This is a genomic window from Streptomyces sp. NPDC058470 (assembly GCF_042721055.1).
Lineage (GTDB): Bacteria > Actinomycetota > Actinomycetes > Streptomycetales > Streptomycetaceae > Streptomyces.
Window position 1 is genome coordinate 101,803 of record NZ_JBHXMF010000009.1, and the last position, 47,287, is coordinate 149,089.

The 47,287-nt window shown below is 69.1% G+C and carries 38 protein-coding genes; 19 read left to right on the forward strand and 19 right to left on the reverse strand.

Features of this window, described 5'->3' with window-relative positions; genetic code table 11:
• Nucleotides 1–96 precede the first annotated feature (96 nt).
• The 4 genes from ACFWP7_RS09375 (at nt 97) to ACFWP7_RS09390 (ending at nt 5,224) form a co-directional block, all read left to right on the forward strand.
• Entirely contained in the window at nt 97–852 is a 756-nt protein-coding gene (locus ACFWP7_RS09375) for a hypothetical protein (protein ID WP_384378506.1), read from the forward strand.
• A complete protein-coding gene (locus ACFWP7_RS09380) occupies nt 852–2,147 on the forward strand; it encodes a hypothetical protein (RefSeq protein ID WP_384378509.1) in 1,296 nt (431 codons plus the stop codon). Before ACFWP7_RS09375 ends, ACFWP7_RS09380 begins: the two co-directional genes overlap by 1 nt.
• Nucleotides 2,134–3,633 (forward strand): SCO6880 family protein, encoded by a 1,500-nt coding sequence (locus ACFWP7_RS09385; protein ID WP_384378512.1) that lies wholly within the window; start codon nt 2,134–2,136, stop codon nt 3,631–3,633. Before ACFWP7_RS09380 ends, ACFWP7_RS09385 begins: the two co-directional genes overlap by 14 nt.
• Nucleotides 3,634–3,763: 130 nt before the next feature.
• Complete coding sequence (locus tag ACFWP7_RS09390; RefSeq protein WP_384378516.1) at nt 3,764–5,224, forward strand: ATP/GTP-binding protein; 1,461 nt, start codon at nt 3,764–3,766, stop codon at nt 5,222–5,224.
• 131 nt (nt 5,225–5,355) lie between these two features.
• On the opposite strand, the gene ACFWP7_RS09395 is transcribed toward ACFWP7_RS09390, so the two are convergent.
• The 4 genes from ACFWP7_RS09395 to ACFWP7_RS09410 all read right to left on the reverse strand — a co-directional run bounded on the left by ACFWP7_RS09395 (nt 5,356) and on the right by ACFWP7_RS09410 (nt 10,755).
• The gene (locus ACFWP7_RS09395; protein WP_384378519.1) at nt 5,356–6,855 is read right to left on the reverse strand and encodes a hypothetical protein; all 1,500 of its coding nucleotides are present in this window, start codon (nt 6,853–6,855) and stop codon (nt 5,356–5,358) included.
• Nucleotides 6,856–7,438: 583 nt separating this feature from the next.
• Nucleotides 7,439–7,666 carry a hypothetical protein gene (locus tag ACFWP7_RS09400; RefSeq protein ID WP_384378522.1) on the reverse strand — a complete coding sequence of 76 codons (228 nt, stop codon included), beginning with the start codon at nt 7,664–7,666 and terminating at the stop codon, nt 7,439–7,441.
• 313 nt (nt 7,667–7,979) lie between these two features.
• Complete coding sequence (locus tag ACFWP7_RS09405) at nt 7,980–8,861, reverse strand: ricin-type beta-trefoil lectin domain protein (RefSeq protein WP_384378525.1); 882 nt, start codon at nt 8,859–8,861, stop codon at nt 7,980–7,982.
• Between the two features lie 733 nt (nt 8,862–9,594).
• Nucleotides 9,595–10,755, reverse strand: a complete 1,161-nt coding sequence (locus ACFWP7_RS09410; RefSeq protein WP_384378528.1) for a hypothetical protein — start codon at nt 10,753–10,755, stop codon at nt 9,595–9,597.
• 534 nt (nt 10,756–11,289) lie between these two features.
• Here ACFWP7_RS09410 and ACFWP7_RS09415 point away from each other — a divergent pair.
• Nucleotides 11,290–11,682 (forward strand): DUF4913 domain-containing protein, encoded by a 393-nt coding sequence (locus ACFWP7_RS09415; RefSeq protein WP_384378691.1) that lies wholly within the window; start codon nt 11,290–11,292, stop codon nt 11,680–11,682.
• An 85-nt stretch (nt 11,683–11,767) separates the two neighbouring features.
• Here ACFWP7_RS09415 and ACFWP7_RS09420 read toward each other — a convergent pair whose 3' ends face one another.
• The gene (locus tag ACFWP7_RS09420; protein WP_384378531.1) at nt 11,768–13,297 is read right to left on the reverse strand and encodes an RICIN domain-containing protein; all 1,530 of its coding nucleotides are present in this window, start codon (nt 13,295–13,297) and stop codon (nt 11,768–11,770) included.
• A 542-nt stretch (nt 13,298–13,839) separates the two neighbouring features.
• On the opposite strand from ACFWP7_RS09420, the gene ACFWP7_RS09425 reads away from it, so the two are divergent.
• A complete protein-coding gene (locus ACFWP7_RS09425; protein WP_384378534.1) occupies nt 13,840–16,764 on the forward strand; it encodes a tetratricopeptide repeat protein in 2,925 nt (974 codons plus the stop codon).
• 11 nt (nt 16,765–16,775) lie between these two features.
• On the opposite strand, the gene ACFWP7_RS09430 is transcribed toward ACFWP7_RS09425, so the two are convergent.
• The gene (locus ACFWP7_RS09430) at nt 16,776–17,078 is read right to left on the reverse strand and encodes a hypothetical protein (RefSeq protein ID WP_384378537.1); all 303 of its coding nucleotides are present in this window, start codon (nt 17,076–17,078) and stop codon (nt 16,776–16,778) included.
• Nucleotides 17,079–17,383: 305 nt separating this feature from the next.
• Between ACFWP7_RS09430 and ACFWP7_RS09435 the strand changes: the two genes are divergently transcribed.
• Nucleotides 17,384–18,220, forward strand: coding sequence for a hypothetical protein (locus tag ACFWP7_RS09435; protein WP_384378539.1), 837 nt, complete (start codon nt 17,384–17,386; stop codon nt 18,218–18,220).
• Between the two features lie 328 nt (nt 18,221–18,548).
• Here the strand turns inward: ACFWP7_RS09435 and ACFWP7_RS09440 are convergent, their stop codons facing one another.
• Nucleotides 18,549–20,078, reverse strand: a complete 1,530-nt coding sequence (locus tag ACFWP7_RS09440; protein WP_384378542.1) for a glycosyl hydrolase — start codon at nt 20,076–20,078, stop codon at nt 18,549–18,551.
• Nucleotides 20,079–20,247: 169 nt separating this feature from the next.
• Nucleotides 20,248–21,861, reverse strand: a complete 1,614-nt coding sequence (locus ACFWP7_RS09445; RefSeq protein WP_384378545.1) for a PucR family transcriptional regulator — start codon at nt 21,859–21,861, stop codon at nt 20,248–20,250.
• A gap of 240 nt (nt 21,862–22,101) precedes the next feature.
• On the opposite strand from ACFWP7_RS09445, the gene ACFWP7_RS09450 reads away from it, so the two are divergent.
• From ACFWP7_RS09450 to hpaD, 6 genes are read left to right on the forward strand one after another with little or no spacing between them, the layout of a single operon-like run.
• Nucleotides 22,102–22,881 (forward strand): class II aldolase/adducin family protein, encoded by a 780-nt coding sequence (locus tag ACFWP7_RS09450; protein ID WP_384378548.1) that lies wholly within the window; start codon nt 22,102–22,104, stop codon nt 22,879–22,881.
• 60 nt (nt 22,882–22,941) lie between these two features.
• Nucleotides 22,942–24,120 carry a ketopantoate reductase family protein gene (locus ACFWP7_RS09455; protein WP_384378551.1) on the forward strand — a complete coding sequence of 393 codons (1,179 nt, stop codon included), beginning with the start codon at nt 22,942–22,944 and terminating at the stop codon, nt 24,118–24,120.
• Nucleotides 24,120–25,568, forward strand: coding sequence for a fumarylacetoacetate hydrolase family protein (locus tag ACFWP7_RS09460; RefSeq protein ID WP_384378554.1), 1,449 nt, complete (start codon nt 24,120–24,122; stop codon nt 25,566–25,568). Before ACFWP7_RS09455 ends, ACFWP7_RS09460 begins: the two co-directional genes overlap by 1 nt.
• Nucleotides 25,565–26,494, forward strand: a complete 930-nt coding sequence (dapA, locus tag ACFWP7_RS09465) for a 4-hydroxy-tetrahydrodipicolinate synthase (protein WP_384378557.1) — start codon at nt 25,565–25,567, stop codon at nt 26,492–26,494. The genes ACFWP7_RS09460 and dapA overlap by 4 nt, the downstream gene beginning before the upstream one ends.
• Nucleotides 26,495–26,520: 26 nt before the next feature.
• A complete protein-coding gene (hpaE, locus tag ACFWP7_RS09470; RefSeq protein WP_384378561.1) occupies nt 26,521–28,011 on the forward strand; it encodes a 5-carboxymethyl-2-hydroxymuconate semialdehyde dehydrogenase in 1,491 nt (496 codons plus the stop codon).
• Entirely contained in the window at nt 28,008–29,009 is a 1,002-nt protein-coding gene (gene hpaD, locus ACFWP7_RS09475) for a 3,4-dihydroxyphenylacetate 2,3-dioxygenase (RefSeq protein ID WP_384378564.1), read from the forward strand. Before hpaE ends, hpaD begins: the two co-directional genes overlap by 4 nt.
• 15 nt (nt 29,010–29,024) lie before the next feature.
• On the opposite strand, the gene ACFWP7_RS09480 is transcribed toward hpaD, so the two are convergent.
• From ACFWP7_RS09480 to ACFWP7_RS09500, 5 genes are all read right to left on the reverse strand, one after another.
• Complete coding sequence (locus ACFWP7_RS09480) at nt 29,025–30,569, reverse strand: carboxylesterase/lipase family protein (RefSeq protein WP_384378567.1); 1,545 nt, start codon at nt 30,567–30,569, stop codon at nt 29,025–29,027.
• Between the two features lie 29 nt (nt 30,570–30,598).
• Nucleotides 30,599–31,030, reverse strand: a complete 432-nt coding sequence (locus tag ACFWP7_RS09485; RefSeq protein WP_384378570.1) for a heme-binding protein — start codon at nt 31,028–31,030, stop codon at nt 30,599–30,601.
• Nucleotides 31,031–31,123: 93 nt separating this feature from the next.
• Nucleotides 31,124–32,479, reverse strand: coding sequence for an MFS transporter (locus ACFWP7_RS09490; protein ID WP_384378573.1), 1,356 nt, complete (start codon nt 32,477–32,479; stop codon nt 31,124–31,126).
• An 80-nt stretch (nt 32,480–32,559) separates the two neighbouring features.
• A complete protein-coding gene (locus ACFWP7_RS09495) occupies nt 32,560–33,399 on the reverse strand; it encodes a FadR/GntR family transcriptional regulator (protein ID WP_384378576.1) in 840 nt (279 codons plus the stop codon).
• 188 nt (nt 33,400–33,587) lie between these two features.
• Nucleotides 33,588–34,343: a FadR/GntR family transcriptional regulator gene (locus tag ACFWP7_RS09500; RefSeq protein ID WP_384378579.1), complete on the reverse strand. Its 756-nt coding sequence runs from the start codon at nt 34,341–34,343 to the stop codon at nt 33,588–33,590.
• Between the two features lie 231 nt (nt 34,344–34,574).
• Here ACFWP7_RS09500 and ACFWP7_RS09505 point away from each other — a divergent pair, with 231 nt between their 5' ends.
• The 3 genes from ACFWP7_RS09505 to ACFWP7_RS09515 all read left to right on the forward strand — a co-directional run bounded on the left by ACFWP7_RS09505 (nt 34,575) and on the right by ACFWP7_RS09515 (nt 36,725).
• Nucleotides 34,575–35,420 carry an HpcH/HpaI aldolase/citrate lyase family protein gene (locus ACFWP7_RS09505; protein WP_384378582.1) on the forward strand — a complete coding sequence of 282 codons (846 nt, stop codon included), beginning with the start codon at nt 34,575–34,577 and terminating at the stop codon, nt 35,418–35,420.
• Between the two features lie 47 nt (nt 35,421–35,467).
• Nucleotides 35,468–36,010: a cupin domain-containing protein gene (locus ACFWP7_RS09510; RefSeq protein ID WP_384378584.1), complete on the forward strand. Its 543-nt coding sequence runs from the start codon at nt 35,468–35,470 to the stop codon at nt 36,008–36,010.
• Between the two features lie 85 nt (nt 36,011–36,095).
• Nucleotides 36,096–36,725 carry a nuclear transport factor 2 family protein gene (locus ACFWP7_RS09515; RefSeq protein ID WP_384378587.1) on the forward strand — a complete coding sequence of 210 codons (630 nt, stop codon included), beginning with the start codon at nt 36,096–36,098 and terminating at the stop codon, nt 36,723–36,725.
• A gap of 70 nt (nt 36,726–36,795) precedes the next feature.
• Here ACFWP7_RS09515 and ACFWP7_RS09520 read toward each other — a convergent pair whose 3' ends face one another.
• The 6 genes from ACFWP7_RS09520 to ACFWP7_RS09545 form a co-directional block, all read right to left on the reverse strand.
• On the reverse strand, nt 36,796–37,542 hold the full coding sequence (locus tag ACFWP7_RS09520) for a dienelactone hydrolase family protein (RefSeq protein ID WP_384378590.1): 747 nt from the start codon (nt 37,540–37,542) through the stop codon (nt 36,796–36,798).
• 94 nt (nt 37,543–37,636) lie between these two features.
• Entirely contained in the window at nt 37,637–37,936 is a 300-nt protein-coding gene (locus ACFWP7_RS09525) for an NIPSNAP family containing protein (protein WP_384378593.1), read from the reverse strand.
• Between the two features lie 14 nt (nt 37,937–37,950).
• Nucleotides 37,951–38,787, reverse strand: coding sequence for an ABC transporter ATP-binding protein (locus ACFWP7_RS09530; RefSeq protein WP_384378596.1), 837 nt, complete (start codon nt 38,785–38,787; stop codon nt 37,951–37,953).
• Between the two features lie 26 nt (nt 38,788–38,813).
• Entirely contained in the window at nt 38,814–39,638 is an 825-nt protein-coding gene (locus tag ACFWP7_RS09535) for an ABC transporter permease (protein ID WP_384378599.1), read from the reverse strand.
• On the reverse strand, nt 39,608–40,390 hold the full coding sequence (locus ACFWP7_RS09540; RefSeq protein ID WP_384378602.1) for an ABC transporter permease: 783 nt from the start codon (nt 40,388–40,390) through the stop codon (nt 39,608–39,610). The genes ACFWP7_RS09535 and ACFWP7_RS09540 overlap by 31 nt, the downstream gene beginning before the upstream one ends.
• A gap of 5 nt (nt 40,391–40,395) precedes the next feature.
• On the reverse strand, nt 40,396–41,358 hold the full coding sequence (locus ACFWP7_RS09545; protein ID WP_384378605.1) for an ABC transporter substrate-binding protein: 963 nt from the start codon (nt 41,356–41,358) through the stop codon (nt 40,396–40,398).
• A gap of 1,154 nt (nt 41,359–42,512) precedes the next feature.
• Between ACFWP7_RS09545 and ACFWP7_RS09550 the strand changes: the two genes are divergently transcribed.
• The 3 genes from ACFWP7_RS09550 (at nt 42,513) to ACFWP7_RS09560 (ending at nt 47,073) form a co-directional block, all read left to right on the forward strand.
• Nucleotides 42,513–44,096, forward strand: a complete 1,584-nt coding sequence (locus ACFWP7_RS09550; RefSeq protein ID WP_384378608.1) for an MBL fold metallo-hydrolase — start codon at nt 42,513–42,515, stop codon at nt 44,094–44,096.
• 595 nt (nt 44,097–44,691) lie between these two features.
• A complete protein-coding gene (aroF, locus tag ACFWP7_RS09555) occupies nt 44,692–45,759 on the forward strand; it encodes a 3-deoxy-7-phosphoheptulonate synthase (RefSeq protein ID WP_384378611.1) in 1,068 nt (355 codons plus the stop codon).
• 294 nt (nt 45,760–46,053) lie between these two features.
• On the forward strand, nt 46,054–47,073 hold the full coding sequence (locus ACFWP7_RS09560) for a ParB N-terminal domain-containing protein (RefSeq protein WP_384378614.1): 1,020 nt from the start codon (nt 46,054–46,056) through the stop codon (nt 47,071–47,073).
• Nucleotides 47,074–47,287 lie beyond the last annotated feature (214 nt).

Here is a 47,287-nt window from a genome sequence, read left to right on the forward strand (position 1 = left end):
CCCGCCACCCGACTACCCATCACCCGACAACTCGCTCCCCGTCCCCCGCCACCCGTCAGTCGTCACCCCACAACCCACGAGGATGAGGGAGGGAAAATGGCAGAGTCCGGCGACCGCGCGGTGGTCGGTGAGCCGCGCAGTCCGTGGTTGAGTACCGGCTTTGTCCTCGCCGCCGCGTTCATCGGCTTCATCGCCGTCATCGGGACAGTGCTCGCCGTCACCTCGGACACCTCCGCGAGCGGCGGCTCAGGCACGGCGGAGACACCCGCCGCCCGTGCCGCAGGCCTGCCGTCCGGATCCGTGACCGACGGCGCCGCGTGCCCCGAACTGGCCGACAACGAGCAGGACTTGCCCACGTCCGCCCCCGCGGACGTGACCTGGACCCTGTACGGCAGCGTCGCCCTCCCCTCCTCGAAGGAGGCGGGCCCGGCCGCAGCCGGCAAGGACGTGGCGCGCTGCTACGCGCACACCCCCGTCGGCGCCCTGCTGGCCACCAGCCAGATCAGCGTGCGCTATCTGGCCGCCGACGACTGGCTGAAGGTGACCCGCACCCAGACCGTGGGCGCGGGCCGCGACGCCTACATCACCGACCGGACCGAGGCGGAGGAGACGGCGACCTCGGCCGGGGACGGCGGCTCCCACGGGCAGATCGCCGGATTCAGGTTCGTCACCTACAACGACACCACCGCGGTCATCCAGACCGTGTGGCGGTTCCCGGACGGGCAGATGCAGGCCGCCACCACGACGGTGCTGTGGCAGGACGGGGACTGGCGGCTGGAGTACCCGGCCGACCCGGCCGACCCCGCCCCGGTCGACTCGCTCGCCGGATACACCCAGTGGGGAGGCGTCTGATGGCGGGCTGCGACTTCGGCTGGGTACCGCCCACGGTCGGCGGTTACTGCGTGGGGAACGGAACCGGGACGACGGCCCCGAAGGACCTCGGCGACACCGGGTTCGACGACATAGCCGAGAGCGCCGCGCAGGCGGCGAGCACCACCGTCAAGGCACTCGGCAGCGCCTGGATGGACCTGGGCAGTCCCGACCTGGGCGAGGACGGCGGCCCGGTGGCGTTCCTGCGCGGCTCCACGCTCTGGTTCACCACGTTCACCGCCGTACTGTGTCTGCTCGTCGCGGCCGGGCACCTCGCCTGGCAGCGCCGCGGCGAGCCCGCCCGGCAGGCCCTTCAGGGGCTGCTCAACCTGGTGGTCGTCTCCTCCGCCGGGGTCGCCACGGTCAATCTGCTGGCCGAGGCGGGAGACAAGTTCAGCGTCTGGATCATCGACAGGTCCACCGGCTGCCGGCAGATCAGCGCCACCGGCGAACCAGTGGCGAGCTGCGTGGCCGAGTTCGGGAAACGCACCTCGGCCATGCTGGCGCTGGGTGAGGCGGACTCGTCGTTCCTCGTCCTGATCATGGCCATTCTGGTGATCGCCGGCAGTGTGGCGCAGATCGCGCTGATGATCGTACGGATGGCCATGCTGGTGATCCTCACCGGCACGCTGCCGCTGGCGGCGGCGGCCAGCTCCACCGCCACCGGCCGGGTCTGGTTCCGCAGGTCCGTGGGCTGGCTGCTCGCCTTCGTGCTGTACAAACCGGCCGCGGCCGTCGTGTACGCGGCCGCGTTCTCGATGTCCGGCCAGACGCAGGACAACGACGTCGTCTCGATGGTCTCCGGCGTCGTCCTGATCGTCCTGGCCTGTTTCACGTTGCCCGCGCTGATGCGGTTCGCCGCCCCCGTCGTACAGGCGGCGGTGTCCGGGACGGGCCGTGCGGGAAGGGCGTCCGCCGGTGCCGGTGCCGGCGGCGCGGCCGTGGCCACCGGGGCGCTGCCGGTGCCCATGCTGCGTGGCCCGGCCGCCGGGCGGTCGGTGTCCGGGGCCGCCGTGAACCCGGACGGGACGGGAACCACCGGCGCGCGCGCCACCGCGGCCGCGAAGGCGGGCGGCCCGGTGCCGCCACGGGGCGCCGACGGGGCGCGCGGCGCACCGGACGGCGAGCAGACCGCGAGCGACGCCGCCCGGCCCGTACGTCCGGAGGACAGCGGAGAGACAGAGCCCGAGCCCCGGTGGGAGGCGACGGCGCCCGTGTTGTTGCCCGCCGGGCCGCACACCCACGACCAGCAGGAGGAGTCCCGTGGCAGTCACTGAAGCGACCCAACCCCGCACGTACGGCAACTTCCGCAAGCCCCGTACCTCCGGCCTGCGGGGTCTGTCCCTCGGGGCGACCCTGCTGCTGTTCGCCGGGCTGATCGCCGTCGTCCTGGCCACGCTGGTCTCCGTGTGGGCCGCACTGGTCCTGGGGCTGGTGCTGGTGACGGTGCTGGCCCCGCTGGCGCTGCGGGACCGGCACGGCCGCACCCTGATGCAGCGAGGCGCGGTCCGGCTGGCCTGGCGGCGCACCACCTCGTCCGGCGGCCATCAGTACCGCTCGGGTCCGCTGGGCCTGACCGGCTACGGCACCTGCCAACTCCCGGGCCTGGCGGCCGAGTCGACCCTGACGGAGGCGCGGGACGGCTACGGACGCCCGTTCGCCGTGATCACGATTCCGGCGACCGGCCACCACACCGTCGTCATCTCCTGCGACGCGGACGGAGCCGCCCTCGTCGACGAGCAGCAGGTCGACATCTGGGTGGCCCACTGGGGTCAGTGGCTGTCGGCCCTGGGCGCCGAGCCGGGCCTCGTCGCCGCGAGCGTCACCGTGGAGACGGCCCCCGACTCCGGCGTACGGCTCCAGCAGGAGATCGCGGCCAACGCCGTCCTCGGGGCCCCCGACCTGGCCAGGTCGATGCTGCGGGAGGTACTGGCCGCCTATCCCGCCGGTTCGGCGCAGATCGCCACGCGGATCGCGCTGACCTACTCCGGCGCCGCCCGCGAGGGCACATCCCGCCGCAGCGTCGAGGACATGGCGCTGCACATCGGCACCCGCCTGCCCGGTCTGACCGCCGGGCTGTCCATGACCGGCGCCGGCACGGCCGTGCCGATGACCGCGACCGAGCTCGCCGAGGCGGTACGCGTCGCCTACGACCCCACCGTGGCGTCCCTGGTGGAGGAGGCGCGCGGCTCCGGCGGCAGCGGGCTGACCTGGGACCAGGCCGGACCCATGGCGGCCCAGGAATCCTGGGACCACTACCGGCACGACGGGGTGTTCAGCGTGACCTGGGCCATGACGGAGGCTCCGCAGGGCGAGGTGTTCTCCAACGTCCTCACCGCCCTCGTACAGCCCAACCGCGACATCGCCCGCAAGCGGGTCACCCTGCTCTACCGCCCGCACACCCGGGCCGAGGGCGCCCGGGTCGTCCAACAGGACTACAAGAACGCCCTGTTCACCGCCCAGCAGTCGCAGGTCGGTCAGGCACGCGACGACGCGGAACTGACGGCGGCACGCAGGACCACCGAGGAACAGGCCCAGGGCCACGGGGTGATCCGCTTCGGACTGCTCATCACGGCGACCGTCAACTCCGCCGACGAACTGGCGACGGCCGCCGCCACCGTGGACAACCTGGCACCCGCCGCCCGCATCGCGGTGCGGCCCGTCTACGGCTCGCAGGCGGCGGCGTTCGCCGCGGCGCTGCCGCTGGGGCTGGTACTGCCGCTGCACACGGCGTTGCCGCAGACGGTGCGGGACTCGATGTAGATCGCGGCGCGCGCCTCGACCCAGAGCAACTCGATCCAGAGCAACTCGATCCAGGGCAACTCGATCCAGGACAACTCGATCCAGGACAACTCGATCCGGGAACAACTCGATTCAGTGCAGGGGAAGTTCAATGGCACGCACGACCAGGGAACCCCGAACGCCGCGCGCCACGTCCCGGGGCTGGCCCGGCCATGGCGGCGGCATGGTGGGGTACGTGGATCCCGCCCCGGAATGGCGCGGCACCTCGGTGCAGGTGTGCGGGCTGTGGCCGTTCGGCGCGGGTGCGGGGACGCCCATGGTCGGGGTGCCGCTGGGCCGCGACCTCGACTCGGGGGCCACGGTGTGCTGTGACCCCGTGTCGTGGTTCACGCGTACAGGCCTGCTGGCCAACCCCTCGATGTTCGTGCTGGGCCGCCCGGGCCTCGGCAAGTCGACGATCGTACGACGTATGGCACTTGGGCTCTCCGGCTACGGCGTTCACCCGCTGATCTTCGGCGACCTCAAGCCCGACTATGTGGACCTGATCAGGGCGATCGGCGGACAGGTCATCAGCCTGGGCAGAGGCCGCGGCAACCTCAACGTCCTGGACCCCGGCGCGTCGATCGAGGCCGCGTCCCGGCTCACCGGCGACGCACGTCACCGGCTCCTCGCCGACATCCACGGCCGCCGCCTCCACATGGTCTCCGCGCTGATCACCATCCTGCGCTCGGCACCGCCGACCGACCGCGAGGAGACGATCATCTCGGCGGCGCTGAACGTCCTCGACGACCGGCACGGACCGGGCGACATACCCGTACTCGGCGACCTGGTGCGGGTCATCAAGGAGGCCCCGGAGTCGGTGCGGGCGGTCGCCCTGGACCGTGGGGACATCACCCGCTACCAGGACATCACCGAGAACCTGGAGGCGTCGCTGACCGCGCTGCTCGGTGACGGCCGGCTGGGCGGCACCTTCGCCCAGCAGACCACCGAGCCGATGAAGCTCGACCGGCCGGTCTGCTTCGACATCAGCGGCATCGACGACAGCGAGGTCCTGCTCCAGGCCGCGGCGCTGCTGTCCTGCTGGTCCTACGGCTTCGGCGCGGTCTCCGCGGCGCACGTGCTCGCGGACGCGGGACTGGAGCCGCAGCGCAACTACTTCCTCGTCATGGACGAGTTGTGGCGGGTCCTCCAGGCGGGCCGGGGGCTCGTCGACCGGGTCAACGCCCTCACCCGCCTGGACCGGCAGCGCGGAGTCGGCCTGGCCATGATCACCCACAGCCTCGACGACCTGCTCGCCCTCCCCACCGAGGAGGACCGCACCAAGGCCAAGGGCTTCGTCGAACGCGCGGGCATGGTGATCTGCGCGGGCCTGCCCCCGGCCGAGATGCCGCAGCTCGCCCAGATCGTCGAGCTGACCGAGCCGGAGAAGCGTCTCCTGGTCGACTGGTCCACTCCACCCGCCTGGGACGGCGCCAACGGCCGCCGCACCGACCCGCCCGGCCTCGGCAACTTCCTGATCAAGGTCGGAAACCGCCCCGGCATCCCCCTGCACGTGGACCTGACGGCGGCGGAGCTGGAGGTCAACAACACGAACAAGAGGTGGAACAAGTAGGGGACGCGCTCTCAGTGCGGCGTCAACCCCGCTGCCAACGGGGCGGGGCGGGGCGGGGCCGCGCTGACGCAGCCGCCTGGCCCCGTTTCGCCCCGCTCCGTTTCGCCCCGCCCCGCCCCGCCCCGTTTCGTTTACACGGTGAATCTGACGGCCTGCAACCAGAGGGAGTTGTCCTGGGTGCCGCCCCAGATGAAGTTGCCGGGCGCCTGGCCGGTGGGCTGGTCGCACGCCAGGCCGCCCCAACGGCCGTTGACGGCCGCGTTCTGGCAGACCGCGCCGTCGCCCACGTTGATGACGAAGCCCAGGATGTACGGGTAGTCCGCCTTGGTGGAGCCGATGTAGTTGTCGACGCCGTCGGCCGAACCGTTCCAGGGGGCCTTCCATTCCTCGATGCGGACCCAGGCACTGGAGGCCGTGCCCTTCGTACCCGCCGTCGCCGTGTTGATCGACTTGATCTTCTGGCTCTCGCCCACCCGCCCGGCCGTGGTGCCGTCGCACACCGGCTTCTGCCAACCGTCCTGGCTGAGGTACAGGCGGTAGCAGATGTGCCGCCCGGGATCCCTCGCCGCCAGTTTCATGACGGCCTCCGCGGCGGTCTCCTTGTGGGGCTTGGGAGTTGCCGGCGCCTTCGCCTCTGCTGTCGCCTTGGGCCTCGCCGTTGTCTTCGGTTTCGGTTTCGGCTTCGCCGAGGTGGACGCGGAGGGAGAGGGGGAGCGTGACGGTGAGGGGGACAGGGATGGCGATGGGCTGGGGGAGGTGGAGTAGCTCGGTGTGAGTTCGATCGGTGCAGGGGGAGTGGTGCCGGTCTCGGTATCGGTCGCTGTGGAGTCGGAGGCCTGGTTCTGGCCGTCGTCGCTCCCCGAGCCGCTGCCGAGCATGACCAGCGGGACGACGATGACTGCCGCTGCGACCACGCCTGCTATTCCGACGCCCAGGGGGCGTTTGAGGAATGACGGCGGCTCGTATTCGTCGTCCGACTGGCGGAGGATCTTCTTCCGGAGGGGGGCCAGGCTGAGAGCCGGGCTGAGAGTGGGAGTTGGGATCCTCGGCCTTGGGGGCTTCGGGGCGATGGGTACCGGGTCATCGTCGTCGTCATTGTCATCTGTGTGGTCGTGGTCGTGGTCGTGGTCATGGTCGTGGGCATCGGCATCGGCATCGGTGTCGTCATCGTCGTCGTCGGAAAAGTCGGCGTACGCGGCAGGCTCATCGGACCTGATCGGACCGGTCGGCCCGGCGGACTCCGTAGGCGTGACAGCCCCGGTACCTCCGGCGGCGGAGTCTCCCTGGTGCTGCTGATCGATCAGCTTGCTGGAGCCGTCGGGGGCGACCTCGACGATGGCCACGTATCCCGCGGACGGGTCGGAAATGGCTGCTCTCACGGAGGCGTTGCGGTTGCGGGCGTATCCGTGGAGCGTGTCGAGGATCGCGACGTCGACCGATTCGCCGCCCATCACGGGTACGGGGATGCCGTCGATGGAGGCGGAGCCGTCGCCGGACACGACCACGGGGATGGGAGAGCTCTCGGCCGTTGCCCCTACGAGCCCCTGTGGGCCGGAATCCACCGCTTCACCGGGTACGAGGTACTCGCCCCCCGCGAACGGCCCGTCGTCCTCTTCTTCATCCAGGCTCATGCCCAGCCCCTCCTCACGTTGCCGCCCGTGTGGCCCCGATCCGGATGCTCGACGAACCCGGGCCGTCCAGCCAGAACACGGACACGGTCCCTGCACAACGCCGCAACGTGGGCAGAGGGGAAACAGTTCAATCCGCGGCCGCGACCGGCCCCACCGAGCCGCACAGTGAACCACTCGGCTCCCTTTCCCGTGGAGGTGGCGAGGCCGCCGATCCCCCCGGCGACCCTCCAGTCGGCACCGGACCCGGCGGCTCTCATCCCGCGCCGCCGGGTCCGGTCCTCTGGATACGGGGCCTACTGCGCCGCCGAGATGTCGTAGCCGTATCCGCCTCCACGCCGACGCCACGATCCGGAGCCGCAGCTGTGGGAATTCTGAGACGTATGGGACGGGCGGCACGGTGGGTCGGCCGGCAGATATGGCGTACGAAGGGCGTGTGGGGGCCGACGCTGGTCATGGGGGTGCTGGCATTCGCCGTGCTGGCATCGCCGGTCGGGCTGGGGTTGGCTCTGCCGTTGGCAGCCGCGCTGGGTGGTGGGGGAGGGGCGCTGGCAGGGTTACTCATGGGAATGAGGTGGAAGACCCGTCAGCTGCAGCAAAGGGCGGCGTTGCAGGCGCAGGCGGCCGAGAAGTCATCGACGCAGACGCAGACGCAGACGCAGAAGCAGACGCAGCTCACGGAACCTGGCACACAGGCGAAGGAGTCGAAGGACCCGGAGCAGTCGAAGGAGTCGAAGGACCCGGAGCAGTCGAAGGAGTTCGAGAAGTGGCAGTTCGAGCAGCGGCAGAGGTGGAACAGGCCTTCCCCGTCCACGTCTCCCGAGTCACGACACAATCAGGCGGAGGGCATGGGAACCGGTCGGTCGCAGTCGCCGCCGCTGACACCACCGCCCTCACGGCCTCCGACGCCCCCAGGACCCGTAACGACCCCTCACCCGACACGACCATCGTTTCCGACTCCGGCGCATTCGCCACGGATAGCCGGGATGATGCCCTCCGATTTCTCTCCTGGCGGTTCCGGCCCGGAGAGCGGCGCAGGCGAGCAGTCACCTGAACGGGGCCGCTCACGCATGCGCAAGAAACGAAGTTCCCGGAGCTGACGGCGGCGACCCTTCCCCGCATCGAGGTCAGTTCACCACCTGCTGCGTGACAACGATGTGCCCGTCGTCGGGATTGAGGCTGCCACCGAGCCGGTCGAAGGCTCCGTCGGTCAGGTCGAGACACTTGGGTTCCTGGGGCGTCTGCGTGAACGTACCCCGGTCGTTGATGCGCACCACCAAGGACTTGCCGTTGGCCACATTGGTGACCTGAACCATTGTCCCGAACGGTAGCTGCGGCGGCCGGCTCAGCGAAGTGGCGGCCGTGTCGGCGTTGTTGTCGTAGAGCTCACCGCTGGAGGTGAGGGTACCGGTCGGCTGAGGTCCGTAGTGCGTGGCCCAGCACTGGTCGCCGACGGGTTCGGCGGGGCTCTGGGCGGCGGGCCCGCTGGACGCGATCCATTTCTGGTTCGCGGCGCCGGTGCACGTCCAGATCTGCAGGCGTGTCTTGTTGGCGCTGAAGTTGTTCCGTACGTCCAGGCACTTGTTCGCGGCCGGATTGACGATGTCGTGGGCCCCGTTGACCACCCACTGCTGGTTGGGGCCGCCATGGCAGTCCCACAATTGGACCGCCGTCCCGTCGGCGGTACCGAAGTCCACGGCGTCCAGACACCTGCCGAGTATCCGCAGGGTCCCGTCACCCGGGTTCGACACACTCTGCGCGGCGTTCCCGAGACAGTCGTAGAGCTGAACGGGCGTGCCGTTGTCACTACTTGAGCGATCCGCGTCGACACACCTGCCGGCAAGGCCGGTGATCGGCCCCGCCGGCGCGGACGTCTCACCCGCCGGGCCCAGCCTGACCGGCCCGACGGCGAACAACGGGGCGGCAACGGCGGCCGCTACGGCACCCACCGTGAGCCCGACGCGAACGATCTGCCCGCGCGAGCGCCGTCCGAGGCGGGGGGTGGACATCAACGTGTACGTCACTCCTTGGTCCTGTGGCGAAGGCGAAGGCGGGTTCGTCTTTCGCGTACGGCCCCGGAACCGAAGCTCCTTCCAAGCGAATCCGCTTCCGGTCCATCGGTCGCTGTACGGGCGTGACGGCCCTCTTGACGACAAGGCCGCCCGAGCCTGGCCCGACTGACCTTGGGCAGCGCGTGGTCAGCGCTGACGGGGTGGCCGAACGGGGGGTCGGTGAAAGAGCCGCGGCCGCTTGATGCGGCGGCGCTGTCGGCGGAGGACACACTCGGGGCCCGCATCACGAGTTCCGCCGGGCTACGGATGCGCCCCTGCCCCCACGGCATGGGCCGGTTGCTTCAACCGCATTGCGCCTGCCATAGGCCGGCTGAAGGGGGTGCGCGGCCAACGCTGGGACTCCGCCCAAACTGTGCAGATCCCATATGGCTATCGAGACCTACCGGCTCACCCGGACGGGAAACGCGTCGGCCGCACTCCGCGGCGCACGGTCATGGCCGCTCCGGCCCTGGAACGGGTCGCTGACTCGCTGGTATGGGCTTCGCGTTGGTGCCCGTTGCCGCATTGGGGGTGGATCTCACATCCGCCCTTCCTGGGCAGGGCCGGGCAGCCGGCGATCGCGGGTGCCCCGCGATCGCGTGTCGACGGGTCTGCGACGGGCCGACACGCACCGCCGGACGCCCTCCTCATCCGAGTGGATCAGTTCGCCGAAGCGGTTTCGCTGTGCAGATCAGCGACCACGGGCGGGGCTGGGGCTGCGGTTCCCCTTGCTCTGCGTGTTGTTGCCCTGGGCGCCGTAGTAGCCGCGCTGGTCGTTCGTTTGGCTGCTCTGGTTGCCGTAGTAGCTGCCCTGGTTGGTGTTGCTGGCGGTGTAACCGCTGTTGGTGAAGTCGGAGTTGTTGCCCCCGCTCATTACCGAGGGGCCCAGCGGCTGAGGTTGCTGCCGGACGCGGAGGTACCACTCAGCGACTTGCTGGTAGTGCTCGTTGTTCTGGCCTATACCTGCGTGCTGGCCTGTCGTATGGCCGCCGTGGTCGGCCCACCATCGGGCGTATTCCCGGACGTCGGGTTCGTACGGGCTGAGGGGGTCAGGGGCTGTGCGCCCCCGCCCCCTACGGGTCGCCTGGCTCTCTGCCGTCTGATCCGTCCCGCTGACATTCAAGGCGGTAGTGGAATGGACCAGTGAGTCCATTTCATAAACAGGCTCGCTTTCTTCGTCCTTCAGCTTTTGAGGACCGGGGTCAGTTGTTGCGTGGTACATCGTGCTGACGCCGGTCGCGGCCCCGCCGAAAAAGGTCCCCGCTCCATCGACAATCCCGGTCTTGGGGTCATCCTGGTTTCCGACCCCGCCGTAGAGGTTCATTCCCCCCGAGGCGTACCGGACCAAGTCCGTGGCCACATTGGTCATGTCGACCGGATTGCCCGCCAGGTAGTTCTGGCCCTCCGTAACCAGCCCCTTGCCGCCAAGGAGGAACTGGCTGGCGATTCCAGCCCCTTTGACGACCTTCTTGCCCGTTTCGTTGGGTATCATGGCCGAGCCGCCCTGCAGCAAGGCGGGAACCGAATCGATCAAGGCCTTCGCGATGCGCCCCTTGTTCCGCGCGACCTTTTTACCCCAACCCTGCGCCGTTTCGTTCCAGCGCTGTACAAACCCCTTCTCTTTGTCGATCGCGTAGAACCCCGCGGCGTCCGGGTTTTGGACGTACGCGCCCACTTTGCCTTCCGGGAGATCAGGTGTTTTCCCCGGGACCGCTGATGTTGATGTTTTGGCCTTCCCCTTACTGTCGACCCTGACGGACTTGAAGGAGCTGGCGGTCGACCGGGCGCTCTGGTAGGAGCCTTGGGTGGCGTCTGAATCCGGTGAGCCTGTTGGGCGCGGCGGTGTGGTCATTTTCACCCTTCCTTCTGGGTGTGCGGTCGCTCCGTACGAGCCTGTGGCGGCGCTGCGTTCGGCACCGTCGACCGGATACGTCCTCCGGTTGAGAGGCACAACGCTCCCGACGGGGTTTCGGTTCACCAAGCTTCCCGCCTCAGTTGCCACGAGGAACTAGCCCAACTGCGGTGGGGGAAAAGCCGACTGCGGTTGATCAGTAGAGCTCGGAGCAGGGCGGGCTCCCCGCCGACGAGCTGATCGACAGGGCGTGGGGGACGACAGGCGTGCCAAGGTGAGTGGTTCGCCGCTGAGGCCGCGACCGGTAGCCGGTGTGAACCGCACGCGGCGTGTGCACGTGGTGTCGGCGCACGGACCGAACCGAAGCCGCCTGGAGAAAACGAGGCTGCCATGTCCACTGAGACCGCCGAGCTCACCGGAGCCGAGCAGGGCACCGCTCCCGCCGAGAAGGCCGACGCGCATACGGGAAGCGCGGCTCCACAGGAGCCGCCTCCGGCACCGCCCCCACCTGCCCCACCACGCTTCATCCTCTACATGGAGGGGCCTGCATACGCCCAGACGCTAAGGCAGTTGACCCTGTGGACCCACCACGTACTGCTGCCGGTCTACGGCAGGGAAGTCACCTCCTCGGCCCCTTGGTGCTCCCGCTGGTGGGAACACCCCGAAGCGGTTGCCCAACTCCACGGCCTGTGGCTGGCCTGGGCCGATCTGACCGGTCCCGGCTCCGGGATGAGCGGGCCCGCGAACTGGAACCGTGACCACCTGGGGCCGGTGATGAGCTCACTGCGAGACCCGATGGGCCCCTTCGCCGGCTGCAAGCCCGGTGGCCACCGGGCGAAGGAGACTCCCCCCGTCGACGCCATGGATCCGTTCGGGCCGCCGCCCGGACCGCCCCCACCGCCGCCCCCGCCGCCCGCTCAGACCTGACAGAGGCACCGCGGGCAACCGCCCAACGGAACGAGCGGATGTGCGTCCCACCCGCACATCCGCTCAGCCATGCCGCCCGACCGCCTCAGCTCTTCGGGAAGCTCCACTCATGGTCGTCGTTGGCGTTGCACTCGAACACAGTCGCTTTGGCGGTGACGGCCTGTTTGCTGGTCCTGGCCACGTCGAGGCACATGTCGCCGCTCTTCTGGTTGCGGACCCAGTACGTGCCGTTGGGGCGCTTGTCGAACCACCAGAGCTGGTTGTCCGCGTTGGGCCTGCAGTGGTACACGCTGACCGGGGTCGTCGCCAGGACGGTGCCGTAGTTCGGCAGGTCCAGGCAGAGGTTGGAGCTGACGTTGCGGATCAGGTAGAGGTCGGCTCCGGCGGTGCCGCCGCCCTTTGAGACCAGGTCCAGGGTCCAGTCCTGGTTGTCGCCGGTCGGTTTGCAGTCGTAGTCCTGGACCCGGGTGTCCACCCCGACCGAGCCCTCGCCCGGAAGATCGAGGCAGAAGCCGTACTTCTTGTTCTTGAGCAGCACCCGGCCCGTGGGGATGGCGGGAGAGCGAGTGGCCTTCGGGGCCGTCTTCGGGGCCGGCTTCGCTTTTGCCTTCGCCTTGGCCTTTGGTGTCGTTGTCGCCTTCGCCTTCGCCGTTGTCTTCGGTTTTGGTTCTGCCTTCGGTTTCGCCGAGGTGGATGCGGAGGGAGAGGGGGAGCGTGACGGTGAGGAGGACTGGGATGGCGATGGGATGGGGGAGGGGGAGTAGCTCGGTGTGAGTTCCAGTGGGGTCGGGGGAGTGGTGGAGGCGGCTGTGGAGGAGTCGGCGGCCTGGTTCTGACCGCCCTGGTCCTGGCCGCTCCCCGAGCCGCTGCCGAGCATGACCAGCGGGACGACGATGACTGCCGCTGCGACCACGCCTGCCACCCCTACGCCCAGGGGGCGTCTGAGGAACGGCGGGGGCTCGTACTCGTCGTCCGACTGACGCCGGATCTTCCTCCGTACGACAGGCTCCCTGTCGAGGCCCAAGCTGCGTGCGGGGGTTGGGACCCTCGGCCGTGCCGACTCCGGCGCGACGGCCACCGCGTCATCGTCGTCGCCATCGCCATCATCGACGTAGTCGTCGTGGCCGTCGTCGACATCGACGTCGGACAAGTCGGGGTATCCGGGCGGCCGTTCGGCCCTGGGCGGCCCCGCGTTCCCGGGGAAACCCGTGGGCGGGACGGGCCCCGTGAGCCCCGCTGGCCCGGCGGGTCCGGCGTCCTCGGTCGACTCCTCCTGGCGTTGTTCGATCAACTTGCTGGAGCCGTCGGGGGCGACCTCGACGATGGCCACGTATCCCGCGGACGGGTCGGAAATGGCTGCTCTCACGGAGGCGTTGCGGTTGCGGGCGTATCCGTGGAGCGTGTCGAGGATCGCGACGTCGACCGATTCGCCGCCCATCACGGGTACGGGGATGCCGTCGATGGAGGCGGAGCCGTCGCCGGAGACGACCACGGGGATGGTGGACGGGCCGGAGGATCTCCCCGCGAGAGCCCCCGGGCCGGGGGTCACGTGTTCCCCGGGTGCGGGGTGTCTCTCCCCCCGGATCGGCTCGCCCTCTTCTTCGCCCGGGCTCATGCCCACCCCTTTCCGACATTGCTGTCCGCGTGGCCTCGGTGCGGGGGCCGCCGCGGCCCGTGAGCGGCCACGGACAGCGCGGCACAGCGGCCCCCGCACCCCGCAACGGGTTCCGGAGGGGAACAGTTCAACTCCGGCCCTCATCAGGTACGGACCCGGAAGCGGAGTCGGCTCCGTCGTTCCGTGAACGGCGGTGAACCGTATGCCCGTTCAAGCCGTCGTGGGTGATGACGGCGACGGCAGCACCCCAATCTCCCTCGCGGCGGCGGTGTTCGAAAACCGGCCGTCACGGCCGACCCGACCTCCACAGCCGGTACCCACGTGCGGACCTCGTGCCCGAAAGGCCCCTGGAGGTTCCCTCAGGGACCCTTCCCGCCGGCATGCCAGGGCATCAACTCCCAGCATGGAAAGGCCCGTTACATGTAACGGAAGGGCAGGTTCCGTGCAACAGCGGAACCTCGAACCCATCTGGTCCCCTCGTTCAAGGTGTGAACACAGCCTACGAGAACACTGGACCCTTAACTGATTCCGTTCGATTCGCTGTGCTGGGGCCGGTCCGGGCATGGCGCGGTGGACGGGAACTGGACCTCGGTTCACCACAACAACGAGCCGTGCTGGGGGCGTTGCTCCTGCGGCGCGGGCGTCCCGTCACGGTCGGCGAGCTCGTCGGCGCCGTCTGGGGCGAGGAGCCGCCGGCGGCGGCCGTTTCCGTCCTGCGTACCTATGTGTCGCGGCTGCGCAAGGTGCTGGAGCCCGGCCGTGACGCGGGCGGCTCTCCGCAGGTGGTCATCTCGGCCGCGGACGGATACCTGGCCCACGTTCCCGAAGACGCCCTGGACCTGGGCGTGTTCGAGCAGCGGGTCGCCGAGGCCAAGCGGCTGCGCGCCGCGGGCCAGGAGCCCGCCGCGGCGGAACTGCTGCACGCCGCGCTCGACGAGTGGGAGGGCACGCCGCTGGCCGGAATCCCCGGCCCGCTGGCCGAGGCCGAGCGCTCCCGGCTGCACGAGGCGCGGCTGAACATCCTGGAGACCCGCTTCGACCTCGACGTCCGACTCGGCCGGCACAGCGACGTGATCGCCGAGCTGACCGCGCTGATCGGCGAGCATCCGCTGCGGGAGCAGCTCTGCCAGATGCTCATGCTGGCGCTCTACCGGTCCGGACGGCAGGCCGACGCACTGGCGGCCTACCGCAGGACGCGGCGCATCCTGGTGGCCGAGCTGGGCATCGAACCCGGCGCTGCCCTGCGGGAGTTGCACGAGCGCATCCTGGCGGCCGACGCGTCACTCGACCTCACCTCGTCGGAACAGGGAGCCGACCCGCCGACGGCCCCGGCCCCAGCCCCACCGATGGCCCTGGCCCCGTCCTCCGTACCGACGGCGGGCCCCGCGCAACTGCCCGCCGACCTGGCCACCTTCACCGGCCGCCGCGCCGAACTGGAGCAGGCCCAGGCCCTGTTGCCCGACGAAGGGAACTACCCCGCCACCGTGTTGATCAGCGCGATCGGCGGCATGGCCGGTATCGGCAAGACCACCCTGGCGGTGCATCTGGCGCACCGGATCGCCCACCGCTTCCCCGACGGACAGCTCTTCATCAACCTGCGCGGCTTCGACCCGACCGGCACGATCGTGCCGCCCGGCGAGGCCATCCGTACCTTCCTCGACGCGCTCGGTGTCCCCCCGCACCGGATACCCGCGGGTCTCGACGCCCAGGCGGCGCTGTACCGCAGCCTGCTCGCCGGCCGCCGGATACTGATCCTTCTCGACAACGCCCAGGACACCGACCAGGTCCGCCCCCTGCTGCCGGGCACCCCCGGCTGTCTGGTCATCGTCACCAGCCGCAACCAGCTCAGCGGCCTGGTCGTCAACGACGGGGCGCTGCCGCTGACCCTGAACCCGCTGGCGCCCGCCGAGGCACACGACTTCCTGGCCAACCGTCTCGGCGCCGGCCGGCTGGCGGCGGAGCCTGCGGCGACACACGAACTCATCGCACACTGCGCCCGGTTGCCGCTGGCCCTGGCCATCGTCGCCGCCCGCGCCGCCACCAACCCCGGCTTCCCGCTCAGCGCCGTCGCCACCGAACTGCGCGACAGCCACGGCAGCCTCGACGCCTTCGCCGGGGGCGACCTCACCAGCGACGTACGGGCCGTCTTCTCCTGGTCGTACGAGGCACTGTCCGCCCCCGCCGCACGACTGTTCCGGCTGCTCGGCCTGCACGCCGGGCCCGACATCACCGCGCCCGCCGCGGCCGCCCTCGCGGGGCTCCCGCTCCGTGAGACCCGCGCCCTGCTCGTCGAACTCACCCGCGCCCACCTGCTCGCCGAGCACCTGCTCGGCCGCTACACCCTGCACGACCTGCTGCGCGTCTACGCCGGGGAGCGCGCTCACGCCGAGGAGACACGGCAGGAACGGGACCGGGCCGTCGAGCGGCTTCTCGCCTGGTACCTGCACACCGCGGATGCCGCCTATCCGTTCCTCACCCCGCATCGCAGACGGGTGCCCCTCGAACCCCTGCCCCCCTTGTGCCGGCCGCTGGCGTTCACGACCCACGAGCAGGCCCTGAGCTGGTGCGAGGCCGAACGGACCCACCTCGTCGTCGCCGTGCACCAGGCCGCCGCATCCGGTCGGCCGGGCATCGCGTGGCGACTGACCGGCGCCCTGTGGGGGTTCTTCTACCTCCGCAGCCACCTGCACGACTGGCTCGACGTCGCGCGTACGGGCCTCGCCGCCGCCCGGTCCGCCCGTGACCGCAGGGGCGAGGCGTGGAGCCTCGGGGACGTGGCCGCCGCGCTGACGCAGATGCACCGGTTCGACGAGGCCATCGACCACCTCCGGCAGGCGATGGCCCTGTGGCGGGAGCTCGGGGACCCGCTCGGCAGATCCCACTGCCTCGGCAACCTGGGCAACACCTACCTGCAGACCGGCCGGCTCGACAAGGCCGTGGAGTACAGCCGGCGGGCGCTGGCCGTCCACCGGGTCATCGGCAGCGCGTGGTCGGAAGGCATCATGCTGGCCAACCTGGGCGACGCCTACCAGCGGCTCGGCCGGTTCGACGAGGCCGTCGACTGCCTGGAGCAGGCGCTGACCGTCCTGCGTACCATCGGCAACCGCTGGGTCGAAGGCGTCACACTCGACATCCTCGGTACGGTCCACCACCGGCTCGGGCGCCACGACGAGGCGCTGGACCACTACCGCCGGGCGCTGGAGACGCATCGCGACGTCGGCAACCGTTGGGGCGAGGGGCACACGCTCGGGCATGTCGGTGAGGTCCAACTGGCCTCCGGCAGCCTTGAGGCGGCCCGCACCACCTGGAACCAGGCGCTGTCGATCTTCGAGGATTTCGACCACCCCGACGCCGAGGAGATGCGCAAGCGAGTCGGCAGCCTGAACGAGTGCCTTCCCGGCCGCCCGCCCGGCGTACGGCCGGAACCCGCCGTCGGCCGGCCAGCGCATCGCACGACCGGAAGGTGAAGCCGGGCATGTCATTCCCCGAACCGACTCCCGCCCGCGCTGCCGCCGCACCCAGCCGCGTTGCTCTCGCCCGTGCCCGGATTCCCGCTCTCGCCGTCGGCGTACTCAGCCGCCCCGTTCCCGCCCGGATTCCCGCTCTCGCCGTCGGCGTACTCAGCCGCCCCGTTCCCGCCCGGATTCCCGCTCTCGCCGTCGGCGTACTCAGCCGCCCCGTTCCCGCGCGAACCCTCGACCTCGCCGGATCCACAGCCCGCCCTGGCCGCCGCCACCGGACAGCTCACATCCATGGCCGCCACCCGGCGCGCACCGCTCATCGGGGAAACCTCCACTCATGACGTCCCGTGACGCCGCCATGACCCTCGCCTTGGATCACCCTCGTCTTGGATCACGACGCGACGACGGGTCGCACCCCGAAACGGGAGAGAGGCGAAAACGGTTCAACTTTCCTCCCCGCCGCGCGATCTCGCCGGGCCGCCGCGCCCTTCACAGGCCGTACGGCGGCGCCACCGCGGCATTGAACTGTTCACCCCGGCCGCCCGTTGTCCCTCCTGTCGGTGTCTCCGCCCCATGAGAGAAGGGCACCATGGCCGATTCCACACCGGGTCCCCAGGCACCGAAGGTGCTGACCAAGCCGCGTCCGGCCCTCTCCGAGCAGAAGGAAGACGCGCTCTGGAAGCGCCGCGCGAAGGATGTGATCAACGAGAACCTGGGGAAGACTTCGCGTTGGCGTGCCTTGTGGAACTACCTGAAACGGTTGTGGTCACCGCGGAAGGAGTCCGGTTCCTCGGCCGGTGAAGGGGTGTCTCAGGAGCACTCCGGCGGCCTTTCCGGTCCGGCTGACGCAGACGCGCCCGCCGCCGAGCGTCCGGCCGGCAAGGCGGAACAGCGCAAGCGCAAGTTCTCGATGGCGGACGTCGAGAACCTCTCGATCGAGGATGCCGAAAAGCTCACCGCCCAGGTGCTGGACCTGATCGTGAAATCACCCCCACTGCAGGATGCGTACGAGAAGCGCCAGTTGCCGGTGCTCGAGAGGCTGCTCGAGAAGACCGACCCCACGAAAGCAGGCGCGAAGACCGCTGCCGAAGGGGGCGAGCGGGTCGCGCCCAAGGAGGCCGAGCCGGGATCGCGCGAGCCGTCGGCCGATGCCGCGAAGAAGTACGAGCGGGGTCCGGTGCCGAAAGTCGGGGACCTGGGCGCCCCCCAGCGTTCCCGTAATGATTTGACGGTGGCCAGGGAACCCACGCCGGGTCCGGAGTCGGCGGCCGATTTCGCGTTTCTCAGCGGGGCGACACTGGTTGCCTCCCAGTTGCGGGAGTCGCTGGAATTCCTGGAACGGAACGGCCCGGAGCGCACTCGTACCGGAACCCTCGGTGACGGCGGCAGTCAGGAGCCCGTGTCCCCAGTGTCGGAACGGAGTCGGAGCGTCTCCCGGTCGCCCTCGCAGAAGCGCCGCTGACACCGCCCGCCCCGCGAGCCGACGGCACGGGCCGCGATCGTGTTCCGCCACGTGGTGTAGCCGATCAAGTAAGCGGAACGCCCAGGTCGTGGCGCTGATCGCCTTTGCCGGTGGCTCTGTCGGGGCTTAGGGAACCGGGACCGGCGATGACGGCCTGGCGGTCCAGGACGAGAGGTGCTCGCCGGACCCGGACCGGAGGTGACAGGTCATGATCGGCTACACCACGGCAGGGGACGCGGCACGGGCCGCACCGTTCTTCCGGTGCGGCCCGCCCTTGTTTCTGCTGCTGCCCACCCGTCAATGACCGCCGACGAGGGACAACCCCGGCTCAGTGCGCCGCACGGTAGGCGTTGCCGCCGGCGTTCGCGGACGTGCCGTTGTAGAGGCCGGTCGGGCTGGTCTGGGTGGAGAGGGCGAACCAGGCGTAGCGCTCCACGAAGTCCAGGCCGTCCAGCATGGTGGTCGACGACTGGATGAAGGCGGCCTGTTCCTGGTCGCTGGGGTAGCGGGGGGCGCCCTGGGACCAGTCGATGAGGGCGTACTCCGTCAGCCAGATCGGCTTGTGGTAGCGGTCGTGAACGCGCTGGAGATAGTCGGCGAGCTGGCCTGCGGCGGCGGGGCCGAAGTCGGCGCCGTACCAGTGCACGGGGATGAAGTCGACGCGCAGTCCGCGTTGGGCGGCTCCCTGCATGAAGCGGTCCAGCCAGCCGCCGGGGACGTCGGCCCCGGTGGCGACGGCCGGGGCGCCCATGCGCAGGCCGGTGCTCTGCAGCCGTGGCCACAGGTCCAGGGCCTGCTCGGGGCTCATGTTGGCCTGGCTGGGCGAGTCCGGCTCGTTGAAGCCGAGCAGGTTCTTGCCCTCTCGGGCGGCGTTGCCCAGTTCGGTGTCGGTGACCGAGCCGGGACCCCAGATCGTCGGGACGAACTCGGCACCGGCCGGCTTGGCGACCTCGCCGGTGGTGGAGGCCCAGTTGTGGTACCAGGTCGAACCGGAGTCGGCCAGCGCCTCGGCCGTGCCGGGGAAGGGGTTGAGGGCGACGCCCTTGTGCGGGCCGGACGGGGCGTTGTCGGTGTTGCGCTGGGCGACGGTGGGGACGGGGACGGGGCTTCCGGCGCCGGCGGAGCCGTGGAAGGCGACGGTCAGGCCGCTGCAACTGCTGCACTGACGTACGGTCTGGTTCCCCGGCTCGGTGTCCTGCTTGGACCACGCGTACGCCTTGGGGCACTGCTGGTTGATCGCGTTGCTGTAGGCGGTCTTCGCGTCCCGGTTCGGGTTGACGCACACCAACGGCTTGTTCGTGCCCTGCTCCCTCGTCAGGTTCTCCGGCGGGCAGACGGACAGCAGATCACCGGGGCAGCCCATCTCGGCGCACGCGCCGCCGTTCTCGGGGGGCGCCACATCATCGGGAGTGATGGTGATGGGCACCGAGACGGCGTTGACGTAGCTGACGTTGTACCAGGGCGCCAGTGCGTCGGCCGTGTCGAAGTTGAACTCGGCGAGGCTGGCGGGCTGTTCACCGACGGAGCATCGGTCGGCGAACGGTCCGCAGTCGCCGACGGCGCAGTGGAACGTACTGCCTACCTCACCGCTGCAACCCTGCCGGGCGAAGAACTTGCCGCGCCAGTGCCCGGCCCCCGAGCGCTCGGGAACGGTGATGGTGGCGGACTGGCTGGGGTCCAGCGTCGGCAGCCCGGCGAGCGGCGTCGAGCCGTCGGCGTTGACCGTGGCGCCGACCCAGATGCGGCTGTCCGTCTGGTTCTGGAAGGTGACGGTGTGCTCGGCGGCGGCCGCCGCCTCGGTGAAGCCGTCAGCGGAGTTGCCGGAACGGGCCTGGAACACCGCGGCTGTGGCTGACACGCCGACAACAACCATTAAGAAGGCGAAGAGAAGTGCCCGTACACGCATACAACATGCCTCTCCAGTCGGGCTTGCGTCGGATCGGCGACCCAGTGATCGCCTGCGCAGGCACGACGGATGTACGCAACGGAAGGTTCACCACGCGCCGACCCGCGAGGAAGGGTGTCGCTTACTTCCCCGACTTCCCCAGGGCGGCGATCTCCACGGACAGCAGAAGACGCTGTGCCGGGTCACGGAGCGAGAGGCCGAAGGTCTGCTCGGCCCTGCGCAACCGCTGCCGGAGGGTGTTCTGGTGGATGTGCAGCGCCGCGCTGGCCGGTACGACCTCGCCGAAGTGCCGTAGATACGCGCCGAGTGTCGCGAGGTAGTCGGTGCCGTGCTCCGCATCGTGCGCCGCGATGCGTTCGGCGGTCCCGGTCCGCAGGTCGGCGTTGTCGCGCACGGTGGCCAGCAGGCGTCGCAGCACCAGCTCGGCGTGCAGTTCGTGGGTGCGATAGACGCCGGGTGCCGCGCGTTCGTCGTGGAGGTGGTCGAGCGCGGCGTCGATGTCCTGGCGCGCCTCGCGCAGACCGGCCGGGGAGGCGACGTCGCCTGAGCGCACCAGCGTGTAGGTCCGGCCCAGCGACCGGCGTGCGCGGTCCATGAGGTGGTCGAGCAGGTGGTCCACCGGGACGGAGGCGGGGGACGCGGTCGGCAGCAGGGCGTAGAGCCGGTCGCCGATGAGGGTGGCGACCGGCTGGTGCCCGAGCGACCTTCCGTCCAGGGCGATCAGGTCGAGCATCCTCATCAGGTCGGCGCGCAGCCGCATGTCCTCGTCCACCTCCCCGGCGGTTGCCTGGTGGAGGGGCCGGGACGATTCGGCCAGGCCGAGCAGGACGGCGGGCAGCCGGATCCCGGTCCGGTGGTCCGGCGCCGCGCCTGTCTCGAGGGCGGACCGCAGCGCGCGGTTGCGGCTGTCCCGGTCGTCGTCTGCCTGCCTGCGCAGCGTGAGCATGTGTGGCGCCGCGACCGCGGCCGCTTCGCGCAAGGTCGCCTCGTGGTCGTCGGCCGGCGGCCGGTCGGCGTCGGCGAACGCCACCCACAGCGAGCCGAGCACGTCCTGGCCGGCCCTGATCACCACGGCCAGCCGTGGCAGGTCGCCGGGCCTGTTGTGCCGGATCACCGCGTCGCTGCCCCACAGTTCCCTGTCCAGGTGGTCGGCCACGGCGTCCTTCGGTACCCGGCGGCCCAGGATCCCGCGCCTGCGGGTCTCGTCGATGGGCTGGTCCGGCAGGTTGGAGTAGGCCACCAGGACCTGCTGGGTGTCCATGATCGCGACAGCGCCGCCGACGATCGTGGCGACCGCGTTGGCCAGGGCGAACAGGTCACCGCCGGGGAGTCGGCGATCGCGGGCCTCCGGGTCGCCGGGGCGTGCGGCGAGCAGCGCGGCCACCAGGTGCTGGATACGGGTCCAGGGCACCCGCGGGTCCACCGCCAGCACGGTGACTCCCTGCTCCGTCGCCCGTTCCACGAAGGCGGTGGGCGCGGGGAGCGCGCACTTCACGGCAAGAACACTCCGGTGATCGGCGGCGGTGCGCAGTGCGGCTCTGCCTGCCGTGTCATCGGCCGGATCGAGTCCCACGGCGAGCAGCAACTGCGCGGGCGGCAGGTCACCGGCCGCCTCCGGGCAGTCGAGGAGTTCGACCCCCGCCACGGCCTGCGCCCGGGGACCGCCGCCCGCAAGCACGGTCACCACGTCCTCAGGCATCGAGGTGACCAGCTGGGTCAACGGCAGCGACGCCATCCGTCCTCCTCACATCCGCACGGGTTCGCGTGGTGTTGGGTCCGGCACTCACACCGGTGTTGGGTCCGGCATTCACGCCGGTGTCGAGCCCGGCATCCACACCAGCGTCGGGTCCGACATCCACACCCAATGTCGGGTCCGACATCCACACCCGTCATCGAGTGTACGTTTCGACATTGTCCTGGGTGGTTCGTCGCCCCATGCTCAAGTCCAGTGCGCCGCGACCCGAAGGAGCCGGCGATGACCGTTCTGACGCACCCCTCAACCGGCCGGACCCCGGGATCCATGAGCGACGCCGAATGGCATGCGCGGCTCGAACTGGCCGCCTGCTACCGGGTTTTCGATCATCTGGGCTGGGTCGAAATGATCTTCAATCACATCACGCTGCGGGTGCCCGACGAGGAGGGCAGCCTGCTGATCAACCCGTTCGGCCTGATGTACCACGAGGTCACCGCGTCGAACCTGGTGAAGATCGATTACGAGGGGAACATCCTCTCCGACTCGCCCTGGCCGGTGAACGAGGCCGGGCTGCTGATCCACACCACCCTGCACGCGAGCCGCTCCGACACCCACTGCATCATGCACACCCACACCACGGCAGGCAGTGGCGTCGCCTGTATCGGCGACGGCCTGGACCCGGACAACTTCTACTCCGCCCAGCTGTTCGAGATGGTCGCCTACCACGACTTCGAGGGCGTCACCGTCAATCCGGAGGAGCGGCCGCGGCTGGTCGAGGACCTGGGCGACCGCAACCTGATGATCCTGCGCAATCACGGCCTGCTGGCGCTGGGGCCGACCCTGCCGGCCGCTTTCTCGGCCCTGTGGACTCTGCAGCGGGCCTGCGAGCTCCAACTCGCCGCGACCTCCACCGGCCGGCCGCTGGCCAAGGTCAGCCACGAGGCAGCGGTCCAGTCGACGCGGGAGTCCTTCCAGCTGGGGGACCGTACCGACGCGGGACGGGTCCTCTTCGAGGCACTGCGACGCAAGATCGACCGCATCGATCCGTCCTACCGGAGCTGATCGAACATTGCTGATCGAACGTAGCTGATCGATCCGTCCTACCAGAGCTGAGGGATGGCCTTGAAGATCACGATTGTCGGACCCGGCGCGGTCGGCGCGACCCTGGCCGCGTCGTTCACCGCGGGCGGCGCGCAGGTGTCCCTGCTGGGAGCGCCGGGCGCTCATCTGGACGCCATCGTCGAGCACGGGCTACTGGTGGACAGCACGGGCAGCACCGCCCGGTACGGCCTGGCCGCCGCCCACGACCCGGCGCTCCTCCCCGAGCCGGACCTGGTGGTCATCTGCGTCAAGAGCCAGGACCTGCCCGCGGCCGCCGCCCGCGTCCGGCCGTGGATCGAGGCCGGTGCCGACGTGCTCGTGGTGGCCAACGGTGTCCCGTGGTGGTTGCTGGCCACCGTGGGCGGCTTCGGTTACCAGGTGATCCGGAAAGTGGACCCGGACGGCGGTCTGCTGGACCTGCTGCCGCCTTCCCGGGTGATGGCCGGCGTCGCACACTTCAGCAGTTCTGTCCCGGAGCCCGGCCATGTGACGCATTCCGGCGGCGACTGCCTGATCATCGGAGACCCGTTCGGTGGGGCCTCCGCCCGTGTCGACCGGTGCGCCAAGGCGCTGTCCGCAGGCCCGGTCCGCGCCGAGGTGAGCGTCGACATCCGCACGGCGATGTGGGAGAAGCTGCTCGGCAACGTGAACCTCAACCCGGTCAGCGCGCTGACCGGCGGGACGGTGCTCGAAATCCTCCGGAGCCCGGATCTGCGTCAGCTGTGTGCCGACATCTTCAAGGAAACGGCCGAGGTCGGCACCAGGCTCGGCATCCCGACCACCATGTCGGCGGACGAGCGGCTCGAGGTCGCCGCCCGCCTCGGCAACTTCCGCACCTCGATGCTCCAGGACTCCGACCGGGGCCGGCGCCTGGAGACGGACGCCATTCTCGGCGCCGTACGCGAACTCGCCCGGCGCACCGGTGTCCCCAGCCCGGCCATGGACGCGGTCGACGGTCTGCTGTCCCTGCGCGAACGCGTCCGCCACCCGGACCAGGACCCGGACCAGGGCCCGGACCCGGACCCGGACCAGGGCCCGGGCCCGGACCCGGACCCGGACCCGGACCAGGGCCCGGACCCGGGCCAGGGCCAGGACCCGGGCCAGGGCCAGGACCAGGACCAGGACCCGGGCCAGGACCCGGACCAGGGCCAGGGCCTCGACCCGGGCCAGGGCCTCGACCCGGATCAGGAGCGCGGCTGATGCCTCACCCGCTCGGTACGACACCGTCGAAGATCATCGCCGTCCACCTCAACTACCGCAGCAGGGCGGCGGAACGCGGACGGGTGCCCGAACAGCCGTCGTACTTCCTCAAGCCACCGTCGTCGCTGGTCGGCAGCGGCGACCCGGTGCACCGCCCGCGCGGTTGCGAACTGCTGGCGTTCGAGGGCGAGATCGCCCTGGTCGTCGGCCGCCGTGCGCACCGGGTCGCCCCGCAGGACGGCTGGAGCCACGTGGCCTATGTGACCGCCGCCAACGACGCCGGTGTGTACGACCTGCGCCATGCCGACCTCGGCTCCAACCTGCGGTCCAAGGGCGCCGACGGGTTCACCCCGATCGGCCCGCGGCTGCTGGACGCACGCCGACTCGACCCGTCGGCCCTCCGGTTGCGGACCTGGGTCAACGGCGAGCTCGTCCAGGACGACACCACCGACACCCTGCTGTTCCCGTTCGGGGACCTGATCGCCGACCTGTCGCGACTGGTCACCCTGGAGCCCGGGGACGTCATCCTCACCGGCACCCCGGCCGGCGCGTCCGTCGTCTCGCCCGGCGACACGGTGGAGGTCGAGGCCGGCGACGGCACCGTCAGCACCGGACGGCTGCGCAACCCGATCGCCGAGGCCGGTCACGACCTGGAGGCCTGGGGTGCGATGCCCCGGGCCGGTCAGGGCGAGCGCGCCGCGGCCTGGGGCTCGGCGTACGAACCCGAACCGGTGCTGGACAAGCGGATCGAGCAAGGACTGCGGGGCATCGCGGTGGCCACGCTCAGCGCGCAGTTGCGCAAGCGCGGCCTGGTGCAGAGCAGCATCGACGGGGTACGCCCCACCCGGCCCGGCGACAAGATGGTCGGCGTCGCCCACACGCTGCGCTATCTGCCGCTGCGCGAGGACCTGTTCATGCGCTACGGCAACGGCATGAACGCCCAGAAGCGGGCCATCGAGGAACTGCGGCCCGGTCAGATCCTGGTCATGGACGCCCGCCGGGACACCACGGCGGGCACCCTCGGCGACATCCTCGCCCTGCGCGCCCTGCGGCGCGGGGCCGCCGGGGTAGTCACGGACGGGGCGCTGCGCGACAGCGCGGCGGTCACCGCGCTCGAACTGCCGGTGTACTGCGGCGGCACGCACCCCTCCGTCCTTGGCCGCCGCCACGTCCCCTGGGACACCGGCATCCCGATCGCCTGCGGCGGGGCCCTCGTTCAGCCCGGCGATCTGCTGGTCGGCGACGCCGACGGCGTGGTCGTCATCGATCCCTCGCTCGCCGAGGAGCTGATCGCCGACAGCGCCGAGCAGGAGTTGCAGGAGCGCTTCATCACCGAGCAGGTGCAGGCCGGCCGGTCGGTCGACGGGCTGTATCCGCTGGGCCCCGACTGGCAGGGACCGTACGAGCAGTGGCGTGTCAGGCACGCCCAGCAGGGAGAGACCCCATGAAGTTCCGCAGCGATCCGGCCGCGATCCGCGGTTCCATCGTTCCCGTCGTCACCCCGTTCACCGACGTCGGAGCCGTCGACCACGACAGCCTGCGCGGCCTGGTCCGCTGGCAGTTGGAGTCAGGCTCGCACGGCATCTCGCTGGGCGGTTCCACCGGCGAACCCAGCGCGCAGAGTGCCGCGGAGCGGATCGCCGCCATGCGCACCGCGACGGAGGAGATAGCCGACCGGGTGCCCTTCGTGCCCGGCACCGGATCGCACAAGCTCGACGAGACCCTGGAGATCACCGCCGCCGCCCAGGAGCTGGGCGCCGATGCCGCGTTGGTCATCACCCCCTACTACGCCCGCCCGACGCAGGAGGCCCTCTACCAGTGGTACGCCACGGTGGCCCGGGAGTTCCCCGACCTGCCGCTGGTCGTCTACAACGTGCCCTCCCGCACAGCGGTCGACATCGCGCCGGAGACCGTCGGGCGGCTCTTCGCCGACTTCGACAACATCGTCGGCGTCAAGGAGACCACCAAGGACTTCGAGCACTTCTCGCGGGTGCTGCACCTCTGCGGACCCGAACTCCTTGTGTGGTCGGGCATCGAGCTGCTCTGCCTGCCGCTGATGGCCCTGGGCGGGGCGGGCTTCGTCAGCGCCGTGGCCAACCTGGCACCGGCCGCGGTTGCCCGGATGTACGAGTTGTGGGAGGCGGGAGACCCCGAGAGCCAGGCAGCCGCCCGTGAACTGCACTTCCGGCTGCACCCGCTGGTCGACCTGCTCTTCGTCGAGACCAACCCGGCCCCGGCCAAGTGGGTGCTGCACCAGCAGGGGCGCATCGCCTCCGCCCATGTACGGCCACCGCTCATCACCCCCACCGAGCCCGGCCTGGCCCGCATCCGGACGTATCTCGCCGAGGGCACCGACCTGCTCCAGCCCGTCTGAGCCGCCGAACAACCTACGGAGGAGCCATGCCCAGCACGCGCCCGGCAGGACTGCCCGGCACCATCCGGCACTGGATAGGCGGCGAAGCCGTCGACAGCACCGACGGCCGCACCTTCGAGGTGATCGACCCCGTCTCCAACACCGGGTACGCCCAGGCCGCCGCGGGCGGCCCACCGGACGTCGACCGGGCGGTGGCCGCCGCCAGGTCGGCGTTCCCCGCCTGGTCCGGACTGTCGAACCGGGCCCGGGCCACCGCCTTGAACCGCATCGCGAACGCCGTCGAGGCACGCCAGCAGCAACTGGCCGAATTCGAGTCCTACGACTCCGGGTTGCCCATCACCCAGGCGCGCGGCCAGGCCCGGCGAGCGGCGGAGAACTTCCGCTACTTCGCCGATGTCATCGTGGCCCTCGGCGAGGAGGCGTTCCGCCAGGGCGGGGAACAGTTCAGCTACGTCGTACGCACCCCGGTGGGTGTGGCGGGGCTGATCACGCCATGGAACACCCCGTTCATGCTGGAAAGCTGGAAGCTCGCCCCGGCGCTGGCCTCCGGCTGCACGCTCATCCTCAAGCCGGCCGAGTGGACCCCGCTCTCGGCCTCCCTCTGGCCGGAGATCCTCGCCGAGGCAGGCGTCCCGGCCGGTGTGGTGAACATCGTGCACGGCTTCGGGGAGGAGGCCGGGCAGGCCCTGGTCGACCATCCGGACGTGCCGCTGATCTCCTTCACCGGCTCCACGGACACCGGCCGCCACATCGTCCGGTCGAGTGCCCAGCACCTCAAAACCACGTCGATGGAGCTGGGCGGCAAGTCGCCGGTCGTCGTCTTCGCGGACGCCGACCTCGAAGCCGCCCTGGACTCGGTGGTCTTCGGCGTCTTCTCCCTCAACGGCGAGCGCTGCACCGCCGGTTCACGGGTGCTGGTGCAGCGGCCGGTGTACGAGGAGTTCACCCGCCGCCTCGCCGAGCGCGCCGCGAACGTACGCGTCGGCCCGCCGTCGGACCCCGCCACCGAGGTCGGCGCCCTCGTCCACCCCGAGCACTACGCCCGGGTCCTTGACTACGTGGAGGTCGGTGAGAAGGAAGCTCGCCTGGTCGCCGGCGGCCGGCGGCCGGATCACCTTCCGGAGGGCAACTACCTTCAGCCCACCGTCTTCGCCGACGTCTCCCGGGACGCCCGGATCTTCCAGGAGGAGATCTTCGGCCCGGTCGTCGCGGTCGCCCCCTTCGACACCGAGGACGAGGCGGTCGAGCTGGCCAACGCCACCCAGTACGGACTCGCCGCGTACATCTGGACGTCCGACCTGAAACGCGGTCACCGCATCGCGCACGCCGTCCAGTCCGGCATGGTGTGGATCAACTCCCACAACGTACGCGACCTGCGCACCCCCTTCGGCGGCGTCAAGTCCAGCGGTGTGGGCCGGGAGGGCGGCGCGCACAGCATCGACTTCTACACCGAGTCGAAGATCGTGCACGTGGCGCTCGGAGAGGTGCACACCCCCCGCTTCGGAGCCGTCTCATGACCACCCCGGCGCCTGATGTCGTCCGTTCCGCCTACGCCCAGCTCGTGGTCACCGACCTGGCCAGGGCCCGGTGGTTCTGGGTGGACATGCTGGGCTTCCACGTGCAGTACGAGGACGCCGGGAGCCTCTGCCTGCGCGGCACCGACGAACTGACCCACCATTCGCTCGTGCTGCGCCAGGGTGAGGTCGCCGCCCTCGACCACATCGCCTACCGCGTCCGTACCCCGGAGGACGTCGACAGGGCCGAGCGGTACTTCACCCGCCTCGGCTGCCCGGTGCGCCGCGTCCCCAAGGGCGCGGGCACCCAGGGTGTCGGTGACGCGGTGCGGGTCCTGGACCCGCTGGGCTTCCCGGTGGAGTTCTTCCACGACATCGAGCAGGCCGAACGGCTCATCCAGCGCTACGACCTGCACCGCGGAGCCCAGGTCGCCCGCCTGGACCACTTCAACATCTGCACCCCGGACATCCCCGCCGCGTACGCGCACTACAAGGCGCTCGGCTTCGGCTGCTCGGAGACCATCGAAGGCGACGAGCACGAGCTGTACGCCGCCTGGATGTACCGCAAACAGACGGTCCACGACGTCGCCTTCACCGGTGGCGCCGGTCCGCGGCTGCACCACGTGGGCGTGGCCACGCACGAGTCCCACCACGTGCTGCACACCGCGGACATCTTCGGTGCGCTCCGCAAGGAGCACCACATCGAACGCGGACCCGGCCGCCACGGCGTATCCAACGCCTTCTATCTCTACCTGCGTGACCCCGACGGACACCGGGTGGAGATCTACACCTCCGACTACTACACCGGTGACCCCGGCCACGAGACCTACCGGTGGAACGTCCACGACGACCGCCGCCGCGACTTCTGGGGAAGCGCGGTCATCGAGTCCTGGTACAAGGAGGCCAGCCCCGTCCTCGGCCTCGACGGCTCGCCGCAGCCGGTCACCGAGACACTCCTCGACGAGTCCGCCGTCCAGGTCGGTGCGGACGGGCTGGGCTGAGCGCCGGCCGATGGATCATGCCTGGGGATGCACGTCCGGGGAGTCGGCGAAGGTGACCTCGGCGGGCGTCTTCCGGAGCGAGTGGATCAACTCGGTGACGGGGCCGACGTGCAGCGTCCCGCTACGTACGGTGTCCGCGATCAGCGTCTGCCGGGGAGCCGACGTGTCCCAGGCCGGCCACGCCCCGCCGTCGGGGCCCCGCGGAACGCCGGTGCGGGCGAACTCCGTCCAGGCGTGCCGCATCACGTCGCCGATCCCGGCATCGGTCTCGTCGTACTCCTCGCCCGGAGCGATCCGGCGGAAGAGATACGGAAGCTCGGCCGTGTGGAAGGCGAGCAGGCCCGAGCGGCGGGCGGACGGTGAGACGCGCGCGAAGCGGTACGAGTAGCACGTACGGCCCAGGGCGGCGAAGCGCTCGTAGGAGGCCAGCTCCGGCTCGTGCCAGACGGCGCTGGTGGACAGTTCGGCCAGCGCCTCGTACGTCGTCAGTCCGCTGCCGTCGAAGTGGGCGAGGATGTCGTCGGCGCGGGAGCCGCCCAGCCTGTCGGCCATCGCGGCGAGCGTAAGGGGTGTGTAGACCTCGGCCGGGTCGAGACCGCGGCGGCCGTGCAGGCCGTCCGGCCGTTGGAAGAACCGTGCCTCGTCCTGGGTGCTGCCGAGCATCACGGGCAGGTTCGCGGGCCAGTTGGAGAAGTCCCGCGTCACGACCTCGCCGTCCACCGTCGGGTACCACACGAGGTTCGCGGGTGTGTGCAGCTGGTCAGCGGGCGCCGTGGTGCCGGCCATCGCCCAGGACGCCTCCCGCACCCGCTCGGCGGACAACTGCCGCAGCTCGTCGGGGTCTTGGCTGCCCAGGAAGCCGAAGACCTCCTCCGTCGCCCGCGCGGCACGCTCGTAGGACGGCGGGGCGACCACGGCGTAGTCCTCGAAGCCCGCGCTCTGGATGATTCCCCGGTGGAACAGGCCCCGGGCAAAAGGCGTGGACAACAGTGTGCGCACCGCGACGGCGCCGGCGGACTGGCCGAAGACGGTCACGTTGCCCGGGTCGCCCCCGAAGGCGGTGATGTTGTCCGCCACCCAGGTCAGGGCCGCGACCCAGTCGCCCACCGCGAAATTGGTGCCGGTCCGCGGATCGGTCAGGAAGCCGAAGGCCCCCAGCCGGTAGTTGAGCGAGACGACGACCACACCGCGGCGTGCCAGGGTCTCGCCCGAGAACGACGGATCCGACGCCGAGCCGCCGATGAATCCGCCGCCGTGGATCCACACCATGACCGGCAGGTTCGCCGCGCCGTCCGCTTCGGGGGTCCAGACGTTCAGGTACAGGCAGTCCTCGCTCTGCTCGGCGCCCAGGCCGGGCCCGCGCCCGTTGCCCGCCGTCTGGATCGCGGCCGCGCCGAACGCCGTCGCCGCGCGCACCCCGGACCACGGCGCGGGCGGGGCCGGCGGTCGCCACCGCAGCGCGCCGACCGGTGGGGCCGCGTAGGGCAGGCCCAGGAAGGCGTGCACTTCGCCGATCTCCTTGCCCGTCACCGATCCCTGCTCGACGCGCACCGTCCGCATGAGATGCCTCCCGAATTCCCAGGTAGCTGTCAGCCGCAGTCGGCTGTGAAGCCGGCGCTCTCGATGGCGTGCACTGCGCACGCCTCGTCCTTGTCGGGGTGATCTCCGCTGATCCCCACCGCGCCGATGATGTGCCCCTCCGCGTCGCGGACGAGTACGCCACCGGGAACCGGGGCGATCCGTCCCCCGGAGATGGCGCTCAGGGCCTCGAAGAAGGCGGGTGCCGTGGCGGCCCGCCGCGCCAGATCGCGGCCTCCGGCGCCCATGCCCAGAGCGCCCCACGCCTTGGCCGTGGCGATGTCCGGCCGCAGGATCCCGCTGTCGTCCTCGCGCTTGAGGGCGAGCAGATGACCCCCTGGGTCGAGGACGGCGACGGTCAGCGGATGGCACTTCAGGGCGCGTCCGTGTTCCAGTGCGCCGTCGACCATCTGCGAGGCGTGCCTGAGCAGGAGAACTTCCATGGTTCCGTTCCTTGACGTGGTGAGGGGCTAACAGCGGGCACGGCACCGTATGCGGTTTTGCTGTGCGCACCGGTCGGGCGGGCGAGCCTGTGATCAGGCCGGGCCGGCGGCGTCCTTGACCGGAGCGATCGCCGTGGCGGAACCCGCGGTGCTTCGCTTGAGCATGCCGAACCCGAACAGCACCGCTGCGGCGCAGAGGGAGACGCCGCCCGCGAGGACGAAGAGAGAGGACGTGGTGAGCTCCGCGGCGATCAGCCACCCGCCCACCACCGGGCCCGCGATGCCGCCCAGTCGCCCCCAGCCCATGGACCAGCCGACGCCGGTGGCGCGCTGTGCCGTGTCGTAGAACTGGGGGATCAGCGGAATCGTGCACATCTGCGCGCCCAGGCTGAGCAGACCGGCGACGAAGGTGACGATTAGCAGCATGCCGTCCGACGCGGTGGCCCAGCCGATGAGGGCGACGGCGACGGCACCCAGGGTGTACGCGCCGCCGATCACGAGGGGCGGGCGGCCCCGGTCCGCGAGCCGGCCGATCACCAGGCACCCAAGTATGCCTCCGAGATTCAGTGTGGAGACGGCGAGCAGGCCGCTGTCCGCCCCGGCCGCGATGGCGACGCTGGGCAACCACGTGACCAGAAAGTACGTCATGAGCAAGGTCAGGAACATCGCGGCCCACAGCAGGACCGTGCCCGGGCCCCTGCCCTCCTTGAACAGGGCCGCCACGGGAGACCGGCTCTCCGCGGGACCTTCGTCCCTCGCACCGGCACCGTCGGCCGGGATCCCCAGCCGTTCCAGGGTCCTGGCCGCCGCCACGCCGTCGCCGCGTGCGGCGAGGAACCGGGCGGACTCGGGCAACCGGAACACAAGGAGCGGCAGCAACAGCAGCGGTACGACACCGCCGACGTAGAAGACGCTGTGCCAACCGTGCGCGGGGATCAGCCAGTTCGCCAGGACTCCGCCGACCACCGCGCCCATCGGAAAGCCGCAGAACATCAGCCCGACGACCGTCGCCCGGGACTTCGCGGGTGCGTACTCCGAGGCGAGCGAGATGATGCCGGGCAGGGCGGCGCCGAGACCGATTCCGGTGAAGAACCGAACGGTTTCCAGCGCACCGACCGAGCCGACGAACGGCGTCACCAGGGTGACGACACCGAACACCAGGACCCCGAAGGTCACCAACGGCCGGCGGCCCACGCGGTCGCCGATCACTCCGGCCACCGTGGCCCCGATCAGTCCGCCGAAGAGCCCGATGCCGAACACCGTGCCGAATCCCGAGGGCTTCAGATGCAGGTCGGGCCCCATGGCGGGGGCCGCGAGGGAGATCAACTGGGTATCGAGCCCGTCCAGTAGCGCGACCGCCGCGCACAGGAGGATGACGGTCAGGGTGGGGCGTGACATACGCCCCGTGTCAAGAACCGAGCCGACCTCGACGCGCGCACCAGTACTCATGGGTCATCCCTTTCCATTTCTGCTGAATTCGGGCTCAGTTCCGTGGTGTTCGGGCTCGGTGGGGCTCGCTCGGGCATGCGCTATTGCGGCTCAGGGGCCCCGTCACTCGGATTTGCGTCGGTCCGGGTGTTCAGGAGGGATGCGATCAGCTGTGAATAGAGGGGGCCCGAGGCCCTGATCTCCGCGCCGCGCGGCGAGGAAGTGATCAGTTCGAGTGCGTGGGCATGGTGGATTCGGACCATCTTCGCCGCCCGCTCGCCGTCCCGGGCCTCAAGGGATTCCACGACGGCAATGCGCTGCGGATGAAGGGCACCCGCGATGCGCTGCCAGTCGGCGAGCTTGGGACCACCGGACAATTCGAACGCCAACTGCACCTGGACGTCGGCGAAGAATCCGCACAACGACGCGAGGAGCGCGCTGTGGGAGATCTCGGAGAGCCGGTGGAGGTAGTGCCTGAGATCGGCCGCGGCCCGGTCCACGCTCCGGATGGCAGTCAGTTTCTCGGCAGCCGCTCTGAGCGAGGCGATCTCCTCGTCGGAGGCGCAGCGCGCCGCCAACTCGACCGCGTAGGCATTCAACGCGGCCTGGAGGCCGAGGAATTCGACTGCGCCGACGTCCTTCAGCTTGATCACCGAAGCGAGCGACACAGCGATCATGGTGTCGGTCGAAGCGGTGACATATGTTCCGCTGCCGTGCCGGACACTGACCAGGCCCATGGCCGTCAGGGCACGAACCGATTCGCGCACCGTGGCGCTGCTGACGCCGTACCGCTCGGCGAGGATCCGTTCCGGCGGGAGGCGTGATCCGTCGGGCAGCGCTCCGTGAAGGATTTGATTCCGCAAGTCGTCGAAAATGCGGTCGGCGACCCGGCCGCGCCCAACTCTGTGGAAATCCTGGCTTTTGTATATGTGATCCGCCATGGAGCACACCCTCGGTTTTTGGCCGCGTTGTTCTGCGTGGCTGCGAGCGGTGTCGAGAGGCGGTCGGATGTCCGCGGCCCCTTAACACGGCTGTCACATTAGGTCACCAGGTGACTTAGGTGCAAGGCCCGTGCAGACGTTTCCGTACGCCTCCGCAAAGACGTACGCCAGGGGCGGCCCCGTCGGATTCAGCGCGGGTCGTCGACTCCGACGCGCTGATCGTCAACGGTCGCTCCGGCGATCGCGAGCGTCTGCGCGGTGTACTCCCGGACGGCCTTGGACGCTGCCTGCCGGTCATGTGCGGCGACCGCCTCCACGATGGCGATACGTACGCCACGCAGCCGCGCGACGTCCGACGCCCACTTCGATTCCGGGCCCTGGCGGACCCGGCGCGCCAGCGACAGGTGCGTCGAGATGACGAAGGACGCCACCACTTCGAGGAGCTTGTTGTGGGACAGGGCGATGAGTCCCCCGAGGAAATCCTGCAGAGTCTGCGTGAACTCCTCGCTGGACATGGAGTCGTTGAACGACTTCGCGGTGTCGAGTACGGCGTCGATCTCCTCGGGAGTGGCGGTCGTGATCGCGAGATCGACCGCCTGGAGGTTCAGTGTCTCCGCCAGCTTCAGGATGCTCTGCAGGTCGATGTTCTCCAGCTCGACCACCGACCGCATCGCCGAGGCCATCAGCGTGGAGGAGTCCGCGATCACCGTCATCCCCGAGCCGTGCCGCACCTCCACGAGGCGCATCGCGCTGAGCGCCCGGATGGCTTCGCGGATCGTCGGTGAACTGACGCCGTAGTAGGAGGCCAGCTCCTTCTCGGAGGGGAGCTTGGAGCCGCGCTTCAGGCGGCCCGACAGGATGCCCGACTCCAGGTCGCGCAGTACTCGATCGGCGACACTCGCACGGTCTCGGTCGAAGCCGCCGTCTGCAACAAACGCCGTCACCGTCTGCCCTCTCCTCGTCATCGTCCGCCACCTCGTAGGTGAGCTCACCAGCGCGAACTCACCAGGTGACTAAAAGTCTTCTTCGTGGATCGTACCGCAAGGTGGGAGCCCCGTGGAGTCGACCGTGAGGCGGGGCCGCTCGCCCTCGCGGGAAGACTTCAGATCCCCAAGTCACTTGCTGACTTGTTGCCTTTGGTCTACGCTCGCGGTGGCCAACGAAAAGGGGATGACGTGAGCGCATACCGCAATCGACTGCTGGAAATGGTCGACCAGGGAATCGTGCCGTTGGGAATGCAGTGCTTCACCGGAAACGGTGCGCTGATCGAGGTTCTCGGGCTGACCGGATACGACTTCGTCATGCTGGACACGGAGCATTCGCCGAACAATCCGCGAGCGCTCGAGGACAGCATCCGGGCGGCCAACCACGTGAATATGGTTCCGGTGGTCCGGGTGCCCAGCTTCGACGACGAGGCTTCCATCCGCCGTGCTCTCGAAGCCGGCGCCGAGGGCATCTTCCTGCCGATGGTCAAGTCGGCGGCGGACATCAGGACGGCCGCTGACGCCGCGTTCTTCCCGCCGCTGGGAAAACGCGGTATCTGTCCGGCCGTGCGGGCGACCGGCTATGCGTTCAGCGACTTCAACGAGTACGCGCGGCGCAACAACGAGTCGACCATCCTGGTCCCGCTGATCGAACACCCCGACGCGGTCGAGAACATCGAGGAGATCTGCGCACTGCCCGAAGTGAGCATGGTGATCTTCGGCGTGGGCGACCTCTCCTTCGCGATGGGCGAGGGGGTCGAGCAGCTGCGCAGCCCCAAGGTGCAGGCCGCCTACCGCCGGGTGATGGATGCCGCGGCCAGGTACGACGTCCCGGTGATCGGTGGGCCCAACCTCGATCCGACCCCGGAAACCTGCCTCGACGCACTCGAGATGGGCGTCAAGGTCTTCACCCTCGGACTCGACATCATGGCCTTCCGGCGTGCCTGCGAGGGAATGGTCAACGACCTCTACACGGCGTCGCAGAAGTCCAAGCTCTCGCGTCCGACTCCGCCGCCGAGCGGATTCCCCGCCCGCTGAGTCTCAACCGACACAACCCCGCTGAGCCGCAACAGAGAGGGAGAGTGATGTCGCGTATCAATCGCTACGTCATCGGCAGCGATGAGCACGGGCGCTCGGCCGTGCTGGACGACAAGCTGAGCAACGTCCAGGAGCGGGAAGGCTACTTCTGGCGGGCGACCTTGTGGGCCACCGCGGAGACGCCTGCCGACAACTCGATCGAGGGCGACAGGTCTCTCGTCGGCCCGCGCCGCGAACCGCTGCCCAACGGCCTGCTGTGCCGTGCGCTCGAACTGCAGCCGGACGACCCGGACGCCGCGCGATCCGCGCAGGTCTTCGACGAGCTCAGTGCGCAGGCCGGGCAGACCATCAAGGCCACCGACGAGGATCGGAGCCGCCACCCGAGCATGCACCGCACCGATACCCTCGACTGCATCACCTGTGTACGGGGTGAGGTCTACCTCCTGACCGATGTCGACGAGGTCAAACTCACGCCGGGTGACACCGTCGTGATCCGGGGGACCAACCACGCCTGGAGCAACAGGTCGAGCGAACCCTGCCTGCTCGTCGGCTCGTCGGTCGCCGCCCTTCCGCTCGGGCCGGACTCCTGACCCCGCCGCCCTTCCCCGGCCGCGCCGGCGCCCGTCGCCCCGCAGAACCACACCAAGGCCAAGGACCGAAACCAGGTAACACACCGTGACGATCGACCGGACAAGAGTCGCAGAACACCTCGACAAGCTGGAGATCGCCGAGCTCGTCCGGTTGGAGCGCCACCGGCGTGACACGGCCGCGTGGGACAAGCTCGCGGACTCCTACATCGAGGACTCCCACATTCGTACGACGTGGTTCTCGGGCACGGCGCGCGAGTTCGCGGAGCACGCTCGCGCGCTGACCCGGCAGGGCGGCGGACGGCCCAGCAAGCACCTGATCTCTCCCGTCGAGATCCGCATCGCCGGCGACCGCGCCGTCGTGGAGAGCGTCGGCGAGATCCACAACCGGGACACGCTCGAAGGCATCCCGATCGACACCATCCAGTACTGCCGGTTCGTCTCCCGTGTCGTCCGTACGGCCGACGGCTGGCGCCTGGCGAGCTTTGAGGGCATCTATCAGAAGGGCGTCATGACGCCGGTGTTCCCCGGCGACGTCATCCCGATCGACCGGGAGGAGATGAGCCGCCTGCGACCGTCCTACCAGGTCTGGGCCTACCTCTTCGCCCGCAAGGGGTTCGAGGTCCCCCAGGGCGACGAGATCGTGGCGGAGGACCGGCCCGAAGTCGTCGAGGCGTTCCTGGAGGACACCTACCGCTGGCTGCACGAGTACGAGTGAGCTCGGGTACTCGGCTCACGAACGCAGATGGGAAAGGGCGGCCCGCGGGCCGCCCTTTCCCATGGTCTCGTCAGATGTTCGCCTCGATGAACTCCAGCGCGCGCTGCCAGGAGTCGGCGGCGGCATCGGGTTCGTAGGCATGGGCGTTGGCGTCATTGAAGAAGGCGTGTCCGGCGCCCTTGTACACGATCGGGGTGAAGTCGACGCCGGCCGTGGCCATTCGTTCGACGACATCCGGGAGCGAGGACATCAACCGCTCGTCCTGGTCGCCGTAGAAGGCGAGGATCGGGGCCGAGATCCTGCTGAAGTCGGTCGGCGGCGGCGGGGTTCCGTAGAACGGGACGACGGCGCGCACCCTGGGGTCCGCGGCCGACAGGGCGAAACTGAAGCTGCCGCCGAAGCAGAACCCGGTGACCGCCACATGACCGTCCACGCCCTCCTGGGCGGCGAGATGGTCGACGCAGCTGATGAGGGCGGACACCGCCCACGCGGCGAACTCCGGCGAGCGGCTCGGCGCCATCGCCTCACGCAGCATCGGCTGTCCGTCGGAACGCACCTTGTCGTCCGGGCTGTGCATGATCGCCTGCAGCTCGGCGCCGAGGTGCGCGGTGATGCCGACCCGGGACAGCAGGTCGGGGGCCAGGACGACATACCCGTGGGCGGCGAAGCGCTCGCTCACGTCCTTGATGTGATCGGCGAGTCCCCAGATCTCGTGGATGACTACGAGTCCCCCCTTGACCGGGGTTCCGCTCGCCGGGCGTACGAGACAGGCCTCGAACGCCCCGTCGCCGCTGTGCAGTTCAATGGTCTCGCGCACGCTCAACCCTCTCGCTCTCTGTCGCGACCACGCTCAGCCCGATCGCTCTCTCTGTCGTGACCACGGCCGGCCTTCCCTCTTCGTGGGTCGGTCCTCAGTCTTCGACTACGGGACTCACGAACCCGACATGCGCCTTCGCGACCCGCTCCGGGAGGCCGGCGAAGACACGCCGGCGAGCCTCCGAGGTCCGGTAGGCGGCGTCGACGCGTGCGAAGTCCTCCACCGTGCCCGGAACGCTGACGGCCCACACGAACTCGTTTGCATCCTCGTTGGCGTAGGCGAACTCGATGGTGAACCCGGCCTCGGTGCGCAGAGCGGGCATCGTGGCCCGCCACCAGTTGACGAAGGCTTCGAGCTCGCCCGGGACTATTTCGTATCGGCGAAGCTGGATCATGCCGGCTCCCTTCCTCAGCTCTGCTGCGGCGTCGCGTCGGCCTGCGCGGTGGACTTCTCCCGCTGGATCAGGTTGAGCACATGGGCCCGCAGCTCCGCGAACCTGGGCAGGGACTTCGTCTCGACCTGGTCGCGATGCTCGCCGAGCGGAATCGGGAGCCGTTCGCGTACGCGCGTCGGCGAGCCGGACAGCACCACGACCTCGTCGCCCAGGTAGACGGCTTCGTCGATGTCGTGGGTCACCAGCACGACGGTGACCCCGAACTGCTCCCGGACACCGAGGATGAGGTCCTCCAGATCGGTACGGGTCTGCGCGTCGACGGAGGCGAACGGCTCGTCCATGAGCAGCGCCTCGGGTTCGAAGGCGAGAGCGCGGGCGATGGCGACCCGCTGCTGCATGCCGCCGGACAACTGCCAGGGGTACTGACCGTGGACGCCGGCCGACAGACCGACCGCCTCCAGGGCGCTGCGTGCCGTCTCGCGTCGCTGCCGCTTCGGCATCTTCTTCGAGCGCAGCGGGAGTTCGACGTTCGCGGACACCGACATCCACGGCATGAGCGAGCGGCTGTAGTCCTGGAACACCACGGCGAGCCTGCTGGGCGGACCCGTGACGACCTCGCCGTCGAGGCGGACCTCGCCGGAGGTCGGCTCCATGAGACCGGACAGACAGCGCAGCAAGGTCGTCTTGCCCGCGCCGGACGGGCCGACGACGCACAGGAACTCCCCGCGCCGAACGTCGAGATCGACCCCGTCCAGGACGAGCCGGGTCGTCGATCCGGCCCCGAAGCTCTTGGACAGCCCCCGGACGGACAGGAGGGGAGATGCCGGCATGGCCGGCTTGTCGTTCGTCATTTCCGCGACCGAAGTCATGTCCTTCCTCACTTGCTCGACGTTTCGCGCATCAGCCGGTGCCATCGCAGAATCACTCGCTCCGCCGCCCGGAACCCGACGTTGAGCAGACAACCGAGCAGCCCCAGCAGCACGATGCTCGACCACATGGCCGGAATGTTGTAGCTGCGCTGCTGCTGCAGCAGCGTGTAGCCGATGCCGTTCGTCGCACCCTGCAGCTCGCTGACGACGATCATGATGAGCCCGATCGCGACGGCCGTGTTCAGGCCTGCCATGATCTGCGGGCCGGCCGACGGCAGTGTGACCCGCAGGAGCCGGTCCCGCCGGCTGATCCGGTAGCCACGCCCGACGTCGATGAGCACCGGGTCGACCGAGCGCACCCCGTCGATCGTGTTGAGCAGGACGGGCCAGACGGCGGCGAAGGCGATGATCACCACCTGCGTCCGGGAGTTGATGCCGAACAGCACGATGGCGAGCGGCGCGAGTGCGACGCCGGGCGTTGCCCTGGCGAACTCCAGAACCGGCGCGGCCGCGTCCCCCAGGCCCCGCCACAGTCCCAGGAGGAGCCCACCCGCGATGCCCGCGACCGCGGCGATCAGCAGCCCCAGGGCGAAACGCTGGAGACTCGGCACGGCCTCGCTCAGGAACATGGATGACAGCCACACGTCGGAGAACGACGACATGATCTTGGACAGCGGCGGAAAGTACAGCGACGTGCTGTTCGCACTCGCCTGCCACCAGATCGCGACCATGGCCACGGGCACGACGAGACTGACGAGGACGCGGAGACCGGGGCGGGTCCGCAGGAGCGGTTTCACCGCTCTCAGCCTGCGAGCCGGTGCGACGAGTGCCATGACAGGAGACTCCTCTCCAGGGCGAGCATGCTCAGGTTGAGCAAGGTCCCGAGGGCGGCCACGACCACGATGTAGGCGTACATGTCCGGGATGGCCATGGTCTGTTGGGTGAGCGCGATCTGGCGTCCGAGCCCGGGCGCGCCACCGAGCATCTCCGCGCCGACGGACAGCAGCAGCCCGATCGTCAGCGCGATCCGGACGCCGGTGGCGATGAACGGGGAGGCGTCGGGGAGGATCACGCGGGTGATCCGATCGCGCAGCCGTAGCTGGTAGGACGCCGCGACCTCGCGCATGACCGGATCCAGCTGACGCATGCCGTACATGCTCTGCAGCAGCAGCGGCCACACCGCGCCGAGAACGATGAGCAGTACGGCCATGCTGCTGGTCGCGCCGTAGAGCAGTAGCGCGAGCGGGAGCAGCGCGATGGAGGGGATCGTGCGCATGAACTCGATCGGGATGCGGAACATCCGGTAGAGCAGCTCGCTGGAACCGAGGAGCAGTCCGGCCGGTACGGCGATCCCGAACGCGACCGCCGTCCCCGTTCCCCAGTTGAGCAGCGTGCCGCCGAGGCTGTGCCAGAACTCGTCGGTCGGCACCACTCGCGCCATCGCCGCCACGATGGATGTCACGGACGCGAGGGCGTCCGACGAGATGGTGTTCGTGACCGTGACGACCTGCCACACCAGGAGCACCGCGACGACGAATCCCAGGCGGGCGCCCACGCGTCCGAAGGCGGCCGGCTTCCGAGGCATCGGACTCATGGCGCGTTGTAGATCGTGGTGTCCAGATCGACGGCGGACTTGATGAGCCCGTACTTGATCATCAGATCCATGATGTCCTCCACCTTGCTCTTGCTGACCGTGGTCGGCACGAAGTACGGCAGCACCATGTCCTTGGTCTGCGCGTCGGTGAGCTTGTAGGTGCTCTTGGCCGTCGAACGGACCAGATCGGGGTCCTTGTTCAGGGCGGCGCTCGACTCCGTCAGAGCCTTGGTGAAGGAATCGACGACGTCGCGGTGGTCCTTCAGGTACGTCTGCGTGGTGACGTAGACGATCAGCGGCGCGGAAGGCGTCGATTCGGCTGCCGGCGCGAACAGCTCCTTCAGGCCCATCGACTTCCCCTGGGTGATGGTGGGTTCCTGGCTGACCACGGCGTCGACGGTTCCCTTGGCGACCTCGGAGTTCATGCTCTGCGCCGGGACCTCGACGAAGTCCACCGTCTTCGAGTCACCGCCGAGTTTGTCGATCGCTGCCGACGCCGTCATCTGCGCACTTCCGCCGATCGAGGTGACGCCCACCTTCTTGCCGTTGAGGTCGGCGGCGGAGGTGATGGAGCCGTCGTCCTTGACCAGCAGGCCCGTCGTGTCGTCGGCGGCACTGGTTCCACTCGATGTGGCCACCGCGATGATCACGAGCGGGACGTTCTGGGAGACGGCTATGAGGCTTCCGACCGGGTCGCCGAGGGCGATGTCCAACTGGCCGTTCAGCAGCAGCGGCGTGACCTGGGCCGGGCTCGTCGTAGGACTCTTGACGATGTCCAGGCCGTTCTTGGCGAAGGCGTCGTTCGAGACGCCGAGCGAGGAGACGCCCGGGCCCACGCCGACGGTGACCTTGGTACTTCCTGCTGTCGTGGAGGACCCCGAGCTGCTGGATTCGCCGGAGCCGCAGCCCGCCACCACCAGGCCTGCCACGGCGACGGCAACGACGTAACGTCTCTTCATTTCGCTGCTCCTTCGTTCCTTGTCCGTCCGGTGAAGGAACGACGTGCGGTACGGCTACAACGGGCACGTCGACCACGCGACCACTCCGTTCGAGCCACCTCGGCGTGCACTGTTTGTCAGCAGATGGAACAAACGTCGCGCTCTCTTGCTGCGGTCACCTTAGACGCGGGACGCCTGATGAGTAAATGACTTGGTGACTTTTAAAAGTGTCCGATCTTAACGGCTCCGTCATATTTGCCGGATGGTCGCTCGGGGAGGTTTTAGGCTGTCTCGTCCAGATGTGCCGGAGTTGCGGGGCGTGTGAGGCGCGCGAGGACGCACAGAGAAGTCGCAGGCCAAAGACGCTTTGGCCTGCGATGCCTATGCGTAGCTGGAGCCCCCGGGCCTATACGCAGCTGGAGCCCCCCGACCTCTACGTAGCTGGTGCCCCCGGACCGATACGCAGCCGGTGCCCCCGGACCTCTACGCAGCCGGAGCGCCGAGACTTATGCGCAGCTGGTGTCCCCAGCGCAACGCTGTGGCCGTTGTCGGTCGATGGGCTGTTTCTGTCGGCGGCGGTCGGCTTGTCGGCGCCTGCCCGCCACGCCGGTCCCGGTCGCCCTGCTGCTCCGGGCGGGCAATCGGACATCAGTGGATGCCCCTCGGGCTCGTCGCGCCGGCCCCGGCGGTTCTGCATCGGTGGCGGGGATACTCCGCCGGGCGGCGCCCCCACGATGCCATCACTCGGCCGGGCCGATCAAATACCGGTCGGCGACGGCCGGTCCGCCGTTCGCCGCCTGTTCAACTGACGCCGGAACGCAGTCAGACATCGGGATTTCACGGCAACCAGGTCCGCCACTGCCCCGGAACACCCTTTCACCGGCGCCGGAAGAACGCCCGGCGGGGAGAAACAACAGGGCGTCCGCGACTGTGCCGGTGTCCAACAGACCCAAGGTCGCGCGGTGTTGATTCCCCAGCTGTCCGCGGGTCATCCTGCTGGAGCAGAGAACGTCCATCGATCCTCGCGCTTCAGGCCGTTGTTTCTGTTCCGCCGGGCATGGCCTTGGTCCGCCTAGTCATTCAACTACGGTCGGGAATGCGATGCCATGGATGCCTGGTGTACCTGCATTTCGCCCTGCTGTTGTTCCGATTTCTCCTTGGGAGGAGAGGCGTAGATGGCTGATCAGCAACTTTTTCTGCGGTCGAAGGTCATTGTCGAGCCATTGATGGACAGATTCTTCGCCTGGCCCTACACGATAGCTCCGGTTCAGTCGGCGATGAATCTCGCATTCCTTCAAGTACCGTTACTGGAATCCTATCTTCAGTCCCCGCAGGTTCATGTCGCGGCCAGCAAAAACCCGGACTTGCGCGGCGGTTACTTCATCAACATCCCGCAGGAGCGTGCCGACGAGGTGCGTGATCTGCTCGCCGCGATCAAGCGGGACAGGGCGGAGATCCTGAGGTTCGCCGAGGCGATAGTCGCCGGGCAGGAACTGCTGCGGGCCAACGCGACCGGATACGATCTGACCCCGCTGTATCCGAAGCTGCCGCCTGAGCTCGGCGGTCTGGTCGAGCTGGCCTACGACACCGACAACCAGGCACAGATGCGGTTCATGGAGCCGATCGTCTACACCAGCGGCGTGTATCAGGAGTCGCGTCAGTCGGTGCAGTTGTCGTTCGAAACGGGCATCGAGCGCCCGTTCGTCCTGAGTACGCCGAGGCTGGCCTCGCCGGACGTACTGGAACTGAACCTCCCGTTCCGCCACCCGGGCCTGGAGCAGTTGTTCAAGAGCCGGGTGCGCCCGACCACGCTGAGCCGCCTGGCCGAGGAGCTCGGGCTGGACGGGGGCCAAGCGGGCCAGTTGTCCGGGATGCTGAGTGAGGAGCCCGGCCTCGCGAAGGACCGGCACATCGAAGAAGGCGGTCGCGTCCGCTACTTCGGGCACGCCTGTCTGGTCCTGCAGACACCGCAGGCCGCCATCGTGACCGACCCGTTCATCAGCGCCGACAGCACCGCCGGGGACCGTTACACCCTGGACGACCTGCCGGACTTCATCGACCTGGTGCTGATCACCCACGGCCACCAGGACCACATCGTCCTGGAGACGCTGCTGCAACTGCGTGGCAGGGTCGGGGCGATCGTGGTGCCGCGGTCCTCGCGCGGCAATCTCGCCGACCCTTCGCTGGCGCTGATGCTCAAGCACCAGGGCTTCCCGGTGATCGAGGTCGACGACTTCGACGAGGTGGAGTTCCCCGGCGGCAGGGTCACCGCGACGCCGTTCCTGGGCGAGCACTGCGACCTGGACATCCGTGCCAAGTCGACCTACTGGGCGGAGCTGGCAGGCAAGAAGGTCTTCATCGGGGCCGACTCCTCCGGCATCGATCCGACGCTCTACCGCTACGTCAAGCAGCACCTGGGCACCGCCGACATGGCCTTCCTCGGAATGGAGTGCGACGGAGCGCCCCTGACCTGGCTCTACCAGGCACTCCTGACCATCCCGGTCACCAAGAAGATGAGCAATTCGCGAAAGCTCTCCGGTTCCAACGCGGAGCAGGCCGCCGCGATCATGACCGAGCTCGGCGCCACCGAGGCGTACATCTACGCCATGGGCGAGGAGCCGTGGCTGGGCCACGTCATGGCCACGACCTACAACGAGGACACCTATCAGATCAAGCAGATCGAAGAGTTCCTGACCTGGTGCAAGGAGCGCGGCATCAAGGCCGGGCACCTGTACGGCCAGCAGGAATGGCGCTGGTAGCGACGCGCCGACGAGCTACGCCATCGCCTGGACCCCGCCTTGGAGGAGGAACCTCCACGGCTGTGCGGGACATGGCGCACGTCGAGATGTTCACGCGAGACAGAGTGTCCGCGATCGGCCACTCCGTCTCGGCCATGGAGTTCTCCAGGATCGCGGACTCCGTGGAGTCCGACGTGCGGCGGCGATTGGTGGGGAATTTTCCCCGGCGGCAGGAAGGAATTCCCGCACTCGGTTTCACGGCGATTCCTCGCCATATTTCTTTTCGTCCTCCTGCGACCGCGTGCGTTCTTCTATAGTGATAGTGCCTCACCCTCGGCGTGAATCCCCCTCACGCCGAGGGTGTTGGTTCGTAGCTGGCCGGCGGAGTGCCGTGGCGAATGATCGCCGGGTTGCGGCAGTCCAGTCCGACGGATTCCCAGCCGCGTATCCGGAATGACAGGGTCCCCATGCTGGGCAGGGGTCGACCCGTCTCCGTGGAACCAGGTCCTGCGCCGTTCAACCGATGCCGCGCCGAACTTGAACGCCGACTGGTCGCGGATCCCATAGCCGCTGGTAAATCGCCGGAAGTGGAGAATGAAACCGTGCGACCGGTAAATTGACGGCATCGACGAGAGGGGAATCCATGGTTGTCGTAATGGCTCCTGAGGCCACGCAGGAAAATATCGATAATGTTGTCGGATTGGTGCGGTCGGCCGGCGGGGAAGCTTTTGTCAGCCGCGGTGTTTCGCGCACGATCATCGGCCTGGTCGGAGATGTCAACGATTTTGATGTGCTGAACCTGGGGAGCCGCAACGGCGTGCTCCAGGTGATGCGGGTTTCCGCACCGTACAAGTTGGTCAGTCGCGAGCACCACCCTGCCCGATCGGTGATCAGGGTGGGCGGCATGCCCATCGGACCGGACACTCTGAGCGTGATCGCCGGGCCCTGCGCGGTGGAGACGCCGGAGCAGACGCTCGCGGCCGCGAGGATGGCCATGGACGCCGGGGCTTCGCTGCTGCGCGGTGGTGCGTTCAAGCCGCGGACCTCTCCGTATTCCTATCAGGGTCTCGGGGAGGAAGGGCTGAAGATCCTCGCCGACGTACGGGCGGAGACGGGGCTGCCGGTCGTCACCGAGGTGATCGACCCGGGCACCGTCGACATGGTGGCCTCGTACGCCGACATGCTCCAGATCGGCGCTCGCAACATGCAGAACTTCGCGCTGCTCCAAGCGGTCGGCCGGGTGGGTAAGCCGGTGCTGCTCAAGCGCGGTTTCAGCGCCACGATCGAGGAGTGGCTGAGCGCCGCGGAGTACATCGCGCAGCGTGGAAACCTCGACATCGTGCTGTGCGAGCGCGGCATCCGGACGTTCGAGACCGCCACCCGCAACACCCTCGACATCAGCGCGGTGCCTGTGGTCCAGCGGCTGTCGCACCTGCCGGTGATCATCGACCCCTCGCACTCGGGAGGCCGCCGAGATCTGGTCCTGCCTCTGACACGCGCCGCGATAGCGGTCGGCGCGGACGGCGTCATCATCGATGTCCATCCGGAGCCGAAGGCCGCGCAATGCGACGGTGACCAGGCCCTCGTCGCGTCCGACATCCGCGGGATCGCCGATGTCGTCACGATTCTGTCGCCGATCATGGGGCGCACCCCGACCATGCCCGCCGCCGGCCGCATCCACTGAGTCTCTTCAGTGAGGCAACCCTGGACGCCAGGCTTAGGGGTGGGGCCTACGGGTGGCAGGGGTTACGGCTCCCGAGGGACGAATGTTAATTTCTGACACCAGGCGGAAACACACTTCGCCGGGCAGGTGATCTCTTCGAAATTTGTACGGGGGGAGTGGAGGGTGTTGGCGACGGGCTGGTTTCAACTCAAGGAAGAGTTCTGCGGGATTTGCACGGTAGACCACTGCGGGGGGGACACTTTTTCGGGCTTCAAAGGTACTGACGCTACAATCGCGAGTTCGTGAGGGGCTGAAGTGCTTTCCGAAGAAGAGAACATAAATCAGCAGCCTGTGGTGGAAGTCGAACTGAGTTCGCTGAGTCTGGTCGGATCGCCGAGACTCTCCGGTGAGAGACCCGAACACGTTCAGATACTGGCGGCGGCACAGACCCCGCTTCCTCCCATCACGGTGCACCGGGCGACGATGAGGGTCATAGACGGTTGTCACCGCTTGAAAGCCGCCAGGCTGCGGGGCGAGGACAAAATCGCCGTCAGGTTCTTCGACGGCGACGAGGCCGAGGCCTTCGTACTCGCGGTGAAGCTCAACATCACGCACGGCCTGCCGCTGGCTCTGGCGGACCGCAAGCGCGCAGCCGAGCGCATCATCGCGATGCACTTACAGTGGTCCGACCGGAGGGTGGCCTCGGTCACCGGAATCTCCCCGGGAACCGTCGGCGAGATCCGTAAGCGGATCGTCGGCGAACCGGAGGCGCAGGTCAGGCGGATCGGTCAGGACGGCAGGCTCCGGCCTGTCGACGGCAGCGTCGGCCGCATGCTCGCCGGCGAACTGCTCACCAAGAGCCCAAACCTGTCCCTGCGTCAGGTCGCCCGAGCCGCCCGTATCTCTCCCGAGACGGTACGGGACGTACGTAACCGACTGCGCAACGGCGAGGATCTGCTGCCGAATCAGCGCAAGAAGAGAGCGCCCGCTGCCCGAGAGCCGGCGACAACCGGAAATGACCTTGCCCGGCGCAAGGAGTTCGGCGGTCCCAGGCGTGCTCAACCGGTCGGCCGCCCCCGAAGGGGCCCCGCCCTCGATCACGCCACGCTCGTGAAACGGCTGAAGGCGGACCCGGCACTGCGCTTCACGGAAACGGGACGCAAACTGCTGCGCCTCATGGATCTGCACACGGTCGGTGTGGAGGAGTGGGACACGATCACCAACAGTGTCCCGCCGCACTGCAGTGACATCGTTGCTGACATCGCGCGGCAGTTCGCCAATCTCTGGTCGGAATTCGCTGAGCGGGTCCAGGAGGATACAGCGCAGATAGGCTGAAGGCACTCGTTCGTAAAGTCGGGGCCTTGCGGTGTCCGAGCGTGGAAAACGAATAGTTGGACGACCCGTAGGCCGCGCACCACAGGAATGATCCACCACCATAGGGGGGTGCCCCCCCCCAACCGGGGGGCCCCCCCACACGCAGAAAAAAAAGCCACCCGCACGATGCGTAACGTTATATATGAAACAAAGCAACAGCCCCCAAGCGAGACCC

Excerpts from the sequence above, each read along its gene's own strand:
- ACFWP7_RS09380 (WP_384378509.1), top strand. The coding sequence starts at position 852 with ATGGCGGGCTGCGACTTCGGCTGGGTACCGCCCACGGTCGGCGGTTAC.
- ACFWP7_RS09375 (WP_384378506.1), top strand. The coding sequence starts at position 97 with ATGGCAGAGTCCGGCGACCGCGCGGTGGTCGGTGAGCCGCGCAGTCCG.
- ACFWP7_RS09525 (WP_384378593.1), bottom strand. The coding sequence starts at position 37,936 with ATGATCCAGCTTCGCCGATACGAAATAGTCCCGGGCGAGCTCGAAGCC.
- ACFWP7_RS09495 (WP_384378576.1), bottom strand. The coding sequence starts at position 33,399 with ATGGCGGATCACATATACAAAAGCCAGGATTTCCACAGAGTTGGGCGC.
- ACFWP7_RS09390 (WP_384378516.1), top strand. The coding sequence starts at position 3,764 with ATGGCACGCACGACCAGGGAACCCCGAACGCCGCGCGCCACGTCCCGG.
- ACFWP7_RS09540 (WP_384378602.1), bottom strand. The coding sequence starts at position 40,390 with ATGCCTCGGAAGCCGGCCGCCTTCGGACGCGTGGGCGCCCGCCTGGGA.
- ACFWP7_RS09535 (WP_384378599.1), bottom strand. The coding sequence starts at position 39,638 with ATGGCACTCGTCGCACCGGCTCGCAGGCTGAGAGCGGTGAAACCGCTC.
- ACFWP7_RS09530 (WP_384378596.1), bottom strand. The coding sequence starts at position 38,787 with ATGACGAACGACAAGCCGGCCATGCCGGCATCTCCCCTCCTGTCCGTC.
- hpaD (WP_384378564.1), top strand. The coding sequence starts at position 28,008 with ATGACCACCCCGGCGCCTGATGTCGTCCGTTCCGCCTACGCCCAGCTC.
- ACFWP7_RS09510 (WP_384378584.1), top strand. The coding sequence starts at position 35,468 with ATGTCGCGTATCAATCGCTACGTCATCGGCAGCGATGAGCACGGGCGC.
- ACFWP7_RS09485 (WP_384378570.1), bottom strand. The coding sequence starts at position 31,030 with ATGGAAGTTCTCCTGCTCAGGCACGCCTCGCAGATGGTCGACGGCGCA.
- dapA (WP_384378557.1), top strand. The coding sequence starts at position 25,565 with ATGAAGTTCCGCAGCGATCCGGCCGCGATCCGCGGTTCCATCGTTCCC.
- ACFWP7_RS09415 (WP_384378691.1), top strand. The coding sequence starts at position 11,290 with ATGGAGGGGCCTGCATACGCCCAGACGCTAAGGCAGTTGACCCTGTGG.
- ACFWP7_RS09405 (WP_384378525.1), bottom strand. The coding sequence starts at position 8,861 with ATGTCCACCCCCCGCCTCGGACGGCGCTCGCGCGGGCAGATCGTTCGC.
- ACFWP7_RS09420 (WP_384378531.1), bottom strand. The coding sequence starts at position 13,297 with ATGAGCCCGGGCGAAGAAGAGGGCGAGCCGATCCGGGGGGAGAGACAC.
- ACFWP7_RS09395 (WP_384378519.1), bottom strand. The coding sequence starts at position 6,855 with ATGAGCCTGGATGAAGAAGAGGACGACGGGCCGTTCGCGGGGGGCGAG.
- ACFWP7_RS09450 (WP_384378548.1), top strand. The coding sequence starts at position 22,102 with ATGACCGTTCTGACGCACCCCTCAACCGGCCGGACCCCGGGATCCATG.
- hpaE (WP_384378561.1), top strand. The coding sequence starts at position 26,521 with ATGCCCAGCACGCGCCCGGCAGGACTGCCCGGCACCATCCGGCACTGG.
- ACFWP7_RS09545 (WP_384378605.1), bottom strand. The coding sequence starts at position 41,358 with ATGAAGAGACGTTACGTCGTTGCCGTCGCCGTGGCAGGCCTGGTGGTG.
- ACFWP7_RS09550 (WP_384378608.1), top strand. The coding sequence starts at position 42,513 with ATGGCTGATCAGCAACTTTTTCTGCGGTCGAAGGTCATTGTCGAGCCA.
- ACFWP7_RS09430 (WP_384378537.1), bottom strand. The coding sequence starts at position 17,078 with ATGAGCGGTGCGCGCCGGGTGGCGGCCATGGATGTGAGCTGTCCGGTG.
- ACFWP7_RS09490 (WP_384378573.1), bottom strand. The coding sequence starts at position 32,479 with ATGAGTACTGGTGCGCGCGTCGAGGTCGGCTCGGTTCTTGACACGGGG.
- ACFWP7_RS09445 (WP_384378545.1), bottom strand. The coding sequence starts at position 21,861 with ATGGCGTCGCTGCCGTTGACCCAGCTGGTCACCTCGATGCCTGAGGAC.
- ACFWP7_RS09410 (WP_384378528.1), bottom strand. The coding sequence starts at position 10,755 with ATGACCACACCGCCGCGCCCAACAGGCTCACCGGATTCAGACGCCACC.
- ACFWP7_RS09480 (WP_384378567.1), bottom strand. The coding sequence starts at position 30,569 with ATGCGGACGGTGCGCGTCGAGCAGGGATCGGTGACGGGCAAGGAGATC.
- ACFWP7_RS09460 (WP_384378554.1), top strand. The coding sequence starts at position 24,120 with ATGCCTCACCCGCTCGGTACGACACCGTCGAAGATCATCGCCGTCCAC.